This is a genomic window from Caballeronia sp. INML1 (genome assembly GCF_023631085.1).
Taxonomy (GTDB): Bacteria; Pseudomonadota; Gammaproteobacteria; order Burkholderiales; family Burkholderiaceae; genus Caballeronia; species Caballeronia turbans.
On the sequence record NZ_JALQDT010000051.1, the window covers coordinates 224576 to 280050 of the forward strand.

The following is a 55475-nucleotide window of genomic DNA, read 5'->3' on the forward strand; positions in this document are numbered from 1 at the left end:
GCCGCAAGACGTCGCCGTCGTCACTGAAAGTGGTGAGCCGATCATGAGCAGCCAAGACCGTCCACCCGAAGGCGGCGACCGTATGGGACCTCCCAGGCCGGATCGCGATCTGCAGGCGTTGTCCGCCTTCATCGACGAAGAACTCCAGGGCGACGAACGCGACGCCGTGGCGCAGCGCATCGCGGCAGATCCGGCGAGCGAGGCGACCGCCGCCGCATATCGCGCGCAGGACAACGCGTTGCGCGCGCTCTTCGCCGATCAGGGCGAGCCGCAGGTCGTGCGTTTGCGGCCGCCCGCGCGCGAGCGTTATCTGATCGCGGCGTGCTTTCTGGTCGTCGGGGTCGCGTGCGGATTCCTGATGCACATGCTCCTGCCCTCGCTCGGCGAGAGTGCGCGCTTCGCGGAGCGGGCGGATATCGCCTATGCCGTGTACGCGCCCGAGCAGCGGCATGCGGTGGAGGTGGCCGCGTCGCAACAGGATCATCTCGTTACGTGGCTGTCGAAGCGGTTGAATCGCGCGGTGACGATTCCGTCGCTGGCCGAATACGGCTTTCAGCTCGTCGGCGGGCGCCTGTTGCCTGACGAGGAGGGCCCGGCCGCGCAGTTCATGTATCAGAACGCCACCGGCGAGCGGCTCACGCTCTATATGACGACGGCGACGATCAGGCGCAACGACAGCAAGATCAGAAGCCTCAAGGACGGGCAGCGCACGACGTTCTACTGGGCGTGGGATCGCGTCGGCTATGCGCTCTCGGGTCAGATCGGCGAGGCGAAGCTGCAGGCGATTGCGTATGACACATGCAAGGAGCTCGGCGGCGATCCCAAAAACTGGTGAACCGGCGAACGATGCAAAAGGCCGCAGCGATTTTTTTTTCGCTGCGGCCTTTTTTTATGGCTGGAACCGCTTAGTAGTAGCGATGCGGAGGCGGCGCGACATGATGATGGCGCTCCCATTCGTGGCGCTGCCAATAGCGATGGCCGTCCCAGTAGCGGTCACCGTGCCAGCCGACCGTCACGCGATGCGGCGGATTGTGGTGCACCTCGGCGGATGCGACGTTTGCGAGGCCCATGCCCAGCGCGGCAGCAAGGGAAGCGATCAGCAGGCTCTTCTTCGTCTTGTTCATCATGATATTTGCTCCTTGGTCGTTGCTTGCAGTCGAAACCGCGAGTCATGAGGTAGCAGTTTCGTTGTAATTCAGCGCGTCTTGCGCGAGGGCTCAGTCGCGGTAGTAATCGTGATGATGGTGATACCCGCCACCGTCCGGCACGACGATGCAGCCCGAAAGCGCGCTACTCAGCAACACGCCCAGCGCTGCAAGGATCGCTAGTTTCTTCATGGCTTTCTCCGTGTGAATCCATGGAGATCAATTTAGCGGTTCGCAAAATGACAAGCCGTGTTCGTTTGTAAGCAAACGTGTAACCTGAAATATTTGCCACGGGCGCCTGTAAAGACGCTGCAGCGCGCGTCTCGCCGTTGCGCGCGAAGGGACGGCGCGCTATCCTGAACTCCGATTCACAATGTCGGAATGGATATGTCTCACATCAGCACGGGCGTCGAGTACGCGCTGCACTGCATGCTCTATCTCGCAGAGCCGCCGCACGGCGTGCGCGAGGCGAGCGTGCGCGATCTCGCGGAATTGCAGGGCGTGCCCGCGGAGTACGTCGCGAAGCTGTTCACGAAGCTGCACAAGGCGGGGCTCGTCGTCGCGACGGAAGGTGCGCGCGGGGGCTTTGCGCTTGCGCGGCCGTCGAAGGAAATCAGCGTGCTCGATGTCGTCGACGCGATCGACGGCGACAAGCCGCTCTTCGACTGCCGGGAGATTCGAGCGCGCTGCGCAGTGTTCGGCGACGACGCGCCGCCCTGGGCGACGAGCGGTGTCTGCGCCGTTCACGCGGTGATGAAAAACGCGGAGAAGCGCATGCGCGAGGCGCTCGCGGCGGACCGGCTAGCGGATCTCGCGGGACGCGTGCATGCCAAGGCGCCGCGCACTTTCGGACCGCAGGTCGTCAAGTGGCTCGACGAGCGCACCAGCCAGCGGCGCGCGGCGAAGGACTAGAGAGCTCAGCGAACGATCTTCGGTTTGATGTTCGGCGTGAGCGAAACGCCGACCACGCGACCATCGCGCACGCCGCAGCGGCTGTCCACGCGCGTCCACTGCGCCTTGCCGCGCGCCTTCGCGAACGCGCGCATCACGATGACCTTGTCGACCGGAATCGGGTCGCCGACACTGAAGATCGGAGTATCGTCGTCGATCTTTGCGGAGAGCACGCGCCGGTCGGGCACGATGAGCGTGTCGTACTTCGGCGCGTTCTCCACCCAGCGGTCGAACGCAGCGACGCATTGCGCGACGGCATCGGGCACGTGGAGCTTCGTCAGATACGAGTAATCCTCGGGCAGGTCCGGCGTCTCCTGCGCCTGGACGAGCTGAAACATCGACGCGGACAGCGCGAGCGCGAGCAATGCGGGAGCAAGAATGGTCTTCATGCGATGGGCGATCAAAAGGGACGACAGAGACGTTCGGCAGAGCGCGGATCGCGTGAACGGCGCTGTGAGTGCGGTGCGCGCGCCTGCGCAGGAATGGCGCGAAGTATACCGTGTGAAGTTTTGTGACGTCGAGCACATCGCGCATGTCGAATGCTGATCGAAAGCCTTGTGCGGCGCGTTGTATCCTTCAGTAGGGACGAACACACGAGGAGGCGCGCGATGAAAGCGGCGCGATGGGCGAAACAGGACGGCACGGGCCTCGAGCATCTCGTTCTGAACGAAGCGGCGGACGCAATCGTGATCGAGAGCGCGATCGTGGGTGAAGACGAGGCGCATGCCTTCGGCCTCGTCTATCGCATCGAATGCGATGCGCGCTGGCAGGTCACGCGTCTCGCGTTGAAGCTGGCGGGCGGCGCATCGCTCGACCTGCATCGCAGAGAGGGCAACAACGGTGACGCGCATGCGTGGAGCGACGCGAACGGTGAACCACAAGACTCACTTCGCGGCTGCATCGACGTGGACATCACCGCGACGCCGTTCACCAACACACTGCCGATTCGCCGTCTGCAACTGGCGCGCGGCGAGCGCCGCGTGATTCGCGTCGTCTATGTGCGCGTGCCCGAATTGAGCGTGAGCGTGGTGGAGCAGGCGTACACGTGCATCGAGCCGAATCATCGCTACCGTTACGAAGGGCTCGACACGGGCTTCACGGCGGATATCACCGTCGACGAGAACGGCCTCGTGCTCGACTATCCCGGACTCTTCAAGCGCGTCGCGTAATAATGCGGTTCATTGCTTGCCCTGATCCGAGAAACAAATGATGAACGATACGACTTCACCCCGTCTCACGAGCCTGTCCCACGGCGGCGGCTGCGGCTGCAAGATCGCGCCCGGCGTGCTGGCCGACCTGCTCAGGCGCGCCACGCCGCTGCCTGCGTTTCCGAATCTTCTCGTCGGCAACGACACCGCCGACGATGCCGCCGTCTACAAGCTCAACGACGAGCAGGCGATCGTCGCGACGACGGACTTCTTCATGCCGATCGTCGACGATCCGTTCGACTTCGGGCGCATTGCCGCAACCAACGCGCTTTCCGACGTCTACGCGATGGGCGGCAAGCCGATTCTCGCGCTCGCGCTCGTCGGCATGCCGATCAACGTGTTGCCGCACGAGGTCATCGCGCAAGTGCTGAAGGGCGGCGAAGCGGTCTGCGCCGAAGCGGGCATTCCGGTCGCGGGCGGTCATTCGATCGATTCCGTCGAGCCGATCTACGGACTGGCCGCGCTCGGCATCGTGCATCCGTCGCGCGTGAAGCGCAACGCGGCCGCGCGCGCGGGCGACGTGCTCGTGCTCGGCAAGCCGCTCGGCGTCGGCGTGCTGTCGGCCGCGCTCAAGAAGGACAAGCTCGATGCGGCCGGCTACAAGGCGATGATCGACGCGACCACCAAGCTCAACCGCCCCGGCGCGGAACTCGCGCAACTCGACGGCGTACATGCGCTCACTGACGTCACGGGCTTCGGCCTGCTCGGTCACACGCTCGAACTCGCACGCGGCGCGCAACTTACGGCGCGGATTCGCTACGCCGACTTGCCGTGGCTGCCGCAAGTACGCGAGTTCGTGCGCGCGGGCATCTTCACGGGCGCGTCGGGTCGCAACTGGAGCGCATACGGCAATGACATCGCATTGAACATCGAAGGTGACGAGGCCCGCGCCTTGCTCACCGATCCGCAGACCTCGGGCGGACTGCTCGTGTCGTGCGCGCCGGAAGCCGTGAACGACGTGCTCGCGATCTTCCGCGCGGACGGTTTCAACGATGCGACGGTCATCGGCGAGATGGTGGATGGCGCAGCCCGCGTCGACGTGATCTGAACCAATAAAAACAAGCGCATGAAGGAAGAATCCCCTAAGGCCATTTTCTACGCGCTCGCCGCGAACTTCGGCATCGCCGTCTGCAAGTTCGGGGCGGCGGCCTTTACCGGCTCGGGCGCGATGTTCGCGGAAGCGATCCATTCGACCGCCGATTGCGGCAATCAGTTGCTGCTGCTCCTCGGTCTGAAGCGCGCGCGGGCGCCCGCGAACGCGCTGCATCCGCTGGGCTCGGGGCGCGAGATCTATTTCTATGCGCTGATCGTCGCGCTTTTGCTGTTCTTCGTCGGTGGCGCGTTTTCGGTGTACGAGGGCGCGCATCGGCTGATGCATCATGAGCCCTTGTCGAATCCGATCGTCGCGCTCGTGATTCTGGGCATTTCGGTCGTGCTCGAAGCGTTTTCGCTTGCGGGCGCGATCCGCGAGATTCGCAAGGGTGCGCCGAACAAGACCTTATGGCGATGGTTCCGTGAAACACGGGAATCGGAACTGCTCGTGGTCGCGGGCGAGGATGTCGCGGCGCTGCTCGGTCTCGCCATCGCGTTCGCCGCGGTGCTCATGACGATGCTCACCGGCAATACGGCATACGATGCCGCCGGCTCGATCGGCGTCGGCGTGCTGTTGATGATCATCGCGTTTCTCGTCGCGCGCGAAGTGAAGTCGATGATCGTCGGCGAATCCGCGAGCCCCGAAGTGCGAAAGGCCATCGATGCGCACCTGCGCGCGCGTCCCGAGATCACGCGCATCATCAGCCTCATCACGCTGCAATGGGGCAAGCATGTCGTCGTCGCGGTGCAGGCGGAGATGATCGACTACGCGAGCGGCCGCGCGATGATCGATGCGATCAATATCATCGAAGACGACCTGCAGCGTGTCTTTCCGCAAGTGCGCTGGGTGTTCTTCGAACCCGATATCGCGCGCGATCGCGGCGAGCCGGCGCTGTAAGGTCCGAACGAGGGGGAAGGGCAGGAGCGCCGCATGCTACCGGGAGAAGGGTCGTTCAGGACCGCTTCTGCCGCATCGACCGCATCGCGTTAACATACGTCATGCGCGTCGTCCGCATCGAGTCCCTGACATTTCGTGATCTTCATCCGACCCATGCGCAAATTGCTCCTTGCAGTGCTGCTCGTCCTCGTGTCGAGCGTTCTTCCGGTCTTTTCCCCATCTTCCTTCGCCGCAGCCGATCCCGCGCAGCACGCGTCGCAGCCGGGTCTCGCGCTGACGCCGCAGCAGGCGCGCGATGCGCTCTCGGTGCTCAACGATCCCGCACGCCGTTCGCAAGTCGCCGATACGCTGCGCGCCATCGCGGCGGCAGGCGCGCTGGCCGCGCCCGCGCCCGCGAGCGCGCCGCAGTCCGCGTCGGCGGCGGCTGCGGCGCCGGCATCGGGCGCGTCGAGCGTGCTCGCTCATTCGCTGACCGCCAACGGTCTCGCCTCGCAATTGTCGCGGCAAGCCGGGCACTGGCTCGTGCAGATCGGCGCGGGCCTGCGGCACTCGACCGTCGCGCTGCTCGATTTCGGCTCCGTGGCGTCGTGGTGGCGCGACCGAACGTCGAGTGACGAAGGGCGCGCGCTCATCGGCCATGTCGTGTGGACGGTGCTTGCGTCGCTGTTGCCCGCGTTGCTGCTCGAATTTCTGTGCTTGCGGCTGCTCAAGCGTCCGCGCGCGCGGATCGCGGCGCGCGGCGTCGCCGATGCCGAGGCACAGGATCCCGGCCTCGTGCGCGAACAACGCGCGGCGGAGCGCGCGGAGGACGACGCCGCGCGCAGCGGCGATGCGACCGCCATCCATCTCGCCGAGCGCAAGGCCGACAGCGCGCGCGGCCAGCGCCATGCCGCACGTCACTGGACGCTCTTGCAACGTCTGCCGAGCGCGCTCCTGTACGGCTTTCTTTCTCTGGTTCCGCTCGTCGTTTTCATCGGCGTCGTGACCTTGCTCATGTCGATCTTCATCGACGACAACACGCCCGAAGCGCGCGTCGCGGGCTCGCTCATCGACGTCTATCTGGTCTGCCGCGCGATCGTGATCGTGAGCGGTTTCTTCGTCGCGCCGCGTGCGCCCGGCCTGCGCCTCTTTCAGGTAAGCGATTTCTATGCGGCGTATCTGCATCGCTGGGTGCAGCGCATCGTGTGTATCGCGGGTGCGGGCATCGCGCTTGCCAATGCCGCCGAGCCGCTCGGCCTGTCCGGCGACGCGCGCATCGCGATCCTGAAGTTCGTGCTGCTGATCGTGCATCTGATGATCGCGTTCGTGATCTTCGAGAGCCGCACGTCGGTGGCCGAGCGTATCCGGGAACGCGCGCGGACGAATCGCTCGGTGAGGCTCGTCGGCAACTGGGTCGCCGATGTCTGGGCGGGTGTCGCGATCTTCTTCGTGATCGCGCTGTGGTTCGTGTGGGCGCTCGACGTGCAGAACGGCTACAGAACGCTCTTTCATCTGGGCGGGGTGTCGTTGCTCGTGCTCGTCGGCGCGCGCGTGCTGGCAATCGTCGCGTTCGGCGCACTCGGCCGTGTCTTTCATGACGGCGATGAGGATGACGTCACGAGCGATTCCATCGTGCGCCGCCGCGCCTATCGCTATTACCCGACGTTGCGGCGCATTGTGCAGGCGCTCATTTCCGTCGTCACGATCGTCGCGCTTCTGGAAGTCTGGCACGTCAACGTGCTGCATCTGCTCACGTCGGGCGGTGTGGGCAACCGGCTCGCATCGGCGCTCCTCACGATCGTCGTCGCGGCCGTGTTCGCCGTGCTGGTGTGGGAGGCGGCGAACATCGCCGTCGAGCAGCGGTTGGAGCAATGGACCGCGAGCGGCGAACGTCTGCGCGCCGCGCGCTTGCGCACACTCCTGCCGATGATGCGCTCCGGCCTCTTCATCGTGATCGCGATGGTCGTCGTGTTGACGGGCCTCTCCGAGATCGGCGTGAACACGGCGCCTTTACTCGCGAGCGCGAGCATCTTCGGCGTGGCGCTTGGCTTCGGCTCGCAAAAGCTCGTGCAGGATCTCATCACGGGCATCTTCCTGCTGATGGAAAACGCGATGCAGGTCGGCGACTGGGTGACGCTCGCGGGCGTGTCGGGCACGGTCGAGTATCTGTCGATCCGCACGGTGCGTCTGCGCGGCGGCGACGGCTCGCTCTACACGGTGCCGTTCAGTTCGGTGTCGACGGTGAACAACACGAATCGCGGCATCGGCAATGCAGCCGTGCGCGTGTCGATCGCGCTCGGCCAGGATGTCGATCTCGCGATTTCCACGCTGAAGGAAATCGGCGCCGCGCTGCGCGAGGACGAGGCCTTCCGCGACGGTATTCTCTCCGACTTCAGCTTCTGGGGCGTCGATGCCGTCGACGGTTCGACCGTCACACTCGCAGGTCAGATCCAGTGCCGCGACAGCGCGCGCTGGCCGGTGCAGCGCGAGTTCAACCGGCGCATTCTCAACGAGTTTACGGCGCGCGGCATCGAGATCGCGAATCCGCAGCGCAACTTTGTGATCGTCAATGGCGGCACTCAGGAAGGGAATCCAGAAGGCGTTCAAGACGCGGACGAAGCGGGCGCGGATCAGCGCGGCGAACCGTCGAAGGCCGCGCAGCATCCGACGAGCGAGGCCGCCGGCCCGGCGAACGTCGCCTCGAATGCGCCGCCGCCGCGCAGTTCGCAAAGCGGCACGTGATCCTATAATCGTTCGGCCCCGATCGCGCCCTCTGACGGGCGCGATTTTTTTTCGAAGGTCGAACGTTCACGAGGATCACGCCTGCCATGACTGCCATGAGAGTCGCCGCATCGGAATCGAAAAAGACATCGAACACGTTGCGCAGGGCGGTTGTCGCCGTCGCGATCGCCGCGGGTGCGTCGGGCCTCGCGGGATGCGCATCCGCGCCGCGCTCGTCCGATAGCGCGAGCGGCGTGCGCCCAGTCAAGGTCATGATCGTCACGATGTTCGCGCCCGAAGGCAAAGTGTGGCTCGACAAGCTCGGACCGTGGGACGCGATCAAGGTGGCGGGATTGTCGCCGGATTATCCGGACGTGCATTGCAATCGCGACGACGTGTGCGTCATCACGACCGGCATGGGCCACACCAACGCGGCCGCGTCGATGATGGCGCTCGCGTTCTCCGAGCGCCTCGACTTGCGCAACGCCTACTTTCTGGTCGCGGGCATCGCGGGCATCGATCCGGCGCAAGGCACGGTCGGCTCGGCGGCGTGGGCGAAGTATCTCGTCGATTTCGGCCCGCAATGGGAACTCGACGCGCGCGAGAAGCCCGCCCGCTGGCCCAGCGGATTCATCGGCATCAACACGAAGGGGCCGAACGAGAAACCGGCGCCCGACTATCGCACGGAAGTCTTTGCGCTCAACGCCACGCTCGCCGATACCGCCTACGCGATCTCGCGCAACGTCTCGCTCTCCGACAGCGACCAGGCCCGAGCCGCGCGCGCGAAATTCAACTACGCGCCGGCGAACCGGCCACCGCGCGTGATCCAGTGCGACACGCTCGCGGGCGATACGTGGTGGTCGGGCAAATACATCGGCGAACGGGCGCGCGCGTGGACGCGGCTTCTGACGGACGGTCGCGGCGTCTACTGCACGACGCAACAGGAAGACAACGCCACCTATGAGGCGCTCAAGCGGGCGGCGAGCGTGCAGCGGGTGGACCTGTCGCGCGTGGCGGTGCTGCGCGCCGGTTCCGATTTCGATCGTCCATACAAGGGACAGCCCGCCGTCGACAATCTGCTCAATTACGCCGCGCAGGGCGGCTTTGCACCGGCCATCGAGAATCTGTATCGGACCGGCAATCCTTTTGTACAAGAGGTTGTTACACATTGGGACGCATGGAGTAAAGGCGTCCCGCGAAGGTAAAGCGTTACGTTACAACCGGGTAAGACAGGCCGTAACACTGCCGTAACACCGGTTTGGCAATTATTACCTGATCACGCGGCAACCGGTAAAGACCGTTTAGGCCGTTATTTTTTGCGTTTTTCGTCTGATGGATCATCGCAAAAATAGCGCCTCAAGACGTCAACCGACTCCGGCAATCCCCCGTTATTGCTGGCGGCAGGCGATTATTCCGACCAAAACCCAGCTTGGCCAACCAAACGCCTCAAACATAAGATGAATAGAGCGTGAGCGGTAGAGTCGGTTGAAATGACCTGACTGAAACAATTACCGATCTAAAGTGTTGTTTGCAACAAAATATTATTGAGACCGCTTGCTTTAGATTCAGACCGTACTTAGAATCCGTTTCACAGTGGTTGTTACAAGATGTAACGCACTGAAACAAAGATTACGCAGTACGTAGCCGGGCAGGACTAGCTCGGTGAGGCACAAAAAAGATATCGGCAAAAAGCCGGCGGGAAATTCGGGGATTTACTGGAAGTTGCAACCATGAACGGTCGCGAAACGCTGGAATCAATCCGGGAAATCAACTTGTCTTACATCATGCTCGCGCAGCGTCTCTTGCGCGAGGACCGGGCCATCGGCATGTTCCGGCTCGGTCTGTCGGCGGAACTCGCCGATCTGCTCGCAGGCCTCACGCTCGCGCAGGTCGTCAAGCTCGCGTCGTCGGATAACCTGCTTTGCGCTTTCCGCTTCAACGATCACACGATGCTGTCGGCCTTGACGCAACCCGCGAAGAACGCGGACATCGCGCCGACGCACGCGGCGATCCTGCTGGCTGGCCAGCCGGCCGAACAGTTCGCTTAAGGGACGACGGAGCGAGCCATGCTGAAGAAGAGCCTCACCGAAGACGCCCAGGAAGTGTTCCGCGCAATTGCGCTGATCGAGCTCGGCGCGCGCATGCAAGTGCTGGAGAGCGAACTCACGCTCTCGCGCGATCGCATGATTCGCCTCTATCGCGAAGTGAAGGGGGTATCGCCGCCGAAGGGCATGCTGCCGTTCTCGGCCGACTGGTACATGACGTGGCTCGCCAATATCCACGCATCGCTTTTCTATAACACCTATACGTTCCTGAAGAACGAAGCTGGCTGTTCGCATCTCGATGCGTTGACCAAAGGGTATCGGCTGTACCTCGAGCACTGCACCCATAGCGGCGCCGAGGCGGTACTCGACCTTACGCGGGCCTGGACTCTTGTGCGCTTTTTCGACGCCGGCATGCTGCAGATGACACCCTGCTGCCGCTGCACCGGGAAGTTCGTCGCACACAAACATGATTTGCAGAACAACGTGGTGTGCGGGGCCTGCCAGCCGCCGTCACGCGCGGGGAAGACCAAGAAAGCGGCGGCCGCGAAACAGGCCAGTCAAGAAGCCGCGCTGGAGGTAGTGATGTCGAAGAACGAAGTGCCGGAGCATGCGGAGCACACGGCACTCGGTAACGTGGCGGCGTTGCAGCCGCAACGGGCAAGCCTGGTCGCACAGGCTGCTTAGGCGGTAGCGGCCGCTGGCCATCCTCCGGGGACTATCCGCGAGGATGGTGGATGACCGGCTTGCCGCTACCGTGTTTTACTTCTCTTTCGCTTTCCCGAATTCGTGGGCCCGGAGCCATTGGTGCGCCGGGCTCTTTTGTTTGGCCGCCAAGTAAAATGCTTCGATGGCACGCGTTCTCGAAGATATCGGCTTGGCTTCCGCACAACAGGGTTTTCTGCTGACTCGGCACTGGCGCGACACCGCGGCCGGGACGGAAGTCGATTTCTGGCTCGCCACCGATGACGGCCCGAGAAAAATCCGCATCGCGTTACAGACGAGCGTCGCGTTCATTCGCGCGGAGGATCGTGCGAAGGCCGAGCCGATCGTCGCCGGCGTGCGGGACGCCTATCTGCGTGAATTGCCGCTCAGGGATTTTCGCCAGAAGCCGGTACTCGGCCTCTACTGCCCGCACTATCGTCAGTTGCTTGCGCTCGAGAAGAACCTCAGAAGCGCCGGCGTCAATGTATTCGAAGCCGATATCCGCCCTCATGAACGCTACCTGATGGAGCGGTTCATCACGGCGCCGGTGTCGTTCGAAGGCGCCGAAGAGGTCGAAGGCGACGGCTACATTTCCAGCGAACTGAAGCCCGCGCCGGATTACCGGCCGTCGCTCAAAGTCGTGTCGCTCGATATCGAAACGAGCGCGAAAGGCGATCTCTATTCGATCGCGCTCGAAGGCTGCGGCGCGCGTCAGGTCTACATGCTCGGTCCGCCGAACGGCGTGTACGGGCCAACCGATTTCGTGCTCGATTATTGCGAAAGCCGCGCCGAGATGCTGCGCCGTTTCAACGCGTGGATCGCGGATCATGATCCGGACGCGATCATCGGCTGGAATGTGGTGCAGTTCGACCTGCGCATTCTCCAGCGACACGCCGACGACTACGGCGTGCCCCTCACGCTCGGCCGCGATGGCAGCCCGGTCGAATGGCGCGAGCATGGCATGAAGCGCAATCACTTCTTCGTGTCGATCGCAGGACGGCTCGTGATCGACGGCATCGAGGCGTTGCGCTCGGCGACGTGGAATTTTCCGTCGTTCAGCCTGGAATACGTCGCGCAGTCGCTGCTGGGCGAAGGCAAGGCGATCGACAGTCCGTACGCGCGCATGGACGAGATCGAGCGACGCTTCAAGGAAGACAAGCCCGCGCTCGCCCATTACAACCTGAGCGACTGCGAACTCGTCACGAAAGTTTTCGAGACGACCGAGCTGCTGCCGTTTCTGCTGGAGCGCGCGACCGTCACGGGCCTGCAGGCCGACCGCAGCGGCGGCTCCGTTGCGGCGTTCACGCATCTGTATATGCCGCGGATGCACCGGCTCGGCTATGTCGCGCCGAATCTCGGCGATGTGCCGGAGGAAGCGAGCCCCGGCGGCTTCGTGATGGATTCGCGCCCCGGCCTTTACGATTCCGTGCTGGTGCTCGACTACAAGAGCCTGTATCCGTCGATCATCCGCACGTTTCTGATCGATCCGGCCGGGCTCGCGCAAGGCACGGCCATGCCGGACGACGCCGACACGGTGCCGGGTTTTCGCGGCGCGCGCTTTTCCCGCGACACGCATTGCCTGCCCGCGATCGTCGCGCAAGTGTGGGAAGGGCGGGAAGCGGCGAAACGGCAGCGCAACAAGCCGCTGTCGCAGGCGCTCAAGATCATCATGAACTCGTTCTACGGCGTGCTCGGATCGAGCGGCTGCCGCTTCTTCGATCCGCGCCTCGCGTCGTCGATCACGATGCGCGGTCACGAAATCATGCATCGCACGCGCGAGCTGATCGAGGCGCGCGGATACAGCGTGATCTACGGCGATACGGATTCGACCTTCGTGTGGCTGCGGCGCGCGCGCGATGAGGACGACGCGGCGCGCATCGGCCGGGCGCTCGTCGCGCATGTGAACGAATACTGGCGCGAGCATCTGAACGACGCCTTCGGACTCGACAGCGCACTCGAACTGCAATTCGAAACGCATTTCAGGCGCTTCCTGATGCCGACGATCCGCGGCACGGAAGAGGGCAGCAAGAAGCGCTACGCGGGACTGACGATGCGCGCGGACGGCAGCGAGGAAATCATCTACAAAGGCCTCGAAACCGTGCGCACCGACTGGACGCCGCTCGCACAGCGCTTTCAGCGCGAGCTCTACATGCGCGTCTTCAAGGGCGAGGCGTATGAAGCGTATGTGCGCGATTACGTCGGGCGCACGCGGCGCGGCGAGCTGGACGAACTGCTCGTGTATCGCAAGCGACTGCGCCGCACGCTCGGCGACTATCAGCGCAACGTGCCGCCGCACGTGCGCGCCGCGCGCATCGCCGATGAACACAACGCGCGGGCCGGCCGTCCGCTGCAATATCAGAACGGCGGCTGGATCAGTTATGTGATGACGACGGCCGGTCCCGAGCCGGTCGAGGCGCGCCACGCGCCGATCGATTACGAGCACTATGTGAGCAAGCAGCTTCAGCCGGTCGCGGACGGCATCCTGCCGTTCTTGCGCGACGACTTCATCGCGCTGATGTCCGGCCAGAAAGAGCTGTTCTAGGTTAGAAGCGCACGCCGAAACCCGCCTCGATGATGTCCGCATCGCGGTCATAACGCGTGACCATCCGGTTCCACGTGACGCGCGCGAGCCAGCGATCCGTGAACCGGTAGCTCGCCGATACCGACACGAGGCCCGAGAAGCGGCCATCGCCGGTGCGGTTTTGCGGCAGGTCGTCGTTTTGGGTGATCGACAGATACGGTCCCGCGCCGACGCCGAGCGTGAGCCTGTCGTCGAAGAATGCGCGGGTCGCCCATAGCTGGGCCGCGACGCCATCGCGGCGCGACTGCGAGTGTCCGCCTTCGTGCAGATACGACGCGGTGAAATCGACGTAATGCCACAGTCCACGCCGGTACTCGATGCTTTCAGCCAGATTCGTTTCCGAGTCGGGGCTGTTCAGGATCGTCGTGCCGAGCATCACGGTGACTTCGTTGCTGGTGACGTTCGTCGTGCGCGGCACGGGACGCGCGCGCGAACCGCGTCCTTCGGGCGCGTCGAGCTGATAGCCGATGCCGAAGAGCAGCGCGGTCGTGTCGGGGCCGCCGAACGCCTGCACACGGTTCAGCTTCATCTCCGCGATCCAGCGGTTATCGAAGTAATACGCTGCGCGCAGCGTGAACATGCCGCCCCAGCCGTGCGTGTTCGAATAGTCTCCGCCGGCCTGCGCCTGGCTCGTATCGAAATAGCGATACGGCCCCGCACCCGCCGACAATTCCAGCCGGTCATTCCAGAGCGGCACGCGCCCCCAGATCTGGAAGGCTTGCCCGTCACGATGATGGTCGGGAATATGGCCTTCGTTCAGCCAGGAAAAACTCCAGGCCGCATAGCGCCCGAGCCCTTCACGATAGCTGGCTTCCCAGGAATAGGTGTTGTGGCCGTTGCTCCTGAGCGGGCCGGCGAGCAAGGAGAACTCCTGAGCGTGAGCCGTGCTGGTCGCGATGGCGAGTGCCGCGCACGCGATCAGCCAGGCGGCGGCGGTCTTGCAACTGCGTTCATTGCTGGCGGTTGTCATCGGCGAGGTCGGATTCGGGAGGGTCCGGCATCTTTCGTATAGGCCTGTTCGAGCAGGATACCGATTTAAGAGAGTTCGTGCAGAAATCGGAGTCGTTCTTATCCAGTCGAGCGTGACGGAAAACGTTTGCGCGTCTGCGGCGCCGTCGCCCCCGACCGACATTCGCTCGGCCTACGTTCGCAGCCACTCACACGCGGGGTTACGTCTTTCGTTCAGCTTGCGTAGATTGATTCCATCCCGGCAATGAATTCAGCAAGCGAGGTCAGCGGTGGACTCCACTCCAATCGAATATCGAGGCTGTGAGCTTTCGGTCATCATCCGGCACGTGTCCGGCGAATTCCTGGCGACGCTGCTGATAGAGCGGCCCGGCGGCGTGCGGCGCGCGATCGGGCCGCTTCGCGCGTTTCCGACGGCGCAGGCCGCCGCAAATTTCGCCATCGAGTGCGGCAAGGCGGAGCTCGACGGCCGTCCGACGGCGCGGGAGCCGCGCGTCGCGGTGCCGGGTTGAAAAAGCGTTGAGCGCGGGCGTCGCCCGCGTGCGGCTTGGCTGGGACCGCGCGCGCCGCTTTTGACACGGAGCACTTCGTTCATTCCATGCCGTCATGTCCAGGCGTCGAACTCTTTCGCTGTTGATACTCACGACGATGCTTCCGGCCTGCGCGACGCCGATGAAAGAAACGTGCGCGACGGGCGAGTTGCACGTCGCAAATGAGCTCATCTATTTCGGAACCGCAAAGCCGACGGACCTCGTCACGCCCGAACAATTCGACGACTTCCTGCGCACCGACGTCACGCCGCGCTTCCCGCAAGGCTTCACGACATGGCGCGCGAGCGGTCAATGGCGCGCGGCGGATGGCTCGATGGTGCACGAATCGACCTGGGTGTTGAGCCTCGCCCATCCGGACGACAAAGCGAGCAATGAGGCCATCGGCGAAATTCGCGAGCTCTATCGCGCACGCTTCGAGCAGGAATCGACGCTGCGCCTGCGACATATGGCGTGTGCCTCTTTTTAGAAATCGTTATCACGCGCCAGCCGGTTCGACCGTCCGATTGCGCGCCACGCGGCGCCTCGGAATTGCCTCAAAAACTCCTGAAATCGACCAGTTCTTAACGTCGATCCTCGCGGTTGACTCAATAATTTACAAGCACGCGAACCAGGCCGGATATCCTCGCACACTTCATGCTGGCAGACGGCCCGCATGCCTTTACCCCGATTTCCACCTTCGATTGTCAAACCCCATGGTGACCCTGGTCAGTTGTTTCTCCGATCGCAACGCCGCTGCATCGCGCGACAACCACGATGAATATTGCCGCCGCATGAACGTGAAACATCGCTTCGAGGCGATGTCGAGTTGCGTCGATTCGATCGAGCTGCGCACGCTCTACAAGTACCAGTTGGTGAGCGACATGTTGCGGGAGGCTGAGGAGGGGGAACTGGTCATCTTTGCCACGGAAAACGCGCTGTTCCTTCGCTTTCACGACTTCGACCAGATCATGGCCGGCCGCGACGTCCTGTTGACCCGAGGACATTTCGGCGTGAACACCGAAATGTTCGTGCTGAGAAACACGGAAGAGAACCGCCGCGTCGCGCGCGGACTCGCCGCGCAATGCCGCGGATACTTCGAATACGGCAAATTCGTCACCGAGGAAGTCTTGCTCGAAAACCTGCCGACCGTGCCCGACTGGGAGGATCTGAACGGCGTGGTTCCTGTCGCGTCGATGTGGTCGGGCCAGCACCCGGACCTGTGCGGCAGGGAAATCACCGCCGTCTCGCTCGTCTACACGCCGCGTCTTTACAGCAAGTACGGCCCGCTCTGGCGCGCCATGTTTGCACGGCATGTGAATGCGTGCCACGCGTCGGGCGAGTTGCGGGTTTTCGAAAGCGCGGCGCCGCTGTCGAGCGATATGCATGAGTCGCTTTCCGTGTATCAGCCGGGGCGCCCCATTGCGGTCGTGATGCTCTATACGCCGAACATCGCGAGCTATGCGCGCTTCGGCGAAGCGAGCATGCGCGCGTATTGCGAGCAGCATGGCTATACGCTGTACGTGCATCGCGACGTGCCGCCGGATTTCGGGCGTGACGCCTGCGGCAACTGGGCCAAGCCGTTCCTGCTGAAGAAGTATCTGCCGCAGCACGAATGGGTCTTCTGGATGGACGCGGATATCATCGCGATGAATCAGACCGTGAAGCTCGAGAAGTTCACTGAAGGGCGCGAGCGCGTGTTGACAGCGGACATCTGCGGCTGGCGATTCAACTCGGGCGTGATGGGCTTTCGCAACACGGAAGAAAACGCCCGCGCGCTCGATGCCGTGCTCGCGAAGGTGCATGAGATCGAAGACGTCAAGTACACGTTCTCGAGTCACGGCGACCAGTACATATTCATGGAGCAACTGATCGCGCACGGCCTGTGTCCCGAAATGGACTCGCCGGAACTCGTCAGCTTCAGGGATCTCAACACACCGTGGTACTACGCCGACCGGACCACGTTCCTGTGCCATTTCCACGGCCTGAGTGCCGAAATGCGGACCTTGTATATGTCGATGAACGCCGTGCCGGACGGCGGCTTCGAAGTCATCGAACGGGAATCGACGCGCGCGGCGCCTGCCGCGATTCCGCGCACGCTGCTCGCGATCCACACGCCAGCCTGATATTCGAGGCTTATGCGCCGGCCATTTTCCTCAGGAGACGCTCGCGCGGATCGACCGCCTCCTGTAGCACAGGCTCCTGCGCGAGATTCCACGCGAAGCCGCGCGCGGGGACCCGGCGCGTCGGCTTGATGTTCTCACGCCTGCGCACCAGCGTGCGCACGGCGCGAGCGAGTGCGAGATCGATCGCTCCGCGCCAGTCGCGCGCGATCGAGGTCGCCACGACCTTGTTTTCCCGATTCAGTTGCACTTCCACCTGACAGCGCTTGTCGACGCCGCCGCGCGGCCCGTTGATGTCGGACAAGCTGACGGTCGCCTTTGAAATCAGCCACGCGAGGCGCCGAAAGACGAATTCGCTGCGGGCCTTCGCGAGCGCGTGCATCGCAATGGCTTCGGGATCGCGGGACTTGAACAGGACTTTCATTGACGCCTCCTTGTTGAACGTGAGATCAGCGTAAGGCGTCGCCGTGTCACGAAAAAGCAGAACCAACGGGACGCAAGCTTCGAAAAAACCGAAGTCACGCCCCGGCGTGTGAAAGAACCTGCTGCGTCAACGGATGATGCCGCCCGCGCCGCGATACGATCGCATGCACTTCCTCTTTCACGTCCGGCGAGCGGCCGAGCCAGCGCAGGCCGCGCAGCAGCGGCGCATCGCCCGCGCCGAATTCCGCGAGTGGAAACACGCCCAGACCGCGTGCGCCGAACACGGCCATCAGCGCGCTATCCTCGAATTCGCCGACGATACGCGGCACGATGCCTTGCGTCTCCAGCCAGCGATCGAGCCGCGCGCGCAGCGACGAATGCCCGGTCGGCAGAAGAATGGGCAGCGAGGCGAGGCTCTCCGGGAAGTGATCGATCGCGCTCTTGCGCACGATGGAAGCCGGCCCGTACCAATCTACAGGCGAAGCGATGAGCCGCTCGCTCGTGAGGCGCAAATTGTGATTGTGCGGCGCCGGATGGCTCGCGAGCACCAGATCGAGCCGATGCAGCGCGAGTTCGGCGAGCAGTTCGTCCGTTTCGCCTTCGTGACAGAGCAGGCGCAGCGCGGGATTGTCGAGTACCGGCGCAAGCAGCGCATGTGCGGCGAGCTTCGAAATGCCGTCCGACAGCCCGACGGCAAGACGTGCGAGCGTGCCGCTCGCCGCCTCCCGCACTTCGTCCTGGATCGACTGGCCGAGTTGGAAGATCTCCTCGGCGCGTGCGAACGCAACCTGTCCCGCCTCGGTCATGGTGACGCCGCGTCCGGCCGGTTTGAGCAATTGATGCCCGAGCGATTTTTCCAGTTCGCGCACCTGAGCGCTGATGGTCTGAACCGCCATATCGAGCCGCTCCGCCGCGCGCGCAAACCCGCCTTCCTTCACGACGACCCAGAAGTAATGCAAATGTCGATAGTTGAGCATGAGTCGCGCGTCCTCGCCGTTTCGGTTGATATTCGACACTTCGAAAAAGCCGAAGTATCGATTCGATTATCGCTGATTTTTTCGATCGTGCGATGAGTCGATCATGGGCGCGATACGTCTTCAATCCAACCTGTCCGCACTCATGGAATATCTTCTCTCGCTTGCCGCCGATCCCGCCGTGTGGGCCGCCCTCGTCACGCTGATCGTGATGGAAGTCGTGCTCGGCATCGACAATCTCGTCTTCATTTCCATTCTCAGCAACAAGCTGCCCGTCGCGCAACGAGCGCGCACGCAGCGCATCGGCATCATGCTCGCGCTCGTGATGCGGCTCGCGCTGCTCGGCACGGTCGCGTGGATTGCGCAGCTGACTGCGCCGGTGTTCTCCGTGTTCGAGCATGCGTTTTCGTGGCGTGACCTCATCCTGCTCGCGGGCGGCCTGTTCCTCGTCTGGAAAGCGACCAAGGAGATGCACCATCACGTCAGGAAGGATCACGACGAGACGCCCGGTGTCGCGTCGAGTCTCGGCAGCATGACAGCGTGGTCGGCAATCGGCCAGATCCTGCTGCTCGACCTCGTGTTTTCCGTGGACAGCATCATCACGGCGGTCGGGATGACCGATCACCTGCCGATCATGTTCATCGCCGTCATCTTCGCCGTCGCGACGATGCTCTTCGCCGCGCAACCGCTCTCGCGCTTCATCGAACGCAATCCGACGGTCGTGACGCTCGCGCTCTCGTTCCTGCTCGTGATCGCGATGACGCTGATAGCCGAGGGTTTCGGAACGCACGTGCCGAAGGGCTACATTTACGCGGCGATGGGATTTGCCGGATTCGTCGAAGGGTTGAATCTGTTTGCACGGCGCGTGAAGGGCAAGCGGGAGGCGAATGTGCAGACGGAAAACCGTGCGCATCTGGACGGTGCGTCCGGTTGACCTTCGATCGGCGCGCGCCGCGCTTATCCACAGTTTCCGTGCACAAACCTGTGCACAAACAGGGGAGCGGCGCGCTATCAGCCTGAAGCAACTGAAGAAATTCGCCACGCTTCCCGCTATGAAACGAACCTTCACGCGCCTTCGCCTCACTGTGCGCCGCCCCTCGGTTCGCCTCGTTGCAAGCGGGAATTCGGCTTGCTTCTCGCACGGCAAGTGACTACGTTATGCGATAGCGCACGCCCGATTCCTTTCGGTTCCCGAAATATCCACCGATGAAATCGCGCGTCGCGGACACCGCGATCAATCATCGACAGAAAACATAAGAAGAACCTGCGTGCGATGAATCAGGCCAATACCCGCGGCCTCGCTTCTGCGGAACGCAGGCGACAGGAGGGAAGCATGAGTCCGCATTGGGAGATCGGCACGGTGAGCGAGGGGTTCGAGCCCATCGCGCCGCAGGCGCTCGCATCCGTCGCGCGGATCGATCCATATATCGTGTGGGCTCACGCGACGCACTATCGCGACCTGGGCGGCATGCCGAGCGGCCGTGTGCCGATTGCCATCGAGATGAAGCAGGGCGGCGATACTGCGCAGCAGTTCGCGCAGACCATCGAGCGCAACGGCTGGCAGCACTGGATCTGGATGTCCGCGCTCTATCGCGATCCGCCCGCCACGCTCGAGGCCACGCGCTTCTGCACGGCTCACGTGACGCGCGAGTTCTACGCGCATCTGCACACCGACCTCGCGGGCAAGTTCGAACGCTTCACGGAAGCGCTGGTCATCACGTCGCACGTCGATGCACCGGTGGATCGAGCGCCGGCCGTGCATGCGCCCCTGCGCGAGGGGTTGGGTCACGCGATCGTCGGCGTATGCGATGAAGATATCGCGTTCACGCATGCGCGATTCTCGGAGGATGCAGCCGGCACGCGCACGCGCTTTCGATGTTTCTGGGATCAGAACGATGCGGCCGAACCGGCAGCCGGTCTAGGCTACGGGAGCGAATGGCTCAAACATCAGATGGACGCGATGTTGAACGATGCACGCCTTCATGCCGAAACAGCACAAACGGCGGGCGGCGCACACGTCATGCGTTTCGCGCATGACGGCCCGCCGGTCGCCGAGCGTGCGGGCTGCCATTCTTCGCGCGCCGAGCCTGGCGATGTCCATGTCGATGGCATTCGCGATGCGCCCTTGCCGATGATCGGCGTACAGCTCAAACGACGCTGCCGCACGATGCGCAACGCGTTCGGCCCCTGTCCCGATGCCGAAGTGCTCGACGCCGTCCGCTATGTCGTGCAGCGCGCACAGGACATTGGCGGCGCGAAGTGTCATGCGCTCGTCAGCCTGAACGCCGGCAATGTCGCGTGGCAGCAGGACGGCAGTTCGCTCATCGAAAGCGCGCTCGACGAGTTAATGGATACCGGCGCCTGCTCTGTCGTGCTTCCATCGGGCAATGTCGATCTGTCGCACTGCCGCGGGGCGCTGACGATCGAGGATCGCGCGGAGTCGGCGTTGCGCTGGCCCGTGCGTGCGCATTCCGCAGCGCCGAGCCTCGCCGAGATCTGGTGCTCGAGCGATGCCGGCGCGCCCGCTGTCGACGTGCAGATCGTGCCGCCCGACGGGATCGCGAGCGCCTGGCTCACGCTAGGCGATATCGGCATATACACGCGTGGCGGCGAAGCGATCTGCACCGTCGTGCATCTCGGCCGGGGTGCGCGCGGCGACGGGCACATGATCCTCGTCGCGCTCGCGCCGACCGCCGCGCGCAGCGGCATGCGCCGCGCGGCGGCGGGCGAATGGCTCATTCGCCTGAGGAACAACGCGCGCGCGAAGCTCACCGCTTATGCGTGGATGCAGTGCGACGAATCAGCCGGCGAGACGCCGCTCGTCGCGCCGTCGCATGCGCGCGATAGCGGCAAGTAGCGCGCTCAACCGCGTGAATGGAGCGCGATGATCTCCTGTAGATCGAGGTCGTGCTCCAGCGAATGCAGCAGCTCATCGTGAATCTCCCCGGAACGATGCATGCGCAGCAGCTCCGCGCGCCCGGCCGCGATGGCGGCGAGCACGACGTCGTAATGCGCGTGACGCGCGTCCGTCGGAAATTCCTCCATGTCCCGAAAACGCTGCGTGAGCCCCGCGCGATACGTGTATTGCTCGAGCAGACGCGGATGGATCACATTGCCGTCGGCGTCGTGCACGAGCGGCTGTATCGCGGCGAGTTGCGCCGACTCCATGCGCGCCCATGCCTGCGGTTCGGTGAGATGTCGCGACGAGCGCTCATGGCCGCGCGTCAACGAGAGCAGGGCGATGAGCGGGCCGATCGTCGCGCCTTGCAGAAGCACGGTGACGAGGATCACCGCGAAGCCGGCGAACAGGATGAGATCGCGGCCAGGCATCGTCTCGGGCAAGGAGAGCGCGACGGCGAGCGTCACCACGCCGCGCATGCCGGCCCAACTCACGACGGTAGCGGCGCGCCAGTCGGGAACGGCGACGCCGGCTTCGTCGGCGTCCGCGCGCTTGCGTCCGGTGACGGACCACGCGATCCATTTCACCGCCTCGACGCCGAACACCCATACGAAGCGCGACAGGATCACGACGGCGATCACCGCGGCCGTCGCAGGCCCGAGCAGCGAGAACGCATCGCCGACGCCGCCGAGCCGCACGGCGATGCCGCGCAGCGACAAGCCGATCAACACGAAGACGAGCGCCTCCAGCACGAACACGACGACTTGCCAGAACGCCGTGCCGCGCATGCGCTGCGCCGCCGTGAACACTTCGTGCTGATGCCAGCCGACGACCATGCCGCACGTGACCGTCGCGATGACGCTCGACACGCCGAGCTCTTCGCCCGCGATATAGCTGACCCATGACGTGAGCATCGACGTGGTGATGACGAGATAGTCGTCCTCGAGCGCGCGCATGATCCTGACGGCGATGAAGCCCGCGACGATCCCGACCACGACGCCGCCAACGGCCAGTCCCGCGAAGCTCGCGGCGGCGCGCGGCGCGCTGAACACGCCGCTCATCGCGGCGACGAGCGCGAAGCGGAACAGCACGAGGCCGGCCGCATCGTTGAGCAGGCTTTCGCCTTCGAGCAGCACCATCAGGCGACGCGGCAACGCGACGCGCTCGAGCACGGCCTTGGCGGCGACCGCATCGGGCGGCGAGACGACTGCGCCGAGCGCGAAGCACGCGGCCCACGGCAGCTCGGGCACGACGAGATGCACCGCGATGCCGACGACGAGCGTCGTGAAGGCCACCGCGCCGATCGCAAGCAGCAGGATCCCGCTCAGATTGCGCTTGAAGTCGTCCCACACGAAAAAGTACGCGCCGTACATGAGGAGCGGCGGCAGGAACACGACGAGGACGAGCTCCGGGTCGAGTTCGATGTGCGGCAAGCCCGGCACGAACGCCATCGCGACGCCGCCGACGAGCAGCGCGGCCGCAGGCGGCAGCCGCAAGCGCTTGGCGAGCACTTCGAGCGCGATGATCGCGATCAGCGAGACGAGCACCAGATTGAATGCCGTGGCGGCGTGCATGAATTTTTTCCTCGGGTTGCGTTGAGTTCTTATGCCGAAATGCGCGGCGCCCCACGCAGGCGCCACGCATGGCGCTGCTACGATCGACGCGGGGCCGGGCGGCGAGCCGCGGTCATCGTATCCGAAAGGGAGTGAAAATGAGACGAAAGTCGTCGGGCGTGGCGGTGGCGGCGGTGCTGGTAGGCGTTGCCGTGGCGGCCGTGCTGTATATCGCGAGCTTCGGCAGATCGCGTCATGCGGATGCGCCCGTGCCGACGCCCTCCGCGCTCGCCGCGCAAGACGGCGGGGCGAGCGCGGCGAACTTCGGGAATGCGCCGAAACCGCCCGAATCGACGCAGGGCGATCGAACCGCCGCGCGCTGACACGCGGCGTCCATTCTTTGTCACAGGCACCGAACCTGTCGCGCACGACAGGAATATGACTTGCTCGCCGCCTGACGATGCCAACAAAGCTCGTCGGGAGCACATCGCGATGGGACACCATCCCCAGAAGGTTCCACACGCCGCCGCGTTGCTCGTCGATGGGCGCGGCATGATCGGCAACATGAAGACGGCCGCGCTCGTGTCGCTGTGCGGCGCGATCGACTTCATGTGCTTTCCCCGCATCGACTCGCCCACGCTCTTCGCCGCGCTGCTCGATGAGGAGCGTGGCGGCGTTTTCTCGATCACGCCGCGCGCGCCGCATGCCAATGTCAAGCAGATGTATCTGCCCGAAACGAATGTGCTGCTCACGCGTTTCATGACCGACGAGGGCGTGTGCGAGCTGCTCGATCTGATGCCGGTCGCATCGAATGCCGCCCGCGCCGATGAGGTGCCGAACTGCGTGCTGCGCATCGTGCGGCTCGTGTTCGGGCGCATGACGCTCGACGTGCGCTGCGACCCGCGCTTCGACTACGCGCGCGCGAAGCACACGGCGCATGCCGTGGAGAAGGGCATCGAATTCATCTGCGCCGACGGCTCGCCGCCCTTGCGCCTCATCGCGAACGTGCCGCTCGCCGTCGAAGAGCAGGGCGCACGCGCCACGCTGGAATTCGAGGCGGGCGATTGCGCATGCTTCGCGCTCGGCGGGGCGGACGGGCTCGCCGACATCGAGGCGAACCACGATGCGATCCTCTCCGACACCATCGATTACTGGAAAGCATGGTCGTCGCGCTCGACGTATCGCGGGCGCTATCGCGAAGTCGTGCTGCGCTCGGCGCTGACCTTGAAGCTCTTGAGCTCGGAGGAATTCGGCGCGATCGTCGCCGCGCCGACCTTCGGCCTGCCCGAGGCGCAGGACGGCTCGCGCCGCTGGGATTACCGCTTCACCTGGATACGTGACGCCGCGTTCTCCGTGTATGCGCTCTTGCGCCTCGGCTATACCGGCGAGGCCGAGCGCTTCATGAAATGGATCGCCGAGCGCAGCCGCGATTGCAGCGCGCACGGCAAGTTGCGCGTGATGTACTCGGTCGACGGCAACGACGCGCTCGCGGAAAGCGCCTTGACGAGCCTCGTGGGCGAAGTGCCGGGAAAGATGGTCGTCGGCAACGAGGCGCGCGATCAGATCCAGCTCGATGTCTACGGCGCGCTGCTCGATTCGGTCTACCTCTACAACAAGTACGGCGCGGCCATTTCGTACGAGGGCTGGCGGCATGTGACGCGCACGGTCGATTACGTCGTCGAACATTGGCGCGAGGCGGATAACGGCATCTGGGAATTCCGCAACGGCACGCGCGCGCTCCTGCATTCGCGCCTGATGTGCTGGGTGACGCTGGATCGCGCACTGCGGCTCGCCGAGAAGCGCTCGCTGCCCGCGCCGCTCGCGATCTGGTTCCGCACGCGCGACGAGATTCATCGGGACATCCACGAACAGTTCTGGAACGAGGACATCGGGAGCTTCGTGCAGACGCCGGGCTCCGCCACGCTCGACGCCTCTGCGCTGATGATGCCGCTCGTGCGCTTCATCGGCCCGAAGGATCCGCGCTGGATCGGCACGCTCGATGCAATCGGTCGCGAGTTGCGCGTCGATCCGCTGATCTTCCGCTACACGCGCGGTTCGACACTCGACGGCTTGCCCGGCACGGAAGGCGGCTTCTCCGCGTGCTCGTTCTGGTATGCGGAGGCGCTCGCGCGCGCGGGACGCGTGGACGAAGGGCGGCTCGTCTTCGAGAAGATGCTGGCGTACGCGAACCATGTCGGGCTTTTCTCTGAGGAAGTGGCGACGAGCGGCGAGGCGCTCGGTAATTTCCCGCAGGCGTTGACGCATCTCGCGCTCATCAGCGCGGCATACCAGCTCGACAGGAATCTCGATCGGGTGCATGTGCCCTGGACCTGATCGGTCTGCGCGAGCCGTCGCGACGCTGTATCCTTTCAGCTCACTCTGAGCATGAACGGAGGGCAGGGGATGAACGGCAAGACGGTCATGACGTGCATCGACGCGGCGCATGCGTCGCTCAAGGAACACGCCGATGAAATCGCCTCGCTCGATCAGGCGATCGGCGACGGCGATCACATCATCAACCTGCTGCGCGGCATGGGGGCGCTCGCCGGCATGCGCGAGCAAATCGAAGGCGAGTCCTTCGCGCCCGCGCTCAAGCTTGCAGCGACGAAAGTGCTGTCGACCGTCGGCGGCTCGTCCGGGCCGCTCTTCTTTTCGATGCTGACAGGCATGGCGAAGACACCGACCGACGATGCCGGCGTCGCCGCTGTCGCGCGCGCGTTCGCGGCGGGCGTCGATGCCGTGGGCCAGCGCGGCAAGACGGGCATCGGCAGCAAGACGATGATGGACGTGCTCATTCCTGTCGCCGAACGCTTCACCGCGATGGCCGATGCGCTCGCTTCGAAGAAGGAGATCCTCGAAGCGCTGCCGCGCATTGCGGAAGAAAGCATGCTCGCGACGCGCGACATGCTCGCCACGAAGGGGCGCGCGTCGTTCCTCGGCGAGCGCTCGCGCGGCCATGTCGATCCGGGCGCGCGATCGAGCCAGCTCATGATCGAAGCGGTCTGCGCGCGGCTCGCGCAAGGCGATGCCTGACCACAAAAATGGAGCAGCGGACATGAAGAAGTTCGTCAATCGCGTCGATGATTACCTGACTGAAAGCCTCGCGGGCTTCGCTGCGGCGCATGCGGATCTCGTGACGGTCAACTTCGATCCGCTCTACATCGTGCGCCGAGTGCTGAAGCCGGGCAAGGTCGCGATCATCTCGGGCGGCGGATCAGGGCATGAGCCGTTGCATGGCGGCTTCGTCGGACACGGCATGCTCGATGCCGCATGCCCCGGGCAGGTCTTCACATCGCCGACGCCCGATCAGATGATGGCGGCGGCGCAGGCGGCGGATACGGGCGCGGGCGTGCTGTTCATCGTGAAGAATTATTCAGGGGACCTGATGAACTTCGAGATGGCGTCCGAGCTGTGCGAGATGCCGAATGCGTCGGTGCTCGTCAACGATGATGTCGCCGTCGAGAACTCCAGCTTCACGACCGGACGGCGCGGTGTGGCGGGCACGGTGATCGTCGAGAAACTCGTGGGCAGCTTCGCGCAAACCGGTGCCGATCTGCAAGCGTGCCGGGCGTTCGGCGAGCGCGTGACGGCGCGGATTGCATCGATGGGCGTGGCGTTTTCGAGCTGCACGGTGCCTGCTGCGGGCAAGCCGACCTTCACGCTCGGCGACGATGAGATCGAGATCGGAGTGGGCATTCACGGTGAGCCGGGACGCAGACGGGCGAAGTTCGAAACCGCCAACGCGATTGCGGATGAATTGCTTACGGCGATCGTCGACGATCTGAAGCCAGCGGCGGATGCGTCGTTGCTTCTGCTCGTCAATGGGCTCGGCGGCACGCCGTTGTCGGAGCTTTATCTGCTCTATCACGCGGCGCGGACGTGGCTCGCTTGGCGCGGGTTGAGCGTGGCGCGCTCTCAGGTGGGCGCGCTGACGACGTCGCTGGAAATGGCGGGAGCGTCGATCACGCTTTGCACGCTCGATGACGAGATGGCGAGGCATTGGGATAGTCCGGTGCACACGGCGGCGTTGCGCTGGGGGATGTGAGGAAGCGTTGAACGGGCTGCGGATGGGCGATTGCGTGGTGAATTGGCGGGCTCCCGCTGGGCGAACAGTCGCGAGCTTGCCACCGGTAAACAACCCGAATCTGTAAATAGCCAGAACACGACATTAGGATAAAGCCGCAACACCAGAAAAATACGATAATTTGTGTTATGTAAAATAAATTTAACGTTCGGGATGACGGTCGGCTACCGGTTCCAGGTCGAACAACGCCTCCCAAAACCGGATCAAAAAATTTCACCCAAGAACTCCCACAACGCGAAAGTTTCCCCTATAATTCGCGGCTTCCGTAGGCTCGTAGCTCAGCTGGTTAGAGCACCACCTTGACATGGTGGGGGTCGTTGGTTCGAGTCCAATCGAGCCTACCAACGACATTCAGACGCACCGCGGCGATCTATATCGCCGCGGTGCGTTTTCATTTCCGCGCAACCTTTTCTGGCAGCCGCGTGGCAACGGCGATTCGGCCGCGCGTCAGTCCCAGCAATTTCGGAACGCCACCGCGACGATCACCGGCACCGTGAGCACGAGTGGAATGGCGAAATACGGGATTTCCAGATGGACGATCCACGTATAGATCAGCCACGCCACGCCCAACGCCAGCGTAGCGATGCCGATGAGTGCCGTCAGTACATTGAGCATGCGGGGCGACATCCGCTTGCGGGAGGCTTCTTTGCCCGAAGGAGTTTCCATGGCGGCGTGCGCATCGGAGCGCGAGAGTAGTACATCCCGATTTTATACCGCCCTGCCCGCCATAGTCGTTCGTTCGAGGCTTTCGAACCGCACCAGATGTGAAAGGAAATGCGCCGCTGGCGCAGCGCAGAAGCATCCGTGTATCGTTCAGTCAACCAGGGAGGACACACCATGATCGACGATACCGACAAGAAGCACCTGATCCGCTGCATCGAACTGGCGCAGGAAGCGCTCGATAACGGCGACGAGCCCTTCGGCTCGATGCTCGTCGCAAAGGACGGGCGCGTGCTTTTCGAAGACCGCAATCGCGTGAGCAACGGCGATCAAACGCGGCACCCGGAATTCGCGATTGCGAAATGGGCGGCGCAGAACGTGCCGGAAGCGGAGCGCAAGGACGCGGTCGTGTACACCTCCGGCGAGCATTGCCCCATGTGCGCGGCGGCGCACGCGTGGGTCGGGCTGGGGCGCATCGTCTATGCGGCGTCAACCGCGCAATTCACGAGCTGGCGTGCGGAACTCGGCGCACAACCCGGGCGTGTGCGTCCGCTGACGATACAGGAAGTTATCGAAAATACAGTCGTCGATGGTCCCGTCGAGGAGTTCGCCGAACGCATCAAGGCGCTTCACGTGGCGCGCTATCGAATGGCCAACGTTCAGCAGTAGATCTTCATCGGAATGCCCGCAGCCGATGCGCATCCATAAGATTGAACGATCCACGCGAAGACACAAGCAAAAAAGCCCGGCGCGGAATCATCCCGGCCGGGGTCGACGCACGCCCTCGGAAATACTCAAAAGTTATGCCGTATGCCGAGCGTCACAGACAGTTGTCGATCGCTGTTCGAGTTAGCCAGATTGGGAATCTGCGCGTAATTCGCAGGCCCGCCCGTTGCCGGATCGATACCGAGTCCCGCCCCCACCGACTTCTGCATGATGGCGACACCATACAACGCGGTGCGCTTCGAAAGTGCGTAATTCGCGCCGAGGTTCACTTGATGAAAACGCGTCGATGAACCGCCGTCGGGTTTCGCATTGTTATAGATATAGGCGAGCCCCAGTTGCAAAAACGGCGTAGCCGCGTAAGTCAGGTTCACTTCGCCGATATCGAACGCAATATTGCGGCCCTGCGGATTGGCGCTATCGGCAAAGTACTGGCTATGCTCGAGGCGGCTATGCGTATAGGTCAGCGCGATGGTCGCCGGCCCGATCGCATACGATGCGCCCGCGCCATAAGCCTTCAGCGCTTCCGCATTCTGTAGTTGACAATAGAGCGCTGACGGATTGGAGCAGGCAAAATCGCCGATATAGCCGTTTGCGCCACCCAAAGCCGCATCGAGCGGATTGTGCAGATTCAGATAGCCCGCACTGATCGAGACCGGCAGACGCGTATAAGCTGCTGCGAACGAATAGCCGCGCCGTTGCCCGAAGTCACCCGCGACACCACCGAGGCTATACGTGCCGCCCACAGAAAAGCCATTCCAGTCGGGGCTCGTGTACTTGATTGCGTTGTTGAAGTTGAATGCTTCGTTCAGGTTGTCGACGTCGCCGATGTGCGAGCCGTAAAGCGTCGCCCATGAATTGCTCGACACATAAGGCCCGAGGAAATCCGAATACGAATCGTATTGACGCCCGAGCGACAACGTGCCGAATTGCTCGTGCGCCAGACCCACCCAGGCCTGACGATTGAACAACGCCCCACCCTGAACCAGGCCTCCTGTTCCGGTATAAAAGCTGTTCTCAAGGTTGAACTTCGCTTGCAAGCCGCTGCCCAGATCTTCCACGCCGAGAAATCCAAAACGCGAAGGCACGAGATTGCCGCCAGAAAATGCGAAGTTATGCCCAGAACCGACGCTGCCGTCGGCGCTGGTGATCTGCTGATTGGTCGTGTAGGTCAGCCCGGCATCGACGGTTCCGTAAAGCGTCACCGTGCTTTGCGCCGATGCGCTCGCGCATACGGCGAGCGCCGCCGTCGAAACGAGTTGCCGCGCGATCGTGCGAGTTGTCATGCGAGCGTCCTCACGCGTAATTGATCAGCACCGACTTGGTTTCGGTGTACATGTCGATCACCGCGCGTCCGAGCTCCCGTCCGAAGCCCGATTGCTTGAAACCGCCGAACGGCATCGCGTTATCGAGGAGCGAATGGCAATTGACCCATACGGTGCCCGCCTTGATGCGCGGCACGAGCTTGTGAATCGCCGAGAGGTTGTTCGACCAGATGCTCGCGCCGAGTCCATACGGCGTGTCGTTCGCTTTCGCGACCACGCTGTCGATATCGTCGTACGGCATCGCGACGAGCACCGGCCCGAAGATTTCCTCGCGCACCACCTTCATCGAATGATCCGTATCGACGAGCACGGTCGGCTTCACGAAGAAACCCGCGCCCCCCTTGCGCGCACCGCCCGCGATCGCACGCGCGCCTTCATCGCGTCCCGCTTCGATATAGCCGAGCACGCGATCCATCTGCCGCGCCGACACGAGCGGACCGATCTGCGTCGATGCATCGAGGCCCGGCCCCATCGGCAAGGATTGAGCGATGGCCGCGACGCGCTCCATCACACGATCGAATACTTTCTCGTGCACGTAGACGCGCGAACCGGCGGTGCACACTTGTCCCGAATTGAAAAAGATCGCATTGGCGACGCCTTCCGCCGCCTTGTCGATATCGACATCGGGCAGCACGATCACCGGCGACTTGCCGCCGAGTTCGAGCGACATGCGCGTCATGTTGTCGAGCGCCGCGTGACCGATTGCCTTGCCGGTCGGCGTCGAACCCGTGAACGCAATCTTGTCGATGCCGGGATGACGCGCGAGCGCCGCGCCTGCCGTGCGGCCGAGTCCCGTAACGACATTCACGACACCCTTCTCGATGCCCGCTTCCTGGATCAGCATCGCGAGGCGCAATGCGGACAGCGGCGTGTCTTCCGCCGGTTTCAGCACGACGGTGCAGCCTGTCGCAAGCGCAGGCGCAAGTTTCCACGAGGCCATCAACAACGGGAAATTCCACGGAATGATCGCGCCGACGACACCCACCGGCTCCTTGCGCGTATAACCGAAGAAATCATTCGACGGGCTATACGGGATCGATGCTTCGAGCGTGCTGCCCTCGATCTTCGTCGCCCAGCCGGCCATATAACGGAAGCATTGCGCGGCCATCGATACATCGAGCCCTTGCGCGACCGTTACCGGCTTGCCGTTATCGAGTGACTCGATCTCCGCGAGCTCGCGCGCATTCGCTTCGATCAGATCGGCGACCCGCAGCAACAGGCGTTCGCGATCAGTCGGCTTCATGCGCGACCATGCGGAGTCGTCGAATGCGCGACGTGCGGCAAGCACCGCGCGATCCACATCGGCCTCATCGGCACTGGGGACGCGGGCGAGCAGTTCGCCATCGGCGGGATTGATCACATCGAGCGTGGCGCCGCTTGCGCTGTTCACCCATGCGCCGTCGATCAACATTTGCTGCGCCGACGCGATGAACGTGCGCGTCGAATCGAGCATCGCGAGATGCTGGCTGTTATTCATCACAGTGTCTCCTAGTAGTGTTCGGGGACGGCGTTGACGCCGTTCTCCTGCAGTTCCTTCACGAGCTTCATGCGCGTGCGCGCAACATCGGTGAGCGCGGGACGGCGATACGCGGCGATCTCTTCCGCCGTATAAGGCTTGAACGATGCAGGCCGCGATTGCTCGTTCATCGTCGCGAGCAGCCAGTTCAGGACGTTCGCGAGTTCGGCATCGTTCAAAGCGGAATTGGCGGCGCCCGGCACGCGCATCACGAACTGACGGCCCTCGGGCAACGAGACGAAATGGCCGAGCGAGTTACGCAATGCGGGCACTTTGCCGGGGATGCCGGAACCATCGGCGGTATGGCATCCCATGCAATTGAGCACCCAGTCCTGACGCGCCCGCGCCGCGTCGTACGCCTGCGCCTGCGATGCGTCCGCGATGAAGAGCGCGGCAAGCATCGCAGCGGCGAGGACCGCGCGCGGCTTCATAGCCCGAGGCCCTTCACGACCGCTTCGCGATGCTGATGCACGGCGGTCTGATCGAGCGGTCCGGCGCGCCATGCCTTGACCTCTGCCACGTCGAAGGGCTTGGCCGAACCATGCTGCGCGTTCAGATCGAACACGACGTAGTTCAGCACGTCGGCGATTTCTTCATCGGATAGCGATGCGAAGCTTGGCATCTTGAAGTTGTAGTTCTTCTCCTTGACCTTGATCGGACCGAACATGCCATAGAGCACGGTATGCCCTAATTGCGCGCGGCCCTCGGGCGAGCCCGCGTATTTACCCGGATAGTCGACGAGCGGCGGCGCGAGTCCGTCCATGCCCTTGCCGCCCGCTTGGTGGCAGACGGCGCACTTGCCGTCGAATGTCGCTTTGCCGCCGGGATAATGCATCGTTTGCGCGAATGATTGAGATGCAAAACTCATCGCGCCGGCAGCGAGCGCCGCCATCAAAACACTTGCTGTGTTCATTGCGTCGCCGCTCCCAATAGCACCGATACCGAGCAGTGGTAATTCGAATTGCCGTTCGCCATGCACCAATTGATGTCGTTATTGAGCGATAACTTGTAGAGCGGCTTTTCGCGTTCGTTGCGATTGCAGAAGCAACGTCCGCAAGTCGTCTTGCCGCAGCAGTCGTTGTACGACACGATGTAGTCCGAGCCATCGTGCGGATTGCGGCATGTGCCGATCCACGTGATCGGCGACGGCGTCGTGCCCGGCGGACAACTGCTCGATGTGCCGCCGCAGCAACTGCAAAGCCAGCCGTCGATCGCGCAATACTTCCAGTAGTCGCAGCTCGTCGGATCGTCGCTAGCCGACGCGCCCGGCTTCTTCGGTTCCGTCGCATACGCGGTGCGATCCACTGGCAGCAGCGGCACCATTGCCGATCCGACCAGCACCTTGCCGAGCTTCGCCATCGCACTGCGCCGGGAACTTCGCTGTGCAACGCCGCGCGCCTTATGTTCGAAGAATGAATCAAGCCATTTCATGGACGCTCACCTGTAGGAATGAATGATTTGTCGGCGTCTTCAGGCGTGCTGCCCGACTTGCCCTTCATGTTCGTGATGTGCGTGATCGTCGTGCTTGCCGTGCACGAACTCCTGCAACGAAGCGACACCCCGTTCTTTTGCTTCGAACAGGCTTTCCAGATGCTCACGCGTATTAACGAGACCCTTCGCGCGGACCTTGCCTTCTTCATCGAGCAATACGGCATAAGGCAGCTTGCCGATCTGATAAGAAAGGCCGAGTTCCTGCGACAGCACATACGGATATTGCGAAAGACCGGTCTTTCGATAGAAGGCGGCGTGCTCTTCGAATTCACCATCGCTTGCAAGCACGATGTCGGTTGCACCTTCGCGTGCCTGAATCGACGGCAGCAAGGGCAGCAGCTTCTTGCACACGGGGCACGTCGGCGAGAGGAAGAAGACGAGCGTGTTGCGCCTCGAGTTCGACAAGCCGCCGACCTTCACCGCGCGGCCCGCGATATCGCCCAACTCGAACACCGGTGCGATCGCGCCGACCGCCGGGCCCTTGTCGATCATGAGTGCGCCCGCCGGCATCATGCGTTCATAGAGAATGCCGACTTGGCGAACGAGTGCGAGACAGATCGCGCCGAGCGCAAGCAATGCGGCCCACGACAGTGCGGCCGAAATCATCAGGGCGGTTTGCATCATGAATTCCTCAGAGAATCGAGCTTGGGAAGATTGACCAGCAGCGCATCGAGCGTGAACCACGCGGCGACGGCAAAAAGCGTGCAGGCGCCTGCGCTCGAATAGTCGAGCCACATGAGCTCGCGAGCAGTCGCGGGTGCGAGCGCGGCGCATGCGAGCGCGGCGAGCATCAACGCGCGCGCGACGTGCCACCAGCCGATCGACTTCGGCGCGCGTTCCGTTGCACGCGCGGCGATGAAGCCCGAGCAGCCGCAATCGATATCGGTATGACCACGCAACACGTTGATCGCGAGCGCCGCGCCGAAGAGCGTGAACAACGCGATCAGCACCATGGCGCTGAGCGTGCGCGTATCGGCGAACAACAAGCCGATTGCGCCCGCAGCCTCCAGCGCAGGAAACGCGAACGACAAGGGCGTGAGCGCAAACGAAGGCAGCAACGCGAACGCTTCGAGCGACGCGCGAAAGCGCGACGGCTCGCGCCACTTCGGCGCAGCGCTCGCGAGCGCGATGATCGTCGCGGACGCGATGCACACCATGAGAATGACGGGATCGATCATCGCGTCACCTCACGGGTTGAGCAGCAATGTCGACGTCGCGCCGAGCTGCTTTTCGACGTGCTGGCGCTTGCCTGTCATCGCATCCATCACGACGAGATCGGAGGTCGGCGTAAGGCCGTAAAAGAGCGGTTTGTCGTCGGTGCTGACCTGAATCGCGAGCAGCGGGTCGATCTTCTGCTTCGCGAGATCCCAGCGCGCCACACGCTTTTTGCTCTCGGTGTCGTAGACCCAGATCTCCGTGCCCGGGTCCTTGTGCGAGCCGTCCGCGCCCTTGTGCATGGCCACGTAAAGACGGTGACTGGCCGTGCTCAGCGCGGTCTGCTGCAAGCCGCCCGGACGCCAGCCCGCCTTGCGCTCCTGATCGCTCAGCAAGGACCACGATGCGCCGAAAACCGGCGTATCACCGGAGAAGTCGGCCGTGCGCACATTGCCGTGGAAGGTCGTGAACACATACTTGTTACCGTCGCGCACGGCGTTGACGAAGGCAGGATCGTGATCGACGTCGATGAACGCCTCGGAGAGCTTCCGGCTCGCTTCCTTGCCCGTGGCGTCGAGCCTGACCGTGAGCGCCTTGCCGCTTTCGCACAGCGCCGAGAAGCGATCATTGCCGCTCGGATAGGCGAGCACGCAGCCGTCGGTATCGATCTCACCGAGCACCTTTTTCGCGGCCGTATCGATGACGGTGACCGACGTCGACGGCGTGATGTTCGACACATACAGGCGGCTGCCGTCTTCCGAAAGAATCGTGAGATATGGCGTCGGCACGGTCTGGCCATGCTTGGGCGGGATCACGATTTCACCGGTTACGTCGAGCGTCGTGTTATCGATGATCTCGACTACGTCCGTGCGTGGGCCGTGGCTGCCGCGCGCGAAGTACGTCGTCGCCACATAGCTCGTCTTGTGATCGGGCGAGATCGTGAAGCCCGGCGCGAAACCGGCATCGATCTCGCCGACGAATCGTTTGGTGTCGCCGTCGAACACATGCACTCGTGCATCGGTCATGCTCGCAAACGAGACATCCGTCACGAACACGCGATGCGGGCTATACGGCGGCACTTTCGCCACCGTCAGTTCTTCCGGCTTTTCGGCCGCACCCGCGTGTAACTGACACGCAAGCAGTCCATAGAACAAGGCCCCCATGGCGGTGGCCAGCCGTCTCACCTTCATCTGTGCTCCTCCTCGTTTATCGTCGAAACGACTCTAAAGATGACAATAAAAAAGAGCACTTCGTAACCGGCAGCGCGTGCGTGCCGAAATGGAGTATTCGAAAGGGAGCCGACAGCGATGCGCGCGACAGGCGTATTCAGGCGACTCTTGATGCAAGCCTCGGAAAGGAAATGCCGATTGCCGAGCGCGGCAATGCGGCTCGCGATCGGCAGGAAGGGAATGTATTGCGCCTGCGTTAGCGGGCGCGCAGTGTTTGAGAGGGAAGTTCGCCGAACAGGCTCTTATAATCGCTCGCGAAGTGGCCGAGATTGGTAAATCCCCAGCGCATCGCGGCTTCGCGCACCGGTACTTCGCCTTGCGATGTCGTTGTCAGGAGCCGTCTCACTTGTGCAAGACGCACGGCTCGCAGATAACTTACCGGATTCATCTGCGTGACCGATTGAAAGCTGTTTTGAATGGTGCGCCGGCTCACGCGCAGCTTTTCGCAGAGATCCAGCACCGAGATAGGCTGCTCGGGGCGAGCAAGCACCAGATCATGAGCGCGTCGCACGACGTCGGCACGGCATGCATAAGTGAGCCGGTCTTCGCGCGTCGGAACATGGAACGTGAGCAGATCCAGAATGCTCTCCGTCACGGTGTGCGTGAAGCGACGCGCGCCATCGCCCGAAGAAAACGGATCTGGGTCTGAGAGAACGGTCTCCACCGCCGCGATGATGCGCTTTCCCGCCCGCCAGCCCGCTGCGGCAGGGATGCTCAGCACGTGGCGACCGAGAATCTCGTCCTGGACATCGACACCCGCCGCGTCCGCTGCCGATGCGAGCAGACTCGTATTCACGGCGACGCCGAGCATCGACATGTCGGGTGGCGAATGCAGCAAAAATTCCCTGCCGCCAGGCGCGGCGACGAGCGCGTGTTCGTCGACCCGCACGCCTTGAAACGAGAACGGTGCGCCGCCGCCGAGCACGAGCCCGAATGTGACGAACCCCGGCGGAAGTTGCCCGCGCTGCACGATACGAACGTTCGCGGATTCCTGAAAAACCTGCACGCCCGCCACCGAAACCTGCTTCACCGTGCTGCGAAACGCGCCTTCGCCCACCTGGTCATAGCGCTGTTCCCAACCTGTCAGCGCATGCGCGTGGCGGTCGGCGTCCTCAAAGGTTTCATAGTTGGCGTACATGCCCTGCTCCTGCTACTTGCGTCGATATCGATGCGACTGCTTATAGGTTTTCGATTTTTTGGCGTCAAGCTTTCTAATTTTTTGCTTCTGTCGCTCGTTGCACAATTCTAGGAATGCACGATTGAAAAACAGGCGCGCCCATGCGTAGGCGCCCGCGCGTACTTCACAAACCACTTTAGAACTTGCGCCGGATGCCGGGGCGCACGGTTTCCTGACGGATTGCGTCGCTCGCCGCCATTTGCAGCGACTTATGGGGCTTCTCGGCAAAATCGCCTCGGTTACGTGAGGTAGCCAAAGCTTTAGTGCGGTCGGTAACCACGCGTGGCATTTAGCGGATCGTGCCGATCATCTTTGTGCGGTTCAGCGCGTACGTTCGATTCACGGTTTGCTATACACGAAGTTAAACACGAAACGAACAGGAGACGCTCCATGTCCGCGCTGCCCCGCCCCGACTCTGCCGATATCGAACAGGTACGCAAGCAGTTTCGACAGGCAATGGCTCATCTCGGGGCCGCGGTGAACGTCATCACGACGACGGGCACGCATGGACGCTGCGGCATTACAGCCAGCGCCGTATGCTCGGTCACGGATGCGCCGCCGACGCTGCTCGTCTGCATCAACCGGTCGAGCGCGATGCATGCCGCATTCGTGAACAATCGTAACGTGTGCATCAATGTCTTGCCCGGTCATCTCGAACAGATCGCGCGGCACTTCGCCGGTCTCACGCAACTCTCCATGGAAGAACGTTTCTCGTTGCCGGTGTGGGATGAAGGCATGAACGGCGTGCCGGTATTACGCGATGCGCTGGCGAGCCTGCAGGGCACCATCGTCGAGGCAAAAGAAGTCGGATCGCATTCGGTGATGTTCGTCGAAACGACCGCGATCCGCGTGCGCGACGACGGCGACAGCCTGATTTATTTCGACCGCAACTTTCATCGCGTGCCGCGCGTGTGCGCCGCCCAGTGAAAGGTATCGCCGATTCTGCGTTAATTGATTACAGGAAGACCGCTGCCTATACTCCACGCGCAGACGGGCGACTGTAAGCAAATTCGAAAAATGACACCGGAATCGGTGCTTGCGTTTTTCATCACCCGCACGCAGTCACACATCGCCCAGGTCTGCGAGTTCGCCACTTGGAGATACGTGATGAAAAAATCCTTAAGGCAATTCGGTGCCGGCGTGCTGTTCGCATTGATCGCGTCGCAAACTGCATTCGCGCAGCACGACAAGGTAATAGACGATGCGAATACCGCCTGGAATGCGGCCTTTAACAAGGGAGATGCTCGGGCGCTGGGCGCCTTGTACGACGAAAAGGCCGTGGTGTCCCCCGGAAACGGAACAACCGTTCAGGGACGTGCCGACGTCGAGAAGTTCTACAAAGGCCTGTTTGATGCGGGCTTTCGCGATCACACGATCGATGTCGTCAGTGCGAAGCGAGTCGGCAATCTGATGTATCAAACCGCGAACTGGACCGCCGTCGCGGAAAAGGACGGCAAGAAGACGTCATATAAGGGCGTGGTCCTCAAGGTGCTCGCCAAGGGCGCCGACGGCAAGTGGCGGACGACCGCGCAGACATGGAACGCGGCACAGTGATAGGCGCGCGGGCCTGATGCAACGTCAGACCCGCCGCCGCATTTCCGTCACTTGAGCGCGCAGAGACGCGCATTCAAGCGCGCACGCGTGATCGACGCGATTTGCGCCAAAGCCTCATCCAGCTCCTGCTGCGTGCTGCGGCCGATACGTCGCTCCAGCGCGCTGAAGATGCCCTCGCGCGTGTAATGCCGCACGCAGATGATGAACGGAAAGCCGTGGCGCTCGAGATAGGCGGCATTGAGACGATCGAGCAAGGCGTCCTGTTCGGCCGACATCGCATCGAGCCCGGCGCTTTTTTGCTCGGCATCCGAATCCGCCGTCATCGTTCCGGAGCGAATATTCGCGCCTGACAACAACGGGTGCAGGTTCAGAAAGGCACGCTGGCTCTTGTCGTCAAGATTGCGGATGACATTCATCATCGCGTCGTGCAATCCCGTGGCGGATGCGAATGGACGCGCGCTCCAGGCGCCCTCCGCCGCCTGCGGAAAATGTTCGAACACGCTCGCGAAGGCGCCGACGAAGGCCGTGTGATCGAACGCGTTGATCGGTTCGAGATTGATTGTCTGTGACATGAATGGCTCTCCTATAAGGCATCGATGGCGATTCGTGCCGAGTATAGAAAGCGCGCGATCGGGCGGCGAGACACCCTATCCTATTGACCGCATAACAGAACGCGATAGCGCTAACTGCGATGCATGTCGCGCAGCGCGCGCAGCTCCTGCGCGGCCGCCGTCAGCATGCCGCGCAACCACACGTGCGAAGCCGAACGATGCCGCGACGGATGCCAGAGTTGATAGAACCGCATGAACGGAAATTCGATCGGCGGATCGAGCACGGCGAGCGGCAGATGCTGCGCGTGATAGTTGGCGAAATGCCGGCCTGTCGTGAGAATCAGATCGGTGCCCGGTATGAGGCTGGGCGCGAGATTGAAGTATGGGCAACTCACGCGGTTGTCACGATGCACGCGCATGGTGCTGAGCCCGGTATCGACGACGCCGCGCTGATCGCGCGAATACGGCGTCGGCACGATATGCGACGCGCTCAGATAGTCCTCGGCATCGAATTTGCCTGACTTCGCATATACGCTGTCGCGGGCAACGACACACACGACGTCATCTTCGAGCAATACCGACAAATGCAAATGCTCGGGAGGATTGGGCCAGTTGCCGATGACGATATCCGGCGAGCCCTCCGAGAGCCCCTGTTCATAGTTGAATGCGGCCGAGAGCGGCACGGCGACGAGGCGCGCATGCGGTGCAGCGCGCCTGAATTCGCGCACGACATGCGCAAAGAAGGGGGGCGCCAGATAGTCGGGCATGCCCACTGTGAAGCTTTGTTCGGTGGTCGCAGGATCGAAATGATCGTCCGATACGAGCAGGTTATCGAGCGCGCTCAATGCGGCTTGCGCACTTTGTGCGAGTTGAATGGCGCGCTCGGTCGGCACCATCACATTCTTTTCGCGCGTGAGCAGCGGGTCGTTGAAGATCGCGCGCAACCGCTTGAGCGCGGAGCTGATAGCCGGTTGCGACTGGTTCATACGAATGGCCGTGCGCGACACGCTGCGCTCGCCGATCAGCGTGCACAAAACGCGCAACAGATAGGTATCGAATGGATCGTCGGTGCGATTCATGGTGAGTGCTGTCTCTATGGTTCGCGTGGCCGCGCCGCTATTCTGCCAGCCGGCATTGCAAGAACCGCTTGTTGCAGGCGGCGCTAGGGTAATCCATAGGTACGAAAAAACACCGCAACGAGCGGCGCCAAGGCCCGCCAGACAAGGCTTCGCAACCCATATACGCGTTGCTATGGGGCCTATTGGCTCGCCGCCCGTTCCCGATTTTTTGGCCGTTTCTATACTTGCTTCCACCGAATGCACGACAGTGTCCGTGCGACGCAAACCGACTGGAAAGGAGAAACCATGTCGCTCATCAAACAGGAGATGCCGGTCTTCGCGAGCGAGGCCGAAAGCGCCGAAGCGAGCGTCTATCGCAAGGTGTCATGGCGCCTGCTGCCGTTTCTCGGCGTGCTATGGGTGCTCGCGTGGCTGGATCGCGTGAACATCGGCTTTGCCAAGCTGCAGATGCTGGACTCGCTGCATTTCAGCGAAGCCGTATATGGACTCGGCGCGGGCATATTCTTCCTCGGCTATTTCCTGTTCGAAGTGCCGTCGAACATGCTGCTGCAGAAGATCGGCGCAAAGAAGACGATCATGCGCATCACGATCTGCTGGGGCATCATCTGCATGCTGCAGACGCATGTCACCACGCCTACGCAGTTCTATATCCTGCGCTTCCTGCTTGGGGCTTTCGAAGCGGGCTTCTATCCGGGCGTCATTCTCTATCTCACGTACTGGTATCCGTCGCAGCGGCGCGCGCGGGCCTTCGGCACGTTCATGTCGGCATCGGCGATAGCGGGGGTGCTCGGCGGTCCGCTCGCCGGCTGGATCATGACGTCGATGGGCGGCGTGCACGGCATGCATGGCTGGCAGTGGCTCTTCATCATCGAAGGCATTCCGTCGGTGCTCGCCGGTGTGTTCGCCTACTTCTACATGACGGACAAGCCCGAGCAGGCGCGCTGGCTCAACGACGATGAAAAACGCGTAGTGCTCGATGCCCTGCAACGCGACAATGCCGCAATGGGCGAGCGTGGACACGACTGGCGATCGCTCTTCACGAATCGGAAGGTGTGGCTGCTGATCGCGATCTTCTTCTGCCTGCTGTGCGCGAACTCGACGCTCACCTTCTGGATTCCGACCGTCATCAAGGACGTAGGTGTGAGCACGCCGATGGCCGTCGGCTGGATCGCGGCAGTGGCCTATCTGTGCGGCGCGGCCGGCATGATCATCAACGGTGCGCACTCGGACCGCAGCAATGAAGTGCGCTGGCACTTCAGCGGGGCGGCCATCGTCGGCGGCATATCGATGGCGGTGCTTGCCGTGCTGATGGGCCTCGACAAGATTTCGCCGGTTATCGCGCTGTTGGCCATGACGGCATCGCTGATCGGCACGATGAGCGCGATCCCCGTGTTCTGGCAGTTGCCCAATCGCTATCTCGCGGGCAGCGCAGCGGCAATCGGCGTGGCGCTCATCAACTCCGTCTCCAATCTCGCGGGTTTCGGCGCGCCCTACGTCATGGGACTCGTCAAGAACGCGACGGGCAAGTTGACCTCCGGTCTCTATCTCGTGGCCGTCATCGAAATTCTGGCTGCGGTGCTGGTTATCGTCGGCATCCGCAAGCTCGGCAACAAACAAGGTGCATGACATGCGCGACAAAGACACTTCTCCGGCTTTCGATGTGAGCCGCCGACGCTTTGCCCTGCAATCGGTCTCGTTGGGCGCAAGCATGCTGATGGCGAAGACCGCCCTCTCCGCCGATGCGCCAGCGTCGCCCGCGCCGAACCAGACGACAGGTCCGGTGCAACAGGACGGCCTGAGTCCGCGTCTCACGATGCACGGTCTCGATACATGGCACGGCACGCCCGCCGCGGGCATGCGTGTGGACTTGTTCGCAATCGAAGACGGACGCTCGAAGCTTCTGCAGACGATCACGCTCGCAGCGAGCGGCCGCAGCGAGCCGCCGCTTCTGATCGGCGATACGTATCGCGCAGGCACGTATGAACTGTTGCTGCATGCAGACGAATACTTCGCCGCGCGCAAGGCGAATCTGCCGCAACCGTTGTTCCTTTCGAAGATCCCGCTGCGCTTTCGCATCATCGACATCAACCAGCGCATTCACCTGCCTGTGTTGTTCGGGCCGTGGAGCTACAACTACTACCGCGGCAGTTGAGCGGAACACAAACGAAACGCCAGATCAGGAGACACATCATCATGGCCGCAGGCATCACTACGCATGTGCTCGACGTCGCGCTCGGCAAGCCCGCCGCGGGCATGCAGATCGAATTGTTCGACATCGGCACGCAGCCGCCCACGCTGCTCGCGCGCACGCGCACCAATCGCGATGGGCGCACGGATTCACCGATCCTGCCGGCCGCACAGGCGCGTGCAGGCGATTTCGAATTGCGTTTCTGGGTAGCGGACTACTTCAAGACCCCCGATGTATTCGCCGACGTCGTCCCAGTGCGCTTCACACTTGCCGATGCCGCGCAGCACTATCACGTGCCGCTGCTGTGTTCGCCGTGGAGCTTCGGAACCTATCGCGGAAGTTGAAGCGCAGCGCGTGCATTGCGCTTCACGCCGTTTATGGCGTGCGTCAACATCGAAATTAGCGCAATGTCCATCGATGCCAAGCGCGTTTCGCTCACCGGTCGATCGCAACGCCTTTGGTCATAAGACGCAAATGTCGACGATCGTTCAAAGAACTCGAACAGACAGCTGCTTTAAGAAAGATGCTGAACAACTTTCCTGGCGGGATAGCAATAGATACCTCAATGTGCGTCGCACGGTTATCGCGTTAAAACACTTTCCGTGAATGTCATTTGCCATGTATTGACACGAATTTCCTCTAGCGCGTCACGCACGTCCGTGGCATAGTGCAGACGACAATTTATTAGAGGTAAGTCATGTCGACGCTAGAAAGTATTCAGGCACGTATCGAAGCACTTCAAGCGAAAGCCGATGCGCTCATCGCTAAAGAATCTGAAAGCGTGCTGAAAAAGATTCATGATTTGATGTCGAGCCATGGTTTGACCGTCGCGGACATCGAACAATATTCTGGCACGCGCAAGAAGGCAGGCCGATCGGCCCCGGCAAAAAAACAAAGCACGGTTGCCTATCAGGATCCGAAAACCGGCGCGACCTGGAGCGGGCGCGGACGTGCACCCGGCTGGATCGCCAAAGCCAAGGACCGCAGCAAGTTCGCGGTCGGCGCGAGTGCGCCGGCGACCAAGGCTGAAGGCAAGGCGCGCGCCGCAGTCAAGCGCAAAAGAAAGGGACAGCCGCGCGGTCCCCAACCCGCGCTCTATCGCGATCCGCAATCAGGTGCAACGTGGAGCGGACGTGGACGTGCACCCGCATGGCTTGCATCCGTCGAAGATCGCACGCCTTTCCTGATCGGCTGAAGATGAATAGATAAACGGCGGAGTTCGTTCAAGACTCCGCTGTTTTTTACAATCCATTTAATCTAAACGCGTGGATCGAACGCGAATTCGATCCGAATGCCGCCCGGTTCATAGATCATCATATGGCGTTTCGGCCCTGCCCCTAGCGGTTCCGGCGCGAATTCCACCGTCACGCCAGGCCATGCCGACACGCGATCGAGAATCGTCGCGAGCGCGGCTTCATCCGCTGCACGCAGCGCAAGATGATGAAGCCCGATATTCTTTCGCCGGTCGAATGCTATTGGCGCCGGGTCGTCTTTCACCTGCCATAGCGTAACCAACAACTTTTCGTCGGATACGAACACGGCTGGGTACTCGGGCCGCTCGCCGGCGATCTTCCAGCCCAGACACTGAACGAAGAAGTCTCGGGTCGCGTCGAGATTGCGGACGGCGAGGCCCACGTGATCGATTCCAGAAGTCAGCATCGTTTCCTCCTCATGTCGGATACATGAAGCGCGCATGCACGCTTCGTTCGGTTCCGTTCGCATGCTATCTCATTCCACAGTCGGTGTTGCCTGCACGCGCGGCGTTTAAGCGGTAATCTGAACGATATCGACAACGCGTCGTCCCCCGACAGGAGACCGTTCATGCTGAAGCCGACTTATCCCTATTACCTCGCCAACGAGCCGGTAGCCGCCAATACCGATCTTGCGGTGACCGACAAGTTCAGCGGTGAAGTCGCCACACGCGTGGCACTTGCCGATGCGCACGCCATCGACGAGGCAATCGGCCTTGCGGTCGCCGCGATGCCCGACATGCGCGCCTTTCCCCCGTTCAAACGTCAGGCGGTGCTCGAGCATTGCGTGAAGCGGTTTCGCGAGCGCTCCGATGAAATGGCAATGGCCTTATGCATCGAAGCCGGCAAGCCGATCAACGATTCGCGCGGCGAAGTTACGCGTCTTATCGATACGTTCAAGGTCGCAGCCGAAGAGTCGGTTCGGATCGACGGCGAAATACTGAATCTGGAGATCTCGCCGCGCGCAAAGGGTTATCACGGCTATGTAAAACGCGTGCCGATCGGTCCCTGCTCCTTCATTTCGCCTTTCAATTTTCCTTTGAATCTTGCCGCGCACAAGGTCGCGCCCGCAATCGCCGCTGGTGTGCCGTTCGTCATGAAGCCTGCGAGCCGCACGCCGATCGGCGCGTTGATCATCGGTGAGGTGCTCGCGGAAACGGATCTGCCCAAGGGCGCATTCTCGATACTGCCGGCGCATCGCGACGGCGCCGATCTGTTCACCACCGACGAGCGTTTCAAGCTCCTCTCCTTCACCGGTTCGCCCGCGGTCGGCTGGGAACTGAAGGCGAAAGCAGGCAAGAAGAAGGTCATTCTGGAACTCGGCGGAAACGCCGCCGCGATCGTCGATAGCGATCAGGGCGGCAAGCTCGACTATGTAGTCGACCGGCTGGCGTTCGGCGCTTTCTATCAGTCCGGGCAAAGTTGCATCGGCGTGCAACGCATTCTTGTGCACGCGTCTCTATACGATGACTTGCGTGAAAAGCTGATCGAGAAAACGAAGTCGCTCCGGATGGGCGATCCAAAGGACGAGAAGACCTTCGTCGGACCGATGATTTCCGAGTCGGAATCGAAACGCCTCGCCGGTTGGATGGAAAACGCCGTGAAGGCCGGCGCGAAGATCATCGCTGGCGGCAAGGTGGATGGCGCGATGTTCGAAGCGACGCTTCTCGAAAACGTCGGACGAGATTCGGATCTCTATCGCAAGGAAGCGTTCGGGCCTGTCGCCATTCTCGAAAAGTTCGATAACTTCGACGACGCGCTCGATACCGTGAACGACAGCGATTTCGGCTTGCAGGCGGGCATTTTCACGGATTCACTCGCGCATGCGCATGAAGCATGGAATTCACTTGAAGTTGGCGGGGTCGTGATCAACGACGTGCCCTCTTTCCGGGTCGATAACATGCCTTATGGCGGCGTGAAGGATTCGGGACTCGGCCGGGAAGGCATTCGCTATGCGATTGAGGACATGACCGAAGCGCGTCTGATGGTGATGCGAGAAACGTGGTGACGCACGCCCGAGCGTCCCTTCCAAAGCACGCTCGGGCGTTCGACATGCCTATGCCAGCGTCAGTTTGACATCGATGTTGTTGCGGGTCGCGTTCGAATAAGGGCACACGACGTGCGCCTTGTCGATCAACGCCTGCGCCTCGTTACGATCCATGCCTGGCAGCGAGATCTTCAGTTCGACTTCGATGCCGAAGCCGTTCGGGATTTGTCCAATGCCCACGCTGCCGTCGATGGCAACGTCTTTGGGCAGCGTAATCTTGTCGCGTGCGGCAACGAACTTGATCGCGCCAATGAAGCACGCGCTATAGCCCGCGGCGAACAGCTGTTCGGGATTCGTGCCATCGCCGCCACCGCCGCCGAGTTCTTTCGGAGTCGTCAGCCGAAGATCCAGATTGCTTTCGGGTACGGTCGCGCGGCCATCGCGTCCGCCGGTGACATGAGCATGCGCACGGTATAGAACCTTTTCGATCGACATCGCCAGACTCCTGTGCATTGTGTTGAGCGGCCCTCGCGACGCGAACGCGCCGTTCGACATCCGCCGACATGGATTCCCGATGGGACACTGCCCGCGAAGGGCGGGTTCCAACCTCGAAGGATACTCAAGACGCGGCGAGTTCGCTGACGCGACGTATTGCGACGCATCAAGGCGCGTTCCTCTCGGTCACAACACGACGGGTTCTCTGCCGGGAAAAGCCGCATCGGCTATGGGCGCGTTTGTTTCCTTGGCCATGCGTTCGCACAGCGCGACGACGTGCGCCGAGCCGGCCGTCATGAAGAGCGAATGGTCGAGGTCCGGAAAGATCATCATGCGCACGGACGGAAAGCGCGAAAGGCGCGCGCCGTGCTTGCCGAAATGCGCGGCGATCAGATCCAGCCCCGCATCGTAGGCGCCATAGACGAGCACCGTCTTCACGCCTTTTGCATCGAGCGCGCGAATAATCGGACCGGGCTCCGTGGCGAGTTCGGGCGGCGTCTGGCTCAGACGATCGAGCCTCAGCACATCGACGATACGTGAACGCGCGCGTGTCATCACATAGCCGAGCACAAAGCGCAAGACACGCGTCAACTGTTTTTCGCCACGCAGGATAGCTTTCCATTTCTGCGGATCGAGCATCGAAAATGCATAACCTGCCATGGAATTGCGCGTCGATTGACGCAAGCCATCGGGCGCGACGTCCGCTGGTCGTTTGAACGTCGGCAGATTCACCGTGACGACGCCATTGATCGCCTTTTCGATGACCGCCGCCTTGAGCGCGTGATACCCGCCTGAGCAAACGCCGAACGCGAATATCGACTTATAACCTTGGCGTGCGAGCCAGCGTGCCGCGGCCGCGGTGTCGTCGGTCGCGATCGGGTTGTAGATGCGGCCGAATGCCGTGTCCGATTGCACCTTGCCCGGCGCTGCCGGGCTATCGCCGCGGCCACGCGCATCGAAACGCAGCGATGCCACGCCACGTCTCGCGAGCTCGCGTGCAATGCGTACCGATAGCCTGCTGTCGCCCACGCGCGAACTCGCCGACGTATTCGCGATCAGGTACACCGGGCCGCGCGCCGAACCCGTGCGCGGCTCGCACAGGATGCCGAAAAGCCCTTCGTCGCCGATACGCACCGGACGCTCGATCGCCTCGGGGGTTTCAATGTTCAGCGCGGGCCAGCTATCGGCATCGGCCATGGACGCCACATGAGCTACCGGCGCGGCGCGGCCCGCGATCCACGCCACGACCTCGGCGAACGCGGCGCGCGGCACTGCGTTGAAGGCAGTTTCCTGAATGAAGCCCGTCAGGTCTTCGAACGGACGCGCCTCTGCTTCGACGCCCTTGTCAGCGAGGGCGTCGCGCAAAGGGTCCGTCCCGCCCGCCTTGACATTCATGATCAACGCGCGACGCGCCGGCGCGCTTGCCGTGCCGTTCACGCTCGCGACGAGGTCGATAGCTTGCAGCGAGTCCCTGAATTCGTCGCCATACATCTGACCAAGCACGTTGAACCGGACATCGTCTTGCTGCATCTCGCGCAAGGGCGGCGCAAGCAATTCGAGCCATGTTTTGCGCACGATGTTCAGTTCGCGCATATACACGCGCCCGCTCGTGACGGGCGCGAGCAGTACAAGTTCGTCGACGGGTCGGCGCAGTGCCGCAGCAAGCGCGAATGCCGCGCCCACGCGAAAACCGCATAACGTGACGTGTTCGATGCCTGTCTCTGTCCTGAACCAGTCGACGGCCGCGTGGATGTCTTCGACCGACGATTCGAATTGATCCGGTGCGAGATCGGCGCCCGCCGAGTCGCCCGTGCCCCGATAGTCGAAACGGAGCACCCACATGCCGCGCGCCGATAACGCATCCGCGAGGTGGCGCATGCCGCTGTATGTCCACACGTATTCGTGGCCATACGTGTTACAAAGCACCACGCCGCGCGTGCCGCTTCCCGCGTGCAGCCATCCGAAGCGGTTCCCGAATACAACCGGTCTCATTCGATCTCGCCCTCGTGTCGAGGTATTGAGACGATTATATTAAGCGGCTCCTTCGTAAAGCGGCATCCGAGAGCGAATATGCTCCAGGGAACTATCTATTGGCGCATAAGGCATGGCTTGTGTTTGCTGGCGCTCACTTTGTTTGGACGGTTCGTCGGCATCGCGTCAAGTTGGTGAACGCAATGTCGAGCCGACGAAGGCTCGCCTCGAAGTAATGGACGAGGCCGAGCCTTGAGTCTTTCGTTGTCTGAGCGAAGCTCATGCCGCCTGTCTGGCCCTCGCCTCCTCCACCATGCGGGCGTGCGCGTACACGCGATCGCGTTCGCGTGCGACGAGGGTGCGTTTGCGCGCGAGCGTCTGGCGATGATATTTCGGGTCGCCCATCTGCATTACATATTCACCATGACGATAACGCAGATAACGCTGGAAGAACTCCGCGCCCGGCAAGCCATTGTCGAGCGCCATGAGCACGCCGTAGTCGATGTCACTCACATCGCCGAGCGTCTTGATCGCCGACTCGAGCGCGGCGTAGCGCTGAGGCAGCGGCACCGTCTTGTCGCATTGCGCATGAAAACGCTGATAAGTCAGCACCTGCCCGTGCGATGCACAACGCCATAACGATTTCGCAAGCCGTTGACTCAGTTCCGTATCCACGTTTCCTCCTGCATTGTGCAAGGATCGTATGCGTGCGACATTCCACCGTCATTGAGAATCGATGACGATAACCGGTTGTCTGGAAATCACCTGCGGCGCCAAGAGATATTTCCGGCGCTCAAAGAAAGCGCGTAAATAGCACAAAATGTGAAATGCGTTAAACGTCGGTGCTTATCTTTATTGCGATGCACTGCAGCGCTCGGCGCAAAACTACCAGTCGACCGTTCAGCGGCCGACATGCGGAATTCATTTCTTATGCAGCGATGCAACGCGAAACGGCGACCTGGCGCGCTCCGACTATTGTTGGCCTCGACGGCCTTATTGACTTCCACGCCACAGCGCCGCACTTATTGACCGAAGAATCAAGAAACGGCTGCGATCCGATTACATGCTAGCAAACATATTGAAGGAAACCAAGGTGAGTTTCCGGTATGGATGAACGCCGCGTTTTTCATGCTGCTGTCATTCGGCATTTTTTCCCGACCGTTTTAGCCGATAAGTGAACACGCTTATTTGCAATGGCACGGAAAGCGACGCATTAGAAACGATTGACCGTATAGGGGGTTTCGTGCCCATACGCGCCGCTCCGTGCGCACAGTCCTTAAGATTGGTTTAAGCCTGTAGGACTAAAACGTCTCACAAGGCGCAGGCAGTATGGCAATTCGATGGCTCTGCCTTGCAGCCCGCTGCGACTCGGCTTTCATTCAAACGTCCACGCGGATGGTCAGACCGGGCAACGCCGCACGCGCATTCCAACTGCGCGATCAGGCGCAGGCGATGACCGTCCCATTCAGCCCGGCAGCAATGCCGGGCTTTTTTTTATCCGCGCCATCCGTGCGCATGCGGCGAGCCTTCGCCGCTTTGCGCGACAGCGGCGGGCAATTCGAAGCGAAACGTCGTGCCTGTGCCCTGGGTATCGATCATGCGAATCTCACTGCCGTGCAATTGCAGCATGCGTTGCACGATGAGCAAGCCGAGCCCGCCGCGATGCGCACCGCCCGATGCAAACGGGCGCTGAAACAGCGCTTCCCGCATCGCGGGCGCAATGCCTGTCCCTGTGTCGCTGACGGTCACCTCGACTCTCTCGGCATGCTCGCGCCCATGTGCAAGCGTCACATCCACCGTGCCGGTTGCAGGCGTATGACGGATCGCGTTGTCGAGCAGATTCGTGAGCACGCGTTCGATCATGCCGAGGTCCGCAATGACGCTCGGCAAGCGCGGGGCGATCTGCGCAGTGAGACGCACGCCTTTGGACTGCGCGGCCAGCTCGAACTTTTCGAATACGTCCTGCACGAGATCGACCAGCGAGAACGGCTCGGCTTCCGGCGCGACCATGCCATGTTCGAGCTTTGCGAGCTCGAACAAAGACTGCGCGAGATGACCCACCTTCGCGCTCTGCGCAAGCGCGATCGACAGATAGCGGCGTCTGTCGGCATCGGGAAGCGTGTCGGACTTGAGCGACAGCGTTTCCAGATAACCATGAAGCGACGACAGCGGCGTGCGCAAATCGTGCGAGATATTCGCGACCATCTCGCGACGCTCCCGATCCTGCCGGCCGAGCGCGCGCCACTGTTCGGCGATGCGCTCGGCCATCTGCGCGAATGCGCTTTCCAGCACGACGATCTCGTCGCGTTCGTTCTCACGGGCGTCGGCTGCGCCCTTTCGCGGCGCCGAAGGCAAAGGCGGATCCGCAGGCGCGCCGCGCGCGTCGAATTTGCGCATCGCCTCGGTGAGTCGCCGCAGCGGCCGTGTAACGAGCCCGAACGCGACCAGGCCCGCGACGAGCCCGAGCAAGGTGACGAGTCCCATCGATGCGAGCGTGGTGCGCAAGACCGCGCTCGCTGATGCCTTCGCCGCCAGCGCGTCGTGCTCCTCGCCGAGCAGCACCACATAGACATAGCCGAAGGGCGGCTTGCCGGGCGCGGCGAGCGGCGCGGCGCTGAACACCTTGCGCTTGTCGTCGCTGCGCGGATCGTCGCCCAGGATCGGCAGGGCCGCGCCATCGAGGAACTTGCGAACCGGTGCGAGATCGACGTGGTTGCGCTTCAGGTGTCCGGCCGGCGCATCGTCGGCGCGCACGCGCCCCGTGTCATCGAGCAGATAGACCTCGACGCTCGGATTCACCACCATCAACTGACTGAAGAGACGGCGCACGGCAGGCGCGTCGATATCGTTCGCGTCGGCGAGCGCGCCGTCATGGGCGATGTGCGCCGCAAGTCCGCGTGAAAGGCTTTGAATGACCTCCTTCTCGCGCAGGTCGCTCGCGCGGATCTGCAGCCATGCCGACGCGCCACAGCACGCGAGCAGCAGCACGCAAAACACCGCGAAGAGCCGTTGAGACAGCGTGAGCTTCACGGCGCGGTGTCCTCGCCCTCGGGCGATTGCGCCGCGAGCTTGTAGCCGTGGCCCCATACCGTGAGAATGCGCTTCGGCTCAGCGGCATCTCTCTCTACTTTTGCGCGCAGCCGGTTGATATGCGTGTTGACGGTGTGCTCATAGCCTTCATGTCGATAGCCCCACACCGCATTGAGCAGATCCATGCGCGAAAACACTTTGCCCGGATGACGCGCGAAGTGATACAGCAGATCGAATTCGCGCGGCGTGAGTTCGATGCGCGCGCCATCGACCCATGCCTCGCGCGCGAGCGGATCGATCGCGATGCCCGCAACTTCGATACGCCCCGCGTCGAGCCGCGAGTCCTTCGCAACGGCATCGACGCGGCGCAGCAGCGCCTTCACGCGCGCGACGAGTTCGAGCACCGAGAACGGCTTCGCGAGATAGTCGTCCGCGCCGAGTTCCAGACCGAGTATGCGATGCACCTCGCTGGAGCGCGCACTCGTGATGATGATCGGCGTATAGCGCGTCATGGCCCGCGCACGGCGGCAGATTTCGAGGCCATCGACGCCGGGCAGCATCAGATCGAGAATCAGCGCGTCCCAGCCGCCCTGCTCCAGCAAGCGCAGCCCTTCGGCGCCATCGGCGCTATGCACGACTTCATAGCGCTCGTCGCGCAAGTTGAGACTCAGCACATCGGCGATATGCACGTCGTCTTCGACGATCAGAATGCGTTTCGGATGATCCATGAGCGAATGTCGAATGATGCTCGCCCTGTTAGCGGAAGAAATGGACGAGCGTCTGTGCCATTGTGCAGAAAAGCGCGCGCCGAAGTATCACATTTAATTTAACTTTCGGTGAGGACTCGGGGATGCGCGCGCAACTACGATGCGTCTAACCCACTCGATGACGAGGAACGCATCATGCAAACCCGCCGCCGCTTTCTCCTGACGGGCACCGCGGCAGCCGCCGCCGCGTTCGCTCTGGGCGGACGCCTGCGCGCGCTCGCCGCCGGCCCGCAAACGCAGACGCCGTCGCAGGAACGCTTCGAAATCGTCCATACCGATGACGAATGGCGCCGCCTGCTCAATCCGGTTCAGTTCGACGTGTTGCGACGCGAAGGAACAGAGCGCCCGTACACGAGTCCGCTGAACGACGAGCATCGCACGGGCATGTTCAATTGCGCGGGATGCAACCTGGCGCTGTTCTCGTCGCGCACCAAGTTCGATAGTCACACGGGCTGGCCGAGTTTCTGGGCGCCGCTCGATCATGCGGTTGCGACGCGTATCGACGGCTCGTTCGGCGTCGAGCGCACCGAAGTGCATTGCCGGCGCTGCGGCGGTCATCTGGGCCATGTCTTCGACGACGGACCGAAGCCCACGGGCCTGCGCTACTGCATGAACGGCGTCGCAATGACTTTCACGCCGGGCGCGGCCTGAACCGCGTTCACAACACGACCAAATCCGACCCGACATCATCATGTTGCTCATCGTCCTTGCCTATCTCGGCGGCGCGCTGACGATTCTCAGTCCGTGCATCCTGCCCGTGCTTCCTTTCGTGTTCTCGCGCGCGGACCAGCCGTTCGTGAAGAGCGGCCTGCCTCTGCTCGCGGGCATGGGTCTGACGTTCGCCGTGGTTGCGACGCTTGCGGCCGTGGGTGGCGGCTGGGTCACGCAGGCCAATCAATACGGCCGCTGGGCCGCCATCGTGCTGCTCGCCGTATTCGGTCTCACGCTGCTTTTGCCTGGCGTCGCCGAGCGCGTGATGCATCCGCTCGTCAGCGCGGGCAATCGTCTCACCGCCCTCGCGCAGCGCGGCGACGGCAAGCCGGGCTTCGGCGGATCGTTCGTGCTCGGCATTGCGACGGGCCTGCTGTGGGCGCCTTGCGCGGGCCCGATTCTCGGTCTCGTGCTCACGGGCGCGGCGCTCAACGGCGCGAGCGTCGGCACCACGCTGTTGCTGCTCGCTTATGCGGCGGGCGCAGGGAGTTCGCTCGCGGTCGCGTTGCTGATCGGCAAACGCGTGTTCGCCGCGATGAAGCGCTCGCTGGGTGCCGGCGAATGGGTGCGGCGTGGCATCGGTGCGGCGATGCTGCTCGGCGTCGTCGCGATCGCGCTCGGACTCGACACCGGCGCGCTCGCTCGCATCTCGACGGTGGCGACATCCGGTATCGAACAGCAACTCGTCGATAAGCTTTCGACGAAGAACAATGGCGCGATGATGATGTCCGCCGACGCCGGCAACAACGGGGCCGCGATGATGCGGGCGAGCACCGAGCCGCCGAAGTCCGCGAGCCCCGCGCCGTTGCCCGTTGAGGGCACGCTTCCGCCGCTCGACGGTGCCGTGCAGTGGATCAACTCGCCGCCGCTCACGAAGGAAGCGTTGCGCGGCAAGGTCGTGCTCGTCGATGTATGGACGTACTCGTGCATCAACTGCCTGCGCACGCTGCCGTATCTGAAGACGTGGGCGCAGAAGTATCGCGATCAGGGGCTCGTCGTGATCGGCGTGCATGCGCCGGAATTCGCGTTCGAGCGCAACGTCGACAACGTGAAGCAGGCGGTCCACGATCTCGGCATCGATTACCCCGTCGCGATCGACAACAACTATGCGATCTGGCGTGCGCTGAACAATCAATACTGGCCGGCGCATTATTTCATCGATGCGCAGGGCAACATCCGTTATCACCATTTCGGTGAGGGCGACTATGCGCACTCCGAGCATGTAATTCAGCAACTGCTGGCCGAAGCGGGACACGGCGCCGCGCCTTCCGTGGCGATGACCGCGAAGAGCCACGACGATGCCATCGGCGAGGGCGCGATGATGCAGGCCGATAATAAGGACATGCGTTCGCCGGAAACGTATATCGGCTACGAGCGCGCGCAGCAGTTCATGTCGCCGGGCGGCGAAACGCCGGATCGCCTTCACGACTATGCCGCGCCGAAAGCACTCGACGTCAATGACTGGGGCCTCGCGGGCGCCTGGAAAGTCGGCGCGGAGCACGCGACGCTCGAAGGCGCGACGGGCCGTATCGTCTATCGGTTTCACGCGCGCGATCTGCATCTCGTGCTCGGACCGTCGAAGGACGGCACGCCTGTGCGCTTTCGCGTGAGCATCGACGGCGCGGCACCCGGCACATCGCACGGCAGCGACGTAGAGGCCGACGGAAGCGGCACGGTGACAGAGCAGCGCCTCTATCAACTCGTGCGGCAAACGGGGCCTGTTGCGGATCGCACATTCACGATCGAATTTCTCGACCCTGGGGTCGAAGCGTACGCGTTCACGTTCGGTTGAACGAGACACACGAAGGAGCAAAGATGTTCAAGACCACCAGCAAGACGTTCAAGGCCGCAAGCGTGGCCGTGCTGTTCGCGGGCGCGTTCGCATTGCAGCGCGTCGCGCATTCGAGCGAGGCAGCCGTGAAGATCCCGCCGCCCGCGCACGACGAAACCGCGGGCGCCGTGCATACGGAAACCGCCGTGTTCGCAGGCGGTTGCTTCTGGGGCGTGCAAGGCGTGTTTCAGCACGTGCGCGGCGTAAAGGAAGTGATGTCCGGTTATGCGGGAGGCCGAGCCGATACCGCGCAATACGACCGCGTCAGCGAAGGCGACACGGGCCACGCAGAATCGGTGCGCATCACGTACGATCCGGCACAGGTCACCTACGGCAAGCTTTTGCAGATCTTCTTCTCTGTCGCGCACAACCCGACCGAGTTGAACTACCAGGGCCCGGATCACGGCACGCAATACCGCTCGGCTGTGTTTCCGACGAATGCGGCGCAGCGCGATATCGTCGATGCCTATATCGCGCAACTCGACAATGCGCACGTTTATAGCGGCAAGATCGTCACGCGGGTCGAAGACTACAAGGGCTTCTATCCGGCCGAAGGCTATCACCAGAACTACCTGACGGAACATCCGGAAAGCCCGTATATCGCGATCAACGATCTGCCGAAGGTAGCAAACCTGAAGCAGATGTTCCCGGCGGCGTATCGTCAGGATGCGGTGCTCGTGGCGGTGGCTTCCAAATAGGCGTGGAGAAGCCCGACGACCTCGGGCAGGTTGCGTCTGCCGAAGCCGAGGCGGACATGCGCGTCGCCGTGATCGAGCAGCGTCGAAGGCAGCAGCAGCACGCCCGTGCATGCGAGCAGTTCGGCACAGAACTGCTCCGCGTGTCCGCGCTTCAGTCGCACGAAGCCGATCGTGCCCGCGCGCGGACGATGCCATTCGAAGCGGTCCGCGTGACGCGCGAAGAAGTCGTCGAGCGTATGCAGATTGGCGCGTACGATCGACACATTGCGTGCGATGAGCGCATCGGTGTGGCGCACCGCGATCGCCGCAAGGTACTCGCTCGGCGCGCTATTGCTGATGGTGAGATAGTCCTTGAACGTGCTCATGCGCGCGAGCACCTGCGCGCTCTTCGTCGCGATCCATCCGAGACGCAGACCCGCGAGCCCGTGCGACTTCGAAAGCGCGCCGAGCGAGATCGCGCGCTCGTAGACGTCGCACGCGGCGGGCAGGCGATCGGCTGGATCGTGCTCCAGCCCGCGATACACCTCGTCGCTGAAGAGCCACAGCCCGTGCTTTTGCGCGAACGCGAGGATCGCATCGAACACTTCGCGCGGCGGCAGATAGCCGGTCGGATTGTGCGGGGCGCAGATCACGAGCGCACGCGTAGCCGGTGTGACTAGCCTTTCGAGTTCGTCCGGATCGGGCGCCCAGCCCGCTTCCTCTCGCGCCTTCCACGGCGACACACGCACGCCCATGGCCTCGGCCACCGAGTAATGCGACTGATAACCCGGCATATGCACGATCACGTGATCGCCCGGCGCGAGCATCGTGTGCATGAACGAATAAATGGCTTCCTGCGCGCCCGTGTGCACGATGATTTCGTCTTCGTCGATGTGCTCGTACAACGTCGCGAGTTCGCGTCGCAGCGCGGGCGCGCCGGGATACTCGGTGTAGCCGAGCCAGGTATCGCGCAATCCGTCGATTGCATCGGGTTCGTACGCCAACAATTCGCCGACCGACATGGATTCGGGATCGGAGCTGCACAAGAGATGGCGCGCGGTGAATTCGTGCCGTGCGAAATAGCGTTCGAGCTTGAAGGGATTGGGTTGCATGGCGTCGCTTGATCGGAATCGAAGAAAGCCGTAGTCTGCGCTCTGATCCCCCATTCAAAAAACTAAACTTTCTTATTTCGATTAAGGAACGCTAATGCTCGACTACGCTCTGCTCGATGCGCTGC

At 62.5% G+C, this 55475-nt stretch carries 57 protein-coding genes and 1 tRNA gene (2 of these 58 running past the window's edge); 33 read left to right on the plus strand and 25 right to left on the minus strand.

Going from position 1 to position 55475, the window contains the following annotated elements; genetic code table 11:
* On the plus strand, window positions 1-47 hold the 3' portion of the coding sequence (locus NCR38_RS17155; RefSeq protein WP_061116093.1) for an RNA polymerase sigma factor. It extends 478 nt beyond the left edge of the window; only the last 47 of its 525 coding nucleotides appear in the window; its start codon lies beyond the left edge, outside the window; the stop codon is at window positions 45-47.
* 35 nt (window positions 48-82) lie between these two features.
* Window positions 83-835, plus strand: a complete 753-nt coding sequence (locus tag NCR38_RS17160; RefSeq protein ID WP_061115826.1) for an anti-sigma factor — start codon at window positions 83-85, stop codon at window positions 833-835.
* 70 nt (window positions 836-905) lie between these two features.
* Here the strand turns inward: NCR38_RS17160 and NCR38_RS17165 are convergent, their stop codons facing one another.
* Window positions 906-1124, minus strand: a complete 219-nt coding sequence (locus NCR38_RS17165) for a hypothetical protein (RefSeq protein ID WP_061116092.1) — start codon at window positions 1122-1124, stop codon at window positions 906-908.
* 408 nt (window positions 1125-1532) lie between these two features.
* On the opposite strand from NCR38_RS17165, the gene NCR38_RS17170 reads away from it, so the two are divergent.
* Window positions 1533-2057, plus strand: a complete 525-nt coding sequence (locus NCR38_RS17170) for an Rrf2 family transcriptional regulator (protein ID WP_061116091.1) — start codon at window positions 1533-1535, stop codon at window positions 2055-2057.
* 5 nt (window positions 2058-2062) lie between these two features.
* On the opposite strand, the gene NCR38_RS17175 is transcribed toward NCR38_RS17170, so the two are convergent.
* Window positions 2063-2485: a BspC domain-containing protein gene (locus tag NCR38_RS17175; RefSeq protein WP_061115825.1), complete on the minus strand. Its 423-nt coding sequence runs from the start codon at window positions 2483-2485 to the stop codon at window positions 2063-2065.
* Between the two features lie 219 nt (window positions 2486-2704).
* On the opposite strand from NCR38_RS17175, the gene NCR38_RS17180 reads away from it, so the two are divergent.
* The 8 genes from NCR38_RS17180 (at window position 2705) to NCR38_RS17215 (ending at window position 13283) form a co-directional block, all read left to right on the plus strand.
* Complete coding sequence (locus tag NCR38_RS17180) at window positions 2705-3265, plus strand: putative glycolipid-binding domain-containing protein (protein WP_061115824.1); 561 nt, start codon at window positions 2705-2707, stop codon at window positions 3263-3265.
* Between the two features lie 40 nt (window positions 3266-3305).
* On the plus strand, window positions 3306-4352 hold the full coding sequence (selD, locus tag NCR38_RS17185; RefSeq protein WP_061116090.1) for a selenide, water dikinase SelD: 1047 nt from the start codon (window positions 3306-3308) through the stop codon (window positions 4350-4352).
* An 18-nt stretch (window positions 4353-4370) separates the two neighbouring features.
* Window positions 4371-5294 (plus strand): cation diffusion facilitator family transporter, encoded by a 924-nt coding sequence (locus tag NCR38_RS17190; RefSeq protein WP_061115823.1) that lies wholly within the window; start codon window positions 4371-4373, stop codon window positions 5292-5294.
* A 153-nt stretch (window positions 5295-5447) separates the two neighbouring features.
* On the plus strand, window positions 5448-8015 hold the full coding sequence (locus NCR38_RS17195; protein WP_061115822.1) for a mechanosensitive ion channel domain-containing protein: 2568 nt from the start codon (window positions 5448-5450) through the stop codon (window positions 8013-8015).
* Window positions 8016-8110: 95 nt separating this feature from the next.
* On the plus strand, window positions 8111-9199 hold the full coding sequence (locus tag NCR38_RS17200) for a purine nucleoside permease (RefSeq protein WP_061116089.1): 1089 nt from the start codon (window positions 8111-8113) through the stop codon (window positions 9197-9199).
* A 525-nt stretch (window positions 9200-9724) separates the two neighbouring features.
* A complete protein-coding gene (gene flhD, locus NCR38_RS17205) occupies window positions 9725-10042 on the plus strand; it encodes a flagellar transcriptional regulator FlhD (protein WP_061115821.1) in 318 nt (105 codons plus the stop codon).
* 18 nt (window positions 10043-10060) lie between these two features.
* A complete protein-coding gene (gene flhC / locus NCR38_RS17210; protein ID WP_061115820.1) occupies window positions 10061-10723 on the plus strand; it encodes a flagellar transcriptional regulator FlhC in 663 nt (220 codons plus the stop codon).
* 163 nt (window positions 10724-10886) lie between these two features.
* Window positions 10887-13283 (plus strand): DNA polymerase II, encoded by a 2397-nt coding sequence (locus tag NCR38_RS17215; RefSeq protein ID WP_250477418.1) that lies wholly within the window; start codon window positions 10887-10889, stop codon window positions 13281-13283.
* Between the two features lies 1 nt (window position 13284).
* Here the strand turns inward: NCR38_RS17215 and NCR38_RS17220 are convergent, their stop codons facing one another.
* The gene (locus NCR38_RS17220; protein WP_061115819.1) at window positions 13285-14292 is read right to left on the minus strand and encodes a hypothetical protein; all 1008 of its coding nucleotides are present in this window, start codon (window positions 14290-14292) and stop codon (window positions 13285-13287) included.
* Window positions 14293-14560: 268 nt separating this feature from the next.
* Here NCR38_RS17220 and NCR38_RS17225 point away from each other — a divergent pair, with 268 nt between their 5' ends.
* The 3 genes from NCR38_RS17225 to NCR38_RS17235 all read left to right on the plus strand — a co-directional run bounded on the left by NCR38_RS17225 (window position 14561) and on the right by NCR38_RS17235 (window position 16941).
* Window positions 14561-14800 carry a hypothetical protein gene (locus NCR38_RS17225; protein WP_061115818.1) on the plus strand — a complete coding sequence of 80 codons (240 nt, stop codon included), beginning with the start codon at window positions 14561-14563 and terminating at the stop codon, window positions 14798-14800.
* Between the two features lie 160 nt (window positions 14801-14960).
* A complete protein-coding gene (locus NCR38_RS17230) occupies window positions 14961-15305 on the plus strand; it encodes a DUF3574 domain-containing protein (RefSeq protein ID WP_250477419.1) in 345 nt (114 codons plus the stop codon).
* Window positions 15306-15531: 226 nt separating this feature from the next.
* Window positions 15532-16941, plus strand: a complete 1410-nt coding sequence (locus tag NCR38_RS17235) for a hypothetical protein (protein ID WP_086960628.1) — start codon at window positions 15532-15534, stop codon at window positions 16939-16941.
* Between the two features lie 10 nt (window positions 16942-16951).
* Here NCR38_RS17235 and NCR38_RS17240 read toward each other — a convergent pair whose 3' ends face one another.
* Window positions 16952-17362 (minus strand): HPF/RaiA family ribosome-associated protein, encoded by a 411-nt coding sequence (locus NCR38_RS17240; protein ID WP_250477420.1) that lies wholly within the window; start codon window positions 17360-17362, stop codon window positions 16952-16954.
* Between the two features lie 94 nt (window positions 17363-17456).
* Window positions 17457-18338 (minus strand): LysR family transcriptional regulator, encoded by an 882-nt coding sequence (locus NCR38_RS17245; protein WP_061116086.1) that lies wholly within the window; start codon window positions 18336-18338, stop codon window positions 17457-17459.
* Window positions 18339-18480: 142 nt separating this feature from the next.
* On the opposite strand from NCR38_RS17245, the gene NCR38_RS17250 reads away from it, so the two are divergent.
* Together NCR38_RS17250 and NCR38_RS17255 are read left to right on the plus strand one after the other, a co-directional pair.
* Window positions 18481-19269, plus strand: a complete 789-nt coding sequence (locus NCR38_RS17250; protein WP_061116085.1) for a TerC family protein — start codon at window positions 18481-18483, stop codon at window positions 19267-19269.
* A gap of 399 nt (window positions 19270-19668) precedes the next feature.
* Window positions 19669-21192, plus strand: a complete 1524-nt coding sequence (locus NCR38_RS17255) for a hypothetical protein (RefSeq protein ID WP_250477421.1) — start codon at window positions 19669-19671, stop codon at window positions 21190-21192.
* Window positions 21193-21197: 5 nt separating this feature from the next.
* Here the strand turns inward: NCR38_RS17255 and NCR38_RS17260 are convergent, their stop codons facing one another.
* On the minus strand, window positions 21198-22808 hold the full coding sequence (locus NCR38_RS17260; protein WP_061115816.1) for a Na+/H+ antiporter: 1611 nt from the start codon (window positions 22806-22808) through the stop codon (window positions 21198-21200).
* A 137-nt stretch (window positions 22809-22945) separates the two neighbouring features.
* On the opposite strand from NCR38_RS17260, the gene NCR38_RS17265 reads away from it, so the two are divergent.
* The 5 genes from NCR38_RS17265 to NCR38_RS17285 all read left to right on the plus strand — a co-directional run bounded on the left by NCR38_RS17265 (window position 22946) and on the right by NCR38_RS17285 (window position 27215).
* Window positions 22946-23170, plus strand: a complete 225-nt coding sequence (locus NCR38_RS17265) for a hypothetical protein (RefSeq protein ID WP_061115815.1) — start codon at window positions 22946-22948, stop codon at window positions 23168-23170.
* 109 nt (window positions 23171-23279) lie between these two features.
* Window positions 23280-25121: a glycoside hydrolase family 15 protein gene (locus NCR38_RS17270; protein ID WP_061115814.1), complete on the plus strand. Its 1842-nt coding sequence runs from the start codon at window positions 23280-23282 to the stop codon at window positions 25119-25121.
* A gap of 69 nt (window positions 25122-25190) precedes the next feature.
* Window positions 25191-25820, plus strand: a complete 630-nt coding sequence (dhaL, locus tag NCR38_RS17275; protein ID WP_061115813.1) for a dihydroxyacetone kinase subunit DhaL — start codon at window positions 25191-25193, stop codon at window positions 25818-25820.
* A 22-nt stretch (window positions 25821-25842) separates the two neighbouring features.
* Window positions 25843-26832 (plus strand): dihydroxyacetone kinase subunit DhaK, encoded by a 990-nt coding sequence (dhaK, locus tag NCR38_RS17280; RefSeq protein ID WP_061116084.1) that lies wholly within the window; start codon window positions 25843-25845, stop codon window positions 26830-26832.
* Window positions 26833-27138: 306 nt separating this feature from the next.
* Window positions 27139-27215, plus strand: a tRNA-Val gene (locus tag NCR38_RS17285).
* A gap of 103 nt (window positions 27216-27318) precedes the next feature.
* Here the strand turns inward: NCR38_RS17285 and NCR38_RS17290 are convergent.
* On the minus strand, window positions 27319-27537 hold the full coding sequence (locus NCR38_RS17290) for a hypothetical protein (RefSeq protein WP_061115812.1): 219 nt from the start codon (window positions 27535-27537) through the stop codon (window positions 27319-27321).
* Window positions 27538-27708: 171 nt separating this feature from the next.
* On the opposite strand from NCR38_RS17290, the gene NCR38_RS17295 reads away from it, so the two are divergent.
* On the plus strand, window positions 27709-28200 hold the full coding sequence (locus tag NCR38_RS17295; RefSeq protein ID WP_061116083.1) for a nucleoside deaminase: 492 nt from the start codon (window positions 27709-27711) through the stop codon (window positions 28198-28200).
* Window positions 28201-28325: 125 nt separating this feature from the next.
* On the opposite strand, the gene NCR38_RS17300 is transcribed toward NCR38_RS17295, so the two are convergent.
* The 9 genes from NCR38_RS17300 to NCR38_RS17340 all read right to left on the minus strand — a co-directional run bounded on the left by NCR38_RS17300 (window position 28326) and on the right by NCR38_RS17340 (window position 36108).
* A complete protein-coding gene (locus NCR38_RS17300; RefSeq protein ID WP_086960626.1) occupies window positions 28326-29540 on the minus strand; it encodes a porin in 1215 nt (404 codons plus the stop codon).
* Between the two features lie 10 nt (window positions 29541-29550).
* Window positions 29551-31056 carry an aldehyde dehydrogenase family protein gene (locus tag NCR38_RS17305; RefSeq protein ID WP_061115811.1) on the minus strand — a complete coding sequence of 502 codons (1506 nt, stop codon included), beginning with the start codon at window positions 31054-31056 and terminating at the stop codon, window positions 29551-29553.
* Between the two features lie 11 nt (window positions 31057-31067).
* Complete coding sequence (locus NCR38_RS17310; protein WP_086960624.1) at window positions 31068-31526, minus strand: cytochrome c; 459 nt, start codon at window positions 31524-31526, stop codon at window positions 31068-31070.
* Window positions 31523-32008: a cytochrome c gene (locus NCR38_RS17315; RefSeq protein WP_061115810.1), complete on the minus strand. Its 486-nt coding sequence runs from the start codon at window positions 32006-32008 to the stop codon at window positions 31523-31525. Before NCR38_RS17315 ends, NCR38_RS17310 begins: the two co-directional genes overlap by 4 nt.
* Window positions 32005-32526: a methylamine dehydrogenase light chain gene (locus NCR38_RS17320; protein ID WP_061115809.1), complete on the minus strand. Its 522-nt coding sequence runs from the start codon at window positions 32524-32526 to the stop codon at window positions 32005-32007. Before NCR38_RS17320 ends, NCR38_RS17315 begins: the two co-directional genes overlap by 4 nt.
* 39 nt (window positions 32527-32565) lie before the next feature.
* Entirely contained in the window at window positions 32566-33210 is a 645-nt protein-coding gene (gene mauD / locus NCR38_RS17325; RefSeq protein WP_061115808.1) for a methylamine dehydrogenase accessory protein MauD, read from the minus strand.
* Window positions 33207-33764, minus strand: a complete 558-nt coding sequence (locus tag NCR38_RS17330; protein WP_061115807.1) for a MauE/DoxX family redox-associated membrane protein — start codon at window positions 33762-33764, stop codon at window positions 33207-33209. The genes mauD and NCR38_RS17330 overlap by 4 nt, the downstream gene beginning before the upstream one ends.
* A gap of 9 nt (window positions 33765-33773) precedes the next feature.
* A complete protein-coding gene (locus tag NCR38_RS17335; protein WP_061116080.1) occupies window positions 33774-34904 on the minus strand; it encodes an amine dehydrogenase large subunit in 1131 nt (376 codons plus the stop codon).
* Between the two features lie 262 nt (window positions 34905-35166).
* Window positions 35167-36108 (minus strand): helix-turn-helix domain-containing protein, encoded by a 942-nt coding sequence (locus NCR38_RS17340; RefSeq protein ID WP_061115806.1) that lies wholly within the window; start codon window positions 36106-36108, stop codon window positions 35167-35169.
* A 429-nt stretch (window positions 36109-36537) separates the two neighbouring features.
* Between NCR38_RS17340 and hpaC the strand changes: the two genes are divergently transcribed.
* A complete protein-coding gene (gene hpaC / locus NCR38_RS17345) occupies window positions 36538-37074 on the plus strand; it encodes a 4-hydroxyphenylacetate 3-monooxygenase, reductase component (protein ID WP_061115805.1) in 537 nt (178 codons plus the stop codon).
* 90 nt (window positions 37075-37164) lie between these two features.
* On the plus strand, window positions 37165-37701 hold the full coding sequence (locus tag NCR38_RS17350; RefSeq protein ID WP_250477422.1) for an SgcJ/EcaC family oxidoreductase: 537 nt from the start codon (window positions 37165-37167) through the stop codon (window positions 37699-37701).
* A gap of 47 nt (window positions 37702-37748) precedes the next feature.
* On the opposite strand, the gene uraD is transcribed toward NCR38_RS17350, so the two are convergent.
* The gene (gene uraD, locus NCR38_RS17355; RefSeq protein WP_061115804.1) at window positions 37749-38273 is read right to left on the minus strand and encodes a 2-oxo-4-hydroxy-4-carboxy-5-ureidoimidazoline decarboxylase; all 525 of its coding nucleotides are present in this window, start codon (window positions 38271-38273) and stop codon (window positions 37749-37751) included.
* A 110-nt stretch (window positions 38274-38383) separates the two neighbouring features.
* On the minus strand, window positions 38384-39331 hold the full coding sequence (locus NCR38_RS17360; protein WP_061115803.1) for a LysR family transcriptional regulator: 948 nt from the start codon (window positions 39329-39331) through the stop codon (window positions 38384-38386).
* Between the two features lie 285 nt (window positions 39332-39616).
* On the opposite strand from NCR38_RS17360, the gene NCR38_RS17365 reads away from it, so the two are divergent.
* The 4 genes from NCR38_RS17365 to NCR38_RS17380 all read left to right on the plus strand — a co-directional run bounded on the left by NCR38_RS17365 (window position 39617) and on the right by NCR38_RS17380 (window position 42714).
* On the plus strand, window positions 39617-40957 hold the full coding sequence (locus NCR38_RS17365; protein ID WP_061116078.1) for an MFS transporter: 1341 nt from the start codon (window positions 39617-39619) through the stop codon (window positions 40955-40957).
* Between the two features lies 1 nt (window position 40958).
* Entirely contained in the window at window positions 40959-41483 is a 525-nt protein-coding gene (locus NCR38_RS17370) for a hydroxyisourate hydrolase (protein WP_061116077.1), read from the plus strand.
* 41 nt (window positions 41484-41524) lie between these two features.
* Window positions 41525-41863, plus strand: coding sequence for a hydroxyisourate hydrolase (gene uraH, locus NCR38_RS17375; protein WP_061115802.1), 339 nt, complete (start codon window positions 41525-41527; stop codon window positions 41861-41863).
* A 353-nt stretch (window positions 41864-42216) separates the two neighbouring features.
* Entirely contained in the window at window positions 42217-42714 is a 498-nt protein-coding gene (locus NCR38_RS17380; protein ID WP_061115801.1) for an H-NS family nucleoid-associated regulatory protein, read from the plus strand.
* Window positions 42715-42776: 62 nt separating this feature from the next.
* Here the strand turns inward: NCR38_RS17380 and NCR38_RS17385 are convergent, their stop codons facing one another.
* Window positions 42777-43178, minus strand: a complete 402-nt coding sequence (locus tag NCR38_RS17385) for a VOC family protein (protein WP_061115800.1) — start codon at window positions 43176-43178, stop codon at window positions 42777-42779.
* A gap of 162 nt (window positions 43179-43340) precedes the next feature.
* On the opposite strand from NCR38_RS17385, the gene NCR38_RS17390 reads away from it, so the two are divergent.
* Complete coding sequence (locus NCR38_RS17390) at window positions 43341-44777, plus strand: aldehyde dehydrogenase family protein (RefSeq protein WP_250477423.1); 1437 nt, start codon at window positions 43341-43343, stop codon at window positions 44775-44777.
* 48 nt (window positions 44778-44825) lie between these two features.
* Here the strand turns inward: NCR38_RS17390 and NCR38_RS17395 are convergent, their stop codons facing one another.
* The 5 genes from NCR38_RS17395 to NCR38_RS17415 form a co-directional block, all read right to left on the minus strand.
* Window positions 44826-45251 carry an organic hydroperoxide resistance protein gene (locus NCR38_RS17395; RefSeq protein ID WP_061116076.1) on the minus strand — a complete coding sequence of 142 codons (426 nt, stop codon included), beginning with the start codon at window positions 45249-45251 and terminating at the stop codon, window positions 44826-44828.
* A 186-nt stretch (window positions 45252-45437) separates the two neighbouring features.
* The gene (locus tag NCR38_RS17400; RefSeq protein WP_086960622.1) at window positions 45438-47243 is read right to left on the minus strand and encodes an alpha/beta fold hydrolase; all 1806 of its coding nucleotides are present in this window, start codon (window positions 47241-47243) and stop codon (window positions 45438-45440) included.
* A gap of 258 nt (window positions 47244-47501) precedes the next feature.
* Window positions 47502-47897, minus strand: coding sequence for a hypothetical protein (locus NCR38_RS17405; RefSeq protein ID WP_061115798.1), 396 nt, complete (start codon window positions 47895-47897; stop codon window positions 47502-47504).
* 819 nt (window positions 47898-48716) lie between these two features.
* The gene (locus NCR38_RS17410) at window positions 48717-50252 is read right to left on the minus strand and encodes a HAMP domain-containing sensor histidine kinase (protein ID WP_061115797.1); all 1536 of its coding nucleotides are present in this window, start codon (window positions 50250-50252) and stop codon (window positions 48717-48719) included.
* Window positions 50249-50980: a response regulator transcription factor gene (locus NCR38_RS17415; RefSeq protein ID WP_061115796.1), complete on the minus strand. Its 732-nt coding sequence runs from the start codon at window positions 50978-50980 to the stop codon at window positions 50249-50251. Before NCR38_RS17415 ends, NCR38_RS17410 begins: the two co-directional genes overlap by 4 nt.
* Before the next feature lie 174 nt (window positions 50981-51154).
* Between NCR38_RS17415 and msrB the strand changes: the two genes are divergently transcribed.
* From msrB to msrA, 3 genes are read left to right on the plus strand one after another with little or no spacing between them, the layout of a single operon-like run.
* The gene (msrB, locus tag NCR38_RS17420) at window positions 51155-51670 is read left to right on the plus strand and encodes a peptide-methionine (R)-S-oxide reductase MsrB (protein ID WP_061115795.1); all 516 of its coding nucleotides are present in this window, start codon (window positions 51155-51157) and stop codon (window positions 51668-51670) included.
* A 40-nt stretch (window positions 51671-51710) separates the two neighbouring features.
* Window positions 51711-53522: a cytochrome c biogenesis protein DipZ gene (locus NCR38_RS17425; protein WP_061115794.1), complete on the plus strand. Its 1812-nt coding sequence runs from the start codon at window positions 51711-51713 to the stop codon at window positions 53520-53522.
* 23 nt (window positions 53523-53545) lie between these two features.
* Entirely contained in the window at window positions 53546-54259 is a 714-nt protein-coding gene (gene msrA / locus NCR38_RS17430) for a peptide-methionine (S)-S-oxide reductase MsrA (protein WP_061115793.1), read from the plus strand.
* On the opposite strand, the gene NCR38_RS17435 is transcribed toward msrA, so the two are convergent.
* Window positions 54223-55350, minus strand: coding sequence for an aminotransferase class I/II-fold pyridoxal phosphate-dependent enzyme (locus NCR38_RS17435; RefSeq protein ID WP_061115792.1), 1128 nt, complete (start codon window positions 55348-55350; stop codon window positions 54223-54225). The genes msrA and NCR38_RS17435 overlap by 37 nt on opposite strands.
* A gap of 94 nt (window positions 55351-55444) precedes the next feature.
* Here NCR38_RS17435 and NCR38_RS17440 point away from each other — a divergent pair, with 94 nt between their 5' ends.
* Window positions 55445-55475, plus strand: partial view of a LysR family transcriptional regulator ArgP gene (locus NCR38_RS17440; protein WP_061115791.1) — the start only. Its footprint extends 863 nt past the window's final position; only the first 31 of its 894 coding nucleotides appear in the window; its start codon is at window positions 55445-55447; its stop codon lies beyond the right edge, outside the window.

Excerpts from the sequence above, each read along its gene's own strand:
- NCR38_RS17160 (WP_061115826.1), top strand. The coding sequence starts at position 83 with ATGGGACCTCCCAGGCCGGATCGCGATCTGCAGGCGTTGTCCGCCTTC.
- NCR38_RS17165 (WP_061116092.1), bottom strand. The coding sequence starts at position 1,124 with ATGAACAAGACGAAGAAGAGCCTGCTGATCGCTTCCCTTGCTGCCGCG.
- NCR38_RS17170 (WP_061116091.1), top strand. The coding sequence starts at position 1,533 with ATGTCTCACATCAGCACGGGCGTCGAGTACGCGCTGCACTGCATGCTC.
- NCR38_RS17175 (WP_061115825.1), bottom strand. The coding sequence starts at position 2,485 with ATGAAGACCATTCTTGCTCCCGCATTGCTCGCGCTCGCGCTGTCCGCG.
- NCR38_RS17180 (WP_061115824.1), top strand. The coding sequence starts at position 2,705 with ATGAAAGCGGCGCGATGGGCGAAACAGGACGGCACGGGCCTCGAGCAT.
- selD (WP_061116090.1), top strand. The coding sequence starts at position 3,306 with ATGAACGATACGACTTCACCCCGTCTCACGAGCCTGTCCCACGGCGGC.
- NCR38_RS17190 (WP_061115823.1), top strand. The coding sequence starts at position 4,371 with ATGAAGGAAGAATCCCCTAAGGCCATTTTCTACGCGCTCGCCGCGAAC.
- NCR38_RS17195 (WP_061115822.1), top strand. The coding sequence starts at position 5,448 with ATGCGCAAATTGCTCCTTGCAGTGCTGCTCGTCCTCGTGTCGAGCGTT.
- NCR38_RS17200 (WP_061116089.1), top strand. The coding sequence starts at position 8,111 with ATGAGAGTCGCCGCATCGGAATCGAAAAAGACATCGAACACGTTGCGC.
- flhD (WP_061115821.1), top strand. The coding sequence starts at position 9,725 with ATGAACGGTCGCGAAACGCTGGAATCAATCCGGGAAATCAACTTGTCT.
- flhC (WP_061115820.1), top strand. The coding sequence starts at position 10,061 with ATGCTGAAGAAGAGCCTCACCGAAGACGCCCAGGAAGTGTTCCGCGCA.
- NCR38_RS17215 (WP_250477418.1), top strand. The coding sequence starts at position 10,887 with ATGGCACGCGTTCTCGAAGATATCGGCTTGGCTTCCGCACAACAGGGT.
- NCR38_RS17220 (WP_061115819.1), bottom strand. The coding sequence starts at position 14,292 with ATGACAACCGCCAGCAATGAACGCAGTTGCAAGACCGCCGCCGCCTGG.
- NCR38_RS17230 (WP_250477419.1), top strand. The coding sequence starts at position 14,961 with ATGAAAGAAACGTGCGCGACGGGCGAGTTGCACGTCGCAAATGAGCTC.
- NCR38_RS17235 (WP_086960628.1), top strand. The coding sequence starts at position 15,532 with ATGGTGACCCTGGTCAGTTGTTTCTCCGATCGCAACGCCGCTGCATCG.
- NCR38_RS17240 (WP_250477420.1), bottom strand. The coding sequence starts at position 17,362 with ATGAAAGTCCTGTTCAAGTCCCGCGATCCCGAAGCCATTGCGATGCAC.
- NCR38_RS17245 (WP_061116086.1), bottom strand. The coding sequence starts at position 18,338 with ATGCTCAACTATCGACATTTGCATTACTTCTGGGTCGTCGTGAAGGAA.
- NCR38_RS17250 (WP_061116085.1), top strand. The coding sequence starts at position 18,481 with ATGGAATATCTTCTCTCGCTTGCCGCCGATCCCGCCGTGTGGGCCGCC.
- NCR38_RS17255 (WP_250477421.1), top strand. The coding sequence starts at position 19,669 with ATGAGTCCGCATTGGGAGATCGGCACGGTGAGCGAGGGGTTCGAGCCC.
- NCR38_RS17260 (WP_061115816.1), bottom strand. The coding sequence starts at position 22,808 with ATGCACGCCGCCACGGCATTCAATCTGGTGCTCGTCTCGCTGATCGCG.
- NCR38_RS17265 (WP_061115815.1), top strand. The coding sequence starts at position 22,946 with ATGAGACGAAAGTCGTCGGGCGTGGCGGTGGCGGCGGTGCTGGTAGGC.
- NCR38_RS17270 (WP_061115814.1), top strand. The coding sequence starts at position 23,280 with ATGGGACACCATCCCCAGAAGGTTCCACACGCCGCCGCGTTGCTCGTC.
- dhaL (WP_061115813.1), top strand. The coding sequence starts at position 25,191 with ATGAACGGCAAGACGGTCATGACGTGCATCGACGCGGCGCATGCGTCG.
- dhaK (WP_061116084.1), top strand. The coding sequence starts at position 25,843 with ATGAAGAAGTTCGTCAATCGCGTCGATGATTACCTGACTGAAAGCCTC.
- NCR38_RS17290 (WP_061115812.1), bottom strand. The coding sequence starts at position 27,537 with ATGGAAACTCCTTCGGGCAAAGAAGCCTCCCGCAAGCGGATGTCGCCC.
- NCR38_RS17295 (WP_061116083.1), top strand. The coding sequence starts at position 27,709 with ATGATCGACGATACCGACAAGAAGCACCTGATCCGCTGCATCGAACTG.
- NCR38_RS17300 (WP_086960626.1), bottom strand. The coding sequence starts at position 29,540 with ATGACAACTCGCACGATCGCGCGGCAACTCGTTTCGACGGCGGCGCTC.
- NCR38_RS17305 (WP_061115811.1), bottom strand. The coding sequence starts at position 31,056 with ATGAATAACAGCCAGCATCTCGCGATGCTCGATTCGACGCGCACGTTC.
- NCR38_RS17310 (WP_086960624.1), bottom strand. The coding sequence starts at position 31,526 with ATGAAGCCGCGCGCGGTCCTCGCCGCTGCGATGCTTGCCGCGCTCTTC.
- NCR38_RS17315 (WP_061115810.1), bottom strand. The coding sequence starts at position 32,008 with ATGAACACAGCAAGTGTTTTGATGGCGGCGCTCGCTGCCGGCGCGATG.
- NCR38_RS17320 (WP_061115809.1), bottom strand. The coding sequence starts at position 32,526 with ATGAAATGGCTTGATTCATTCTTCGAACATAAGGCGCGCGGCGTTGCA.
- mauD (WP_061115808.1), bottom strand. The coding sequence starts at position 33,210 with ATGATGCAAACCGCCCTGATGATTTCGGCCGCACTGTCGTGGGCCGCA.
- NCR38_RS17330 (WP_061115807.1), bottom strand. The coding sequence starts at position 33,764 with ATGATCGATCCCGTCATTCTCATGGTGTGCATCGCGTCCGCGACGATC.
- NCR38_RS17335 (WP_061116080.1), bottom strand. The coding sequence starts at position 34,904 with ATGGGGGCCTTGTTCTATGGACTGCTTGCGTGTCAGTTACACGCGGGT.
- NCR38_RS17340 (WP_061115806.1), bottom strand. The coding sequence starts at position 36,108 with ATGTACGCCAACTATGAAACCTTTGAGGACGCCGACCGCCACGCGCAT.
- hpaC (WP_061115805.1), top strand. The coding sequence starts at position 36,538 with ATGTCCGCGCTGCCCCGCCCCGACTCTGCCGATATCGAACAGGTACGC.
- NCR38_RS17350 (WP_250477422.1), top strand. The coding sequence starts at position 37,165 with ATGACACCGGAATCGGTGCTTGCGTTTTTCATCACCCGCACGCAGTCA.
- uraD (WP_061115804.1), bottom strand. The coding sequence starts at position 38,273 with ATGTCACAGACAATCAATCTCGAACCGATCAACGCGTTCGATCACACG.
- NCR38_RS17360 (WP_061115803.1), bottom strand. The coding sequence starts at position 39,331 with ATGAATCGCACCGACGATCCATTCGATACCTATCTGTTGCGCGTTTTG.
- NCR38_RS17365 (WP_061116078.1), top strand. The coding sequence starts at position 39,617 with ATGTCGCTCATCAAACAGGAGATGCCGGTCTTCGCGAGCGAGGCCGAA.
- NCR38_RS17370 (WP_061116077.1), top strand. The coding sequence starts at position 40,959 with ATGCGCGACAAAGACACTTCTCCGGCTTTCGATGTGAGCCGCCGACGC.
- uraH (WP_061115802.1), top strand. The coding sequence starts at position 41,525 with ATGGCCGCAGGCATCACTACGCATGTGCTCGACGTCGCGCTCGGCAAG.
- NCR38_RS17380 (WP_061115801.1), top strand. The coding sequence starts at position 42,217 with ATGTCGACGCTAGAAAGTATTCAGGCACGTATCGAAGCACTTCAAGCG.
- NCR38_RS17385 (WP_061115800.1), bottom strand. The coding sequence starts at position 43,178 with ATGCTGACTTCTGGAATCGATCACGTGGGCCTCGCCGTCCGCAATCTC.
- NCR38_RS17390 (WP_250477423.1), top strand. The coding sequence starts at position 43,341 with ATGCTGAAGCCGACTTATCCCTATTACCTCGCCAACGAGCCGGTAGCC.
- NCR38_RS17395 (WP_061116076.1), bottom strand. The coding sequence starts at position 45,251 with ATGTCGATCGAAAAGGTTCTATACCGTGCGCATGCTCATGTCACCGGC.
- NCR38_RS17400 (WP_086960622.1), bottom strand. The coding sequence starts at position 47,243 with ATGAGACCGGTTGTATTCGGGAACCGCTTCGGATGGCTGCACGCGGGA.
- NCR38_RS17415 (WP_061115796.1), bottom strand. The coding sequence starts at position 50,980 with ATGGATCATCCGAAACGCATTCTGATCGTCGAAGACGACGTGCATATC.
- msrB (WP_061115795.1), top strand. The coding sequence starts at position 51,155 with ATGCAAACCCGCCGCCGCTTTCTCCTGACGGGCACCGCGGCAGCCGCC.
- NCR38_RS17425 (WP_061115794.1), top strand. The coding sequence starts at position 51,711 with ATGTTGCTCATCGTCCTTGCCTATCTCGGCGGCGCGCTGACGATTCTC.
- msrA (WP_061115793.1), top strand. The coding sequence starts at position 53,546 with ATGTTCAAGACCACCAGCAAGACGTTCAAGGCCGCAAGCGTGGCCGTG.
- NCR38_RS17435 (WP_061115792.1), bottom strand. The coding sequence starts at position 55,350 with ATGCAACCCAATCCCTTCAAGCTCGAACGCTATTTCGCACGGCACGAA.